Source organism: Nonomuraea rhodomycinica, from assembly GCF_013363995.1.
GTDB lineage: Bacteria > Actinomycetota > Actinomycetes > Streptosporangiales > Streptosporangiaceae > Nonomuraea > Nonomuraea rhodomycinica.
The window spans coordinates 333,045-389,394 of sequence record NZ_JABWGO010000001.1 but is presented as its reverse complement, the minus strand read 5'-3'; the positions used below and the strand labels follow the sequence as shown (position 1 = coordinate 389,394).

At 74.0% G+C, this 56,350-nt stretch carries 56 protein-coding genes and 1 riboswitch (1 of these 57 running past the window's edge); of the genes, 33 read left to right on the top strand and 23 right to left on the bottom strand.

Features of this window, described 5'->3' with window-relative positions:
* The 9 genes from HT134_RS01950 to HT134_RS01910 all read right to left on the bottom strand — a co-directional run.
* On the bottom strand, positions 1–260 hold the 5' portion of the coding sequence (locus tag HT134_RS01950; RefSeq protein WP_175598512.1) for an ABC transporter ATP-binding protein. It extends 460 nt beyond the left edge of the window; only the first 260 of its 720 coding nucleotides appear in the window; it begins with the start codon at positions 258–260; its stop codon lies beyond the left edge, outside the window.
* 118 nt (positions 261–378) lie between these two features.
* Entirely contained in the window at positions 379–1,989 is a 1,611-nt protein-coding gene (gene mctP, locus HT134_RS01945) for a monocarboxylate uptake permease MctP (protein WP_175598511.1), read from the bottom strand.
* On the bottom strand, positions 1,986–2,195 hold the full coding sequence (locus HT134_RS01940) for a DUF3311 domain-containing protein (protein WP_175598510.1): 210 nt from the start codon (positions 2,193–2,195) through the stop codon (positions 1,986–1,988). Before HT134_RS01940 ends, mctP (HT134_RS01945) begins: the two co-directional genes overlap by 4 nt.
* Before the next feature lie 173 nt (positions 2,196–2,368).
* Positions 2,369–3,979, bottom strand: coding sequence for a monocarboxylate uptake permease MctP (mctP, locus tag HT134_RS01935; protein ID WP_312887917.1), 1,611 nt, complete (start codon positions 3,977–3,979; stop codon positions 2,369–2,371).
* Entirely contained in the window at positions 3,976–4,179 is a 204-nt protein-coding gene (locus HT134_RS01930) for a DUF3311 domain-containing protein (protein WP_175598509.1), read from the bottom strand. The genes mctP (HT134_RS01935) and HT134_RS01930 overlap by 4 nt, the downstream gene beginning before the upstream one ends.
* Positions 4,180–4,316: 137 nt before the next feature.
* Positions 4,317–5,273, bottom strand: coding sequence for a helix-turn-helix transcriptional regulator (locus tag HT134_RS01925; protein WP_175598508.1), 957 nt, complete (start codon positions 5,271–5,273; stop codon positions 4,317–4,319).
* On the bottom strand, positions 5,270–6,865 hold the full coding sequence (locus HT134_RS01920; RefSeq protein WP_217707141.1) for a CocE/NonD family hydrolase: 1,596 nt from the start codon (positions 6,863–6,865) through the stop codon (positions 5,270–5,272). Before HT134_RS01920 ends, HT134_RS01925 begins: the two co-directional genes overlap by 4 nt.
* Before the next feature lie 63 nt (positions 6,866–6,928).
* Entirely contained in the window at positions 6,929–7,171 is a 243-nt protein-coding gene (locus tag HT134_RS01915; protein ID WP_175598507.1) for a DUF6289 family protein, read from the bottom strand.
* A gap of 81 nt (positions 7,172–7,252) precedes the next feature.
* A complete protein-coding gene (locus HT134_RS01910) occupies positions 7,253–8,698 on the bottom strand; it encodes a glycosyltransferase family 39 protein (protein ID WP_175598506.1) in 1,446 nt (481 codons plus the stop codon).
* Between the two features lie 340 nt (positions 8,699–9,038).
* Here HT134_RS01910 and HT134_RS01905 point away from each other — a divergent pair, with 340 nt between their 5' ends.
* From HT134_RS01905 to thyX, 3 genes are all read left to right on the top strand, one after another.
* A complete protein-coding gene (locus HT134_RS01905) occupies positions 9,039–11,177 on the top strand; it encodes an anthranilate synthase component I (RefSeq protein WP_175598505.1) in 2,139 nt (712 codons plus the stop codon).
* 82 nt (positions 11,178–11,259) lie between these two features.
* Positions 11,260–12,408: an amidohydrolase family protein gene (locus tag HT134_RS01900; protein ID WP_175598504.1), complete on the top strand. Its 1,149-nt coding sequence runs from the start codon at positions 11,260–11,262 to the stop codon at positions 12,406–12,408.
* Positions 12,409–12,525: 117 nt separating this feature from the next.
* Complete coding sequence (thyX, locus tag HT134_RS01895) at positions 12,526–13,308, top strand: FAD-dependent thymidylate synthase (RefSeq protein ID WP_175598503.1); 783 nt, start codon at positions 12,526–12,528, stop codon at positions 13,306–13,308.
* A gap of 18 nt (positions 13,309–13,326) precedes the next feature.
* Here the strand turns inward: thyX and HT134_RS01890 are convergent, their stop codons facing one another.
* Complete coding sequence (locus HT134_RS01890) at positions 13,327–13,647, bottom strand: ubiquitin family protein (RefSeq protein WP_175598502.1); 321 nt, start codon at positions 13,645–13,647, stop codon at positions 13,327–13,329.
* 3 nt (positions 13,648–13,650) lie between these two features.
* Positions 13,651–14,730 (bottom strand): WD40/YVTN/BNR-like repeat-containing protein, encoded by a 1,080-nt coding sequence (locus tag HT134_RS01885; protein ID WP_175598501.1) that lies wholly within the window; start codon positions 14,728–14,730, stop codon positions 13,651–13,653.
* Positions 14,731–14,989: 259 nt separating this feature from the next.
* Between HT134_RS01885 and HT134_RS01880 the strand changes: the two genes are divergently transcribed.
* Both HT134_RS01880 and HT134_RS01875 read left to right on the top strand, forming a co-directional pair.
* Positions 14,990–16,597, top strand: coding sequence for an FAD-dependent oxidoreductase (locus tag HT134_RS01880; protein WP_175598500.1), 1,608 nt, complete (start codon positions 14,990–14,992; stop codon positions 16,595–16,597).
* Positions 16,598–16,714: 117 nt separating this feature from the next.
* Entirely contained in the window at positions 16,715–17,944 is a 1,230-nt protein-coding gene (locus HT134_RS01875; protein ID WP_175598499.1) for a cytochrome P450, read from the top strand.
* A gap of 28 nt (positions 17,945–17,972) precedes the next feature.
* Here HT134_RS01875 and HT134_RS01870 read toward each other — a convergent pair whose 3' ends face one another.
* On the bottom strand, positions 17,973–18,440 hold the full coding sequence (locus tag HT134_RS01870) for a MarR family winged helix-turn-helix transcriptional regulator (protein WP_175598498.1): 468 nt from the start codon (positions 18,438–18,440) through the stop codon (positions 17,973–17,975).
* Between the two features lie 55 nt (positions 18,441–18,495).
* Here HT134_RS01870 and HT134_RS01865 point away from each other — a divergent pair, with 55 nt between their 5' ends.
* A complete protein-coding gene (locus tag HT134_RS01865) occupies positions 18,496–18,903 on the top strand; it encodes a VOC family protein (RefSeq protein ID WP_246363512.1) in 408 nt (135 codons plus the stop codon).
* 58 nt (positions 18,904–18,961) lie between these two features.
* Positions 18,962–19,774, top strand: coding sequence for a helix-turn-helix domain-containing protein (locus tag HT134_RS01860; protein ID WP_175598497.1), 813 nt, complete (start codon positions 18,962–18,964; stop codon positions 19,772–19,774).
* Between the two features lie 27 nt (positions 19,775–19,801).
* Here HT134_RS01860 and HT134_RS01855 read toward each other — a convergent pair whose 3' ends face one another.
* Positions 19,802–20,920 carry a globin domain-containing protein gene (locus HT134_RS01855; RefSeq protein WP_175598496.1) on the bottom strand — a complete coding sequence of 373 codons (1,119 nt, stop codon included), beginning with the start codon at positions 20,918–20,920 and terminating at the stop codon, positions 19,802–19,804.
* A gap of 427 nt (positions 20,921–21,347) precedes the next feature.
* On the opposite strand from HT134_RS01855, the gene HT134_RS01850 reads away from it, so the two are divergent.
* From HT134_RS01850 to HT134_RS01835, 4 genes are all read left to right on the top strand, one after another.
* Positions 21,348–22,070 (top strand): gamma-glutamyl-gamma-aminobutyrate hydrolase family protein, encoded by a 723-nt coding sequence (locus tag HT134_RS01850; protein WP_175598495.1) that lies wholly within the window; start codon positions 21,348–21,350, stop codon positions 22,068–22,070.
* A gap of 9 nt (positions 22,071–22,079) precedes the next feature.
* Complete coding sequence (locus tag HT134_RS01845; protein ID WP_175598494.1) at positions 22,080–23,012, top strand: alpha/beta hydrolase; 933 nt, start codon at positions 22,080–22,082, stop codon at positions 23,010–23,012.
* Positions 23,013–23,084: 72 nt separating this feature from the next.
* Positions 23,085–23,882: an enoyl-CoA hydratase/isomerase family protein gene (locus HT134_RS01840; RefSeq protein ID WP_175598493.1), complete on the top strand. Its 798-nt coding sequence runs from the start codon at positions 23,085–23,087 to the stop codon at positions 23,880–23,882.
* Positions 23,883–23,897: 15 nt separating this feature from the next.
* Positions 23,898–24,050 (top strand): hypothetical protein, encoded by a 153-nt coding sequence (locus tag HT134_RS01835; RefSeq protein ID WP_175598492.1) that lies wholly within the window; start codon positions 23,898–23,900, stop codon positions 24,048–24,050.
* Positions 24,051–24,231: 181 nt separating this feature from the next.
* Here HT134_RS01835 and HT134_RS01830 read toward each other — a convergent pair whose 3' ends face one another.
* Positions 24,232–24,822, bottom strand: coding sequence for a class I SAM-dependent methyltransferase (locus HT134_RS01830; protein ID WP_175598491.1), 591 nt, complete (start codon positions 24,820–24,822; stop codon positions 24,232–24,234).
* Between the two features lie 130 nt (positions 24,823–24,952).
* On the opposite strand from HT134_RS01830, the gene HT134_RS01825 reads away from it, so the two are divergent.
* The 12 genes from HT134_RS01825 to gcvP all read left to right on the top strand — a co-directional run bounded on the left by HT134_RS01825 (position 24,953) and on the right by gcvP (position 38,842).
* Complete coding sequence (locus HT134_RS01825; RefSeq protein ID WP_246363511.1) at positions 24,953–26,737, top strand: sensor histidine kinase; 1,785 nt, start codon at positions 24,953–24,955, stop codon at positions 26,735–26,737.
* A complete protein-coding gene (locus HT134_RS01820; RefSeq protein ID WP_175598490.1) occupies positions 26,734–27,441 on the top strand; it encodes a response regulator in 708 nt (235 codons plus the stop codon). The genes HT134_RS01825 and HT134_RS01820 overlap by 4 nt, the downstream gene beginning before the upstream one ends.
* 64 nt (positions 27,442–27,505) lie before the next feature.
* Entirely contained in the window at positions 27,506–27,922 is a 417-nt protein-coding gene (locus tag HT134_RS01815; protein WP_175598489.1) for a hypothetical protein, read from the top strand.
* Between the two features lie 10 nt (positions 27,923–27,932).
* Positions 27,933–28,526, top strand: a complete 594-nt coding sequence (locus HT134_RS01810; protein WP_175598488.1) for a phosphoribosylanthranilate isomerase — start codon at positions 27,933–27,935, stop codon at positions 28,524–28,526.
* A complete protein-coding gene (locus HT134_RS47490) occupies positions 28,523–29,416 on the top strand; it encodes a GNAT family N-acetyltransferase (protein ID WP_217707140.1) in 894 nt (297 codons plus the stop codon). The genes HT134_RS01810 and HT134_RS47490 overlap by 4 nt, the downstream gene beginning before the upstream one ends.
* Before the next feature lie 43 nt (positions 29,417–29,459).
* The gene (gene clsA, locus HT134_RS01800) at positions 29,460–30,041 is read left to right on the top strand and encodes a cardiolipin synthase ClsA (protein WP_175598487.1); all 582 of its coding nucleotides are present in this window, start codon (positions 29,460–29,462) and stop codon (positions 30,039–30,041) included.
* Between the two features lie 4 nt (positions 30,042–30,045).
* Positions 30,046–32,550: a mannose-1-phosphate guanyltransferase gene (locus HT134_RS01795; protein ID WP_175598486.1), complete on the top strand. Its 2,505-nt coding sequence runs from the start codon at positions 30,046–30,048 to the stop codon at positions 32,548–32,550.
* Between the two features lie 406 nt (positions 32,551–32,956).
* Entirely contained in the window at positions 32,957–33,469 is a 513-nt protein-coding gene (locus tag HT134_RS01790) for a double zinc ribbon and FHA domain-containing protein (RefSeq protein WP_175590362.1), read from the top strand.
* Positions 33,470–33,536: 67 nt separating this feature from the next.
* Positions 33,537–34,202 (top strand): transcriptional regulator FtsR, encoded by a 666-nt coding sequence (gene ftsR, locus HT134_RS01785; RefSeq protein WP_175598485.1) that lies wholly within the window; start codon positions 33,537–33,539, stop codon positions 34,200–34,202.
* A 266-nt stretch (positions 34,203–34,468) separates the two neighbouring features.
* Positions 34,469–34,939 (top strand): bifunctional nuclease family protein, encoded by a 471-nt coding sequence (locus tag HT134_RS01780; protein WP_090771501.1) that lies wholly within the window; start codon positions 34,469–34,471, stop codon positions 34,937–34,939.
* Positions 34,940–35,087: 148 nt separating this feature from the next.
* A complete protein-coding gene (locus HT134_RS01775; protein ID WP_175590364.1) occupies positions 35,088–35,708 on the top strand; it encodes a MerR family transcriptional regulator in 621 nt (206 codons plus the stop codon).
* Between the two features lie 23 nt (positions 35,709–35,731).
* Positions 35,732–35,827: riboswitch (glycine riboswitch) on the top strand.
* Between the two features lie 153 nt (positions 35,828–35,980).
* The gene (gcvP, locus tag HT134_RS01770; RefSeq protein ID WP_217707139.1) at positions 35,981–38,842 is read left to right on the top strand and encodes an aminomethyl-transferring glycine dehydrogenase; all 2,862 of its coding nucleotides are present in this window, start codon (positions 35,981–35,983) and stop codon (positions 38,840–38,842) included.
* A gap of 117 nt (positions 38,843–38,959) precedes the next feature.
* On the opposite strand, the gene HT134_RS01765 is transcribed toward gcvP, so the two are convergent.
* Positions 38,960–39,136, bottom strand: a complete 177-nt coding sequence (locus HT134_RS01765; protein ID WP_175598483.1) for a hypothetical protein — start codon at positions 39,134–39,136, stop codon at positions 38,960–38,962.
* An 85-nt stretch (positions 39,137–39,221) separates the two neighbouring features.
* On the opposite strand from HT134_RS01765, the gene HT134_RS01760 reads away from it, so the two are divergent.
* From HT134_RS01760 to HT134_RS01750, 3 genes are all read left to right on the top strand, one after another.
* A complete protein-coding gene (locus tag HT134_RS01760) occupies positions 39,222–40,178 on the top strand; it encodes a LysR family transcriptional regulator (protein ID WP_175598482.1) in 957 nt (318 codons plus the stop codon).
* 16 nt (positions 40,179–40,194) lie between these two features.
* Entirely contained in the window at positions 40,195–41,079 is an 885-nt protein-coding gene (locus tag HT134_RS01755) for a hypothetical protein (protein ID WP_175598481.1), read from the top strand.
* Positions 41,080–41,294: 215 nt separating this feature from the next.
* Positions 41,295–42,104 (top strand): tetratricopeptide repeat protein, encoded by an 810-nt coding sequence (locus HT134_RS01750; RefSeq protein ID WP_175598480.1) that lies wholly within the window; start codon positions 41,295–41,297, stop codon positions 42,102–42,104.
* Between the two features lie 129 nt (positions 42,105–42,233).
* On the opposite strand, the gene HT134_RS01745 is transcribed toward HT134_RS01750, so the two are convergent.
* Positions 42,234–43,226: an alpha/beta hydrolase gene (locus tag HT134_RS01745; protein WP_175598479.1), complete on the bottom strand. Its 993-nt coding sequence runs from the start codon at positions 43,224–43,226 to the stop codon at positions 42,234–42,236.
* 75 nt (positions 43,227–43,301) lie between these two features.
* Between HT134_RS01745 and HT134_RS01740 the strand changes: the two genes are divergently transcribed.
* A complete protein-coding gene (locus HT134_RS01740) occupies positions 43,302–43,880 on the top strand; it encodes a TetR/AcrR family transcriptional regulator (protein ID WP_175598478.1) in 579 nt (192 codons plus the stop codon).
* 77 nt (positions 43,881–43,957) lie between these two features.
* Here the strand turns inward: HT134_RS01740 and HT134_RS01735 are convergent, their stop codons facing one another.
* Together HT134_RS01735 and HT134_RS01730 are read right to left on the bottom strand one after the other, a co-directional pair.
* Complete coding sequence (locus HT134_RS01735; protein WP_175598477.1) at positions 43,958–44,296, bottom strand: hypothetical protein; 339 nt, start codon at positions 44,294–44,296, stop codon at positions 43,958–43,960.
* Positions 44,297–44,439: 143 nt separating this feature from the next.
* Positions 44,440–47,313: an XRE family transcriptional regulator gene (locus HT134_RS01730; RefSeq protein WP_175598476.1), complete on the bottom strand. Its 2,874-nt coding sequence runs from the start codon at positions 47,311–47,313 to the stop codon at positions 44,440–44,442.
* A 165-nt stretch (positions 47,314–47,478) separates the two neighbouring features.
* Between HT134_RS01730 and HT134_RS01725 the strand changes: the two genes are divergently transcribed.
* From HT134_RS01725 to HT134_RS01705, 5 genes are all read left to right on the top strand, one after another.
* Positions 47,479–47,664, top strand: coding sequence for a hypothetical protein (locus HT134_RS01725; protein WP_175598475.1), 186 nt, complete (start codon positions 47,479–47,481; stop codon positions 47,662–47,664).
* A 111-nt stretch (positions 47,665–47,775) separates the two neighbouring features.
* On the top strand, positions 47,776–48,345 hold the full coding sequence (locus HT134_RS01720) for a TlpA family protein disulfide reductase (RefSeq protein ID WP_175598474.1): 570 nt from the start codon (positions 47,776–47,778) through the stop codon (positions 48,343–48,345).
* 12 nt (positions 48,346–48,357) lie between these two features.
* Positions 48,358–50,178, top strand: coding sequence for an ABC transporter ATP-binding protein (locus tag HT134_RS01715; protein ID WP_175598473.1), 1,821 nt, complete (start codon positions 48,358–48,360; stop codon positions 50,176–50,178).
* Positions 50,175–50,621 (top strand): S26 family signal peptidase, encoded by a 447-nt coding sequence (locus tag HT134_RS01710; protein WP_175598472.1) that lies wholly within the window; start codon positions 50,175–50,177, stop codon positions 50,619–50,621. Before HT134_RS01715 ends, HT134_RS01710 begins: the two co-directional genes overlap by 4 nt.
* Positions 50,622–50,761: 140 nt before the next feature.
* Positions 50,762–51,352: an alpha/beta hydrolase family protein gene (locus HT134_RS01705; RefSeq protein WP_175598471.1), complete on the top strand. Its 591-nt coding sequence runs from the start codon at positions 50,762–50,764 to the stop codon at positions 51,350–51,352.
* A gap of 74 nt (positions 51,353–51,426) precedes the next feature.
* Here the strand turns inward: HT134_RS01705 and HT134_RS01700 are convergent, their stop codons facing one another.
* Positions 51,427–51,618, bottom strand: coding sequence for a DUF5999 family protein (locus tag HT134_RS01700; RefSeq protein WP_175590377.1), 192 nt, complete (start codon positions 51,616–51,618; stop codon positions 51,427–51,429).
* 275 nt (positions 51,619–51,893) lie between these two features.
* A complete protein-coding gene (locus tag HT134_RS01695; protein WP_175598470.1) occupies positions 51,894–52,454 on the bottom strand; it encodes a TetR/AcrR family transcriptional regulator C-terminal domain-containing protein in 561 nt (186 codons plus the stop codon).
* Positions 52,455–52,567: 113 nt separating this feature from the next.
* Between HT134_RS01695 and HT134_RS01690 the strand changes: the two genes are divergently transcribed.
* Positions 52,568–52,966: a hypothetical protein gene (locus tag HT134_RS01690; protein ID WP_175598469.1), complete on the top strand. Its 399-nt coding sequence runs from the start codon at positions 52,568–52,570 to the stop codon at positions 52,964–52,966.
* Between the two features lie 95 nt (positions 52,967–53,061).
* On the opposite strand, the gene HT134_RS01685 is transcribed toward HT134_RS01690, so the two are convergent.
* From HT134_RS01685 to HT134_RS01675, 3 genes are all read right to left on the bottom strand, one after another.
* Positions 53,062–54,519 carry an RNA polymerase sigma factor gene (locus HT134_RS01685; RefSeq protein WP_175598468.1) on the bottom strand — a complete coding sequence of 486 codons (1,458 nt, stop codon included), beginning with the start codon at positions 54,517–54,519 and terminating at the stop codon, positions 53,062–53,064.
* A gap of 177 nt (positions 54,520–54,696) precedes the next feature.
* Positions 54,697–55,065 (bottom strand): hypothetical protein, encoded by a 369-nt coding sequence (locus HT134_RS01680; RefSeq protein WP_175598467.1) that lies wholly within the window; start codon positions 55,063–55,065, stop codon positions 54,697–54,699.
* A 68-nt stretch (positions 55,066–55,133) separates the two neighbouring features.
* Positions 55,134–56,297: an AMP-binding protein gene (locus HT134_RS01675; RefSeq protein ID WP_175598466.1), complete on the bottom strand. Its 1,164-nt coding sequence runs from the start codon at positions 56,295–56,297 to the stop codon at positions 55,134–55,136.
* Positions 56,298–56,350: the final 53 nt, after the last annotated feature.

Here is a 56,350-nt window from a genome sequence, read left to right as displayed (position 1 = left end):
AGGTCGACGTAGCTGGCGGCGAAGTTGACCCGGCTCAGCGCCTCGACGCGGTGCCGGGCCAGCTCCATGCCGAACAGGGTGATCGTGCCCGCGTCGGGCGTGATGAGCCCGAGCAGCATGTGCAGGGTGGTGGACTTGCCCGCGCCGTTGGGGCCGAGCAGCGCGGCCACCTCGCCCTCGGCCACGGTGATGCTCACGTCGTGGACGGCCGTCACCGGCCCGAACCGCTTCGCCAGGCGCGTCGCCTCCAGGATGGCCACCGCTCCAGCCTGCGGTCCGTGCGCGGGCGTGCGCAACGGGTTTTCGCCCGGCCCTGGGAACGGCGAGAGGCCCGCCTCCCCGGGGGAGACGGGCCTCTCGGCGGCCGTGCCGGACGGATCAGTGCGCGGCCGACAGGTCGAGCTCCTTGACCCGCGGGTCGCCCTCGTCGGCGAAGTAGTCGTCGCGGGACGTGGCGTCCTCGCCCTCGGCCACCTTGGCCGCCCGGAAGGCCAGCGTGGCCAGCACGGAGACCACCAGGTTGACCGCGAGGGCGAGGAAGCCCGCGTAGATCGTCATGGGGGTGTCGAGGCCGAGGTTCTTCAGCGCGAACGCCGACCCGCCGAAGTGCGCCTTGCCGTTGGCCGGGTTCGGGATGAGGTACAGCATCCACATGCCGGCCGCCAGGCCCGCCGCCCAGCCGGCGATGAGGCCGCCGCGGTGGAACCAGCGGGTGTAGAGGCCGAGCGCCACGGCGGGCAGCGTCTGCAGGATGATCACGCCGCCGATGAGCTGGAGGTCGATGGAGAACTGCGGGTCGAGCAGCAGGATGCACAGCACCGCGCCGACCTTGACGACCAGCGACACCAGCTTGGACACCTTGGCCTCCTGGGCGTCGGTGGCCTGCTTGTTGAGGTACTCCCGGTAGATGTTGCGGGTGAACAGGTTGGCCGCCGCGATCGACATGATCGCCGCCGGCACCAGCGCGCCGATGCCCACGGCCGCGTACGCGATGCCGGTGAACCAGTCGGGGAACATCTGGTCGAACAGCCGGGGGATGATCGTGTTGGTGTCCGGCTTGCCGGTGGCGCCGATGACGGGCTTGGTGCCCGCGGCGATGGCCATGAAGCCGAGCAGGGCGATGAGGCCGAGCAGGAAGCTGTAGGCGGGCAGGGCCGCCATGTTCCGCTTGATCACGCCGCGGTTCTTCGAGGCCAGCACGCCGGTGAGGCTGTGCGGGTAGAGGAACAGCGCCAGCGCCGAGCCGAACGCGAGCGTGATGTACTGCAGCTGGTTGGCGGCGGTGAGCGTGATGCCGTCGGCCGGGTTCGGGCTGGCGTCGAACTTGGCCTTGGCCGCGTCGAAGATCGAGCCCCAGCCGCCCAGCTTGGCGGGGATGTAGATGACCGCGGCGAGGATCACGATGTAGATGAGCGTGTCCTTGACGAACGCGATCAGCGCCGGCGCGCGCAGGCCCGACTGGTAGGTGTAGGCGGCCAGGATGGCGAACGCGATGATGATCGGCAGGTGGCCGGTGATGCCCATGGCCTTGAGCACGGCCTCGATGCCGACGAGCTGGAGCGCGATGTACGGCATGGTCGCCACCAGCCCGGTCAGGGCGATGACCAGCGCGAGCGTCGGCGAGCCGAAGCGGGCCCGGACGAAGTCGGCCGGCGTGACGAACCCGTGGACGTGCGACACCGACCACATGCGGGCCAGCACCAGGAACACCAGCGGGTAGACGACCACCGTGTACGGCAGCGCGTAGAAGCCGAGCGCGCCCGCCCCGAACACCAGGGCCGGCACGGCCACGAACGTGTAGGCCGTGTAGAGGTCGCCGCCGACGAGGAACCAGGTGATCCACGAGCCGAAGTTGCGGCCGCCGAGGCCCCACTCGTGCAGGCTCTCGATGTCCTTGGGCCGCCGCCAGCGGGCGGCCACGAAGCCCATGCCGCTGACGACGAGGAACAGCAGCGTGAAGATGACCAGCTCGGTCGTGTGCCCGTTCATCGCGTCATCCTGTAGACGATCGTGGTGCAGGCGACGCCGACGGCGATGAAGGCGATCTGCAGCCAGTAGAACAGCGGGAAGCCGAGCAGCCGGGGCTCGTCGGCGTTGAACAGGAACGTCATCAGGGGCAGCGCTATGGGCAGGACGAGCAGCCAGTTCCATGGGCTGCGGTCGCTGCGTGGCTGCCCGGGTTCCCGGGTTGTCACTCGGCCCCTCCGTCAATCCGTATCCGCGTGAACGGATGCAGGAGCCGGCCCTCTGACCGGCTCCTGACTGAATGGTCAACGGCAGGAGATTAGCTAACAGGGGTATTAAGCCCAATGTCACCAGGATTACGGTTTGGCCTAAATAATGGCCGAGCGTCCCGGAATGTGAGACGTCACGTGGACCCGCTGAGGTTGACGTCCCGCACCTGCGGGTCGCCCTCGTCGGCCGTGTAGTCCCCGGGCCGGGTCGCGTCCGGCCCGTCCGGTGCCTTGGCCGCCCGCGCCACCAGCGTGCCGATCACCGCCACGGCCAGGTTGAGCAGCAGCGCCAGGAAGCCCGCGTAGACGGTGATCTTCGTGTCGAGGCCCAGGTTGGCCAGCGGGAACGCCGAGCCGCCGAAGTGCGCGTGGTTGGTGGCCGGGTTGGTGATGCTGTAGAGCATCAGCAGCCCGCCGCCCATCCCGGCGACCCAGCCGGCGATCAGCCCGGCCCGGTGGAACCACCGCGTGAACAGCCCGAGCGCCACCGACGGCAGCGTCTGCAGGATCATCACGCCGCCGATGAGCTGCAGGTCGATCGAGAACTGCGGGTCGATGAGCAGGATGAACAGCACCGCGCCGATCTTGACGACGAGCGAGGTGACCTTGCTGACCTTCGCCTCCTGGGCGTCGGTCGGCGTGCGGTTGACGTACTCGCGGTAGATGTTGCGGGTGAACAGGTTGGCCGCCGCGATCGACATGATGGCCGCCGGCACCAGGGCGCCGATGCCGACCGCCGCGAACGCGATCCCCGTGAACCAGTCGGGAAACATCTGGTCGAACAGCTGCGGCACCACCGTGTTGACGTCCTTGCCGATCGGCTTGACGCCCGCGCTGATCGCCATGTAGCCGAGCAGCGCGATGAGCGCCAGCAGCAGGCTGTAGGCCGGCAGCGCCGACATGTTGCGCTTGATCACGTCCCGGTTGCGGGAGGCCAGCACCCCGGTGACGCTGTGCGGGTAGAGGAACAGCGCCAGCGCCGAGCCCAGCGCGAGCGTCACGTACTGGAGCTGGTTGTTGGCGTTGAGCAGGTAGCCGTCGTTCGGTGCCGGTGTGGCCTCGAACTTCGCCTTGGCCCCGTCGAAGATGGCGCCCCAGCCGCCCAGCCGGGCCGGGATGTAGACGATCGCCACCAGGATGACGAGGTAGATGAGGACGTCCTTGACGAACGCGATGAGCGCCGGCGCGCGCAGCCCCGACTGGTAGGTGTAGGCCGCCAGGATCACGAACGCCACGATCAGCGGCAGGTCGCTGAGGAACCCGCTGCCCGCCACGCCCATCGTCTTCAGCACCGCCTCGATGCCGACGAGCTGCAGCGCGATGTACGGCATGGTCGCCACGATCCCGGTGATCGCCACCAGCAGGGCCAGCGTGGGCGAGCCGAAGCGTGCGCGCACGAAGTCGGCCGGGGTGACCAGCCGGTGCACGTGCGACACCGACCACAGCCGGATCATGACGAGGAACACGATCGGGTAGGTGATCACCGTGTACGGCACGGCGAAGAACCCGGCCGCGCCCGCACCGAACAGCAGCGCCGGCACCGCCACGAACGTGTAGGCGGTGTACAGGTCGCCGCCGATGAGGAACCACGTGATCCACGAGCCGAAGTTGCGCCCGCCCAGCCCCCACTCGTGCAGGCTGGCCAGGTCCGTGGGGCGGCGCCACCGCGCGGCGACGAAGCCCATCCCGCTGACCGCCAGGAACAGCACGGTGAAGATGACGATCTCGGTCATGTGCAGGCTCACGGCCGCCTCCTCGTCATCCGGTAGACCAGCGTGGTCGTCGCGACGCCGAGGGCGATGAAGGCCATCTGCAGCCAGTAGAAGAGCGGGAAGCCGAACAGGCGGGGTTCGTCGGCGTTGTACAGGAACGTCATGAGGGGGATGACGACGGGCACGAGCAGCAGCCAGTACCAGGGGCTGCGGTCACTCTTGTCATCGGGCAAGGCGGTCTCCTTGGAAGTGAGGAGAGGCAGCTCTCGACCCCGCACCTTAGGCAGACGGGTGTTCCGGCCGGGTCACGGATCGCCGAATGGTCGTACCGCCGCGCCGAACGGTCGATCACGTCCCGCGGAGCGCTCTCCTAGGAGTCGGCATTCCCCTCGTACAGCCGCGCCATGCGGGCCGCGGCCCCCGCGACCAGGGCGCGCAGCTCCGGCGGGTCCAGCACCTCCGCCTCCGGCCCGAAGCGCAGCACCTGGCTGTAGGCCACGCCGACCGACTCGACGCCGAGCCGCACGGTGCCGTCGGGCTGGAGCGAGGCGAGCGCGTCGTCCAGCGCGGCCGGGTCGGCGACGTGCCGCAGCATCCGCACCCCGGCCTCCGTGAGCCGCAGCGTGACGCTCTCGCGCAGCAGCGAGCGGGCGAAGGACGCCGCCTGCCCGGCCCAGAACGCCGCCAGGTCGAAGCCGGGGTCGCGCGCGAAGACCTCCCCGCGCGGCTCCACCTCGCCGAAGCGGTCCACCCGGAAGATGAGGAACCGCTCCCGGAGCCGGGCCACGAGGTACCACACCCCCGCCTTCAGCACCAGCCCGTACGGCTCCAGGGTGCGGCTGCGCTCGCGGTAGGCGGCCGTGACCCGCCGGTCGCCCCACACGGCCCGGGCCAGCGGCGCCAGCGCGGCCGGCGGCGGGTCGCCCGAGGCGAACCAGCCCGGCGCGTCCAGGTGGAAGCGCTGCGCCGCCGTGGCGGGCGCGTCCCGCAGGCCCGGCGACAGCGCGGCGGCGGCCTTCACCCGGGCGGTCGACGCCACCCCCTCCAGGCCCATCTCCCGCATCGCCGCCGGGACGCCCGACAGGAACAGCGCCTCCGCCTCGGCCCGGTCCAGCCCGGTCAGGCGGGTCCGGTAACCCTCGAGCAGCCGGTAACCGCCGCCGCGCCCCCGGTCGGCGTACACCGGCACGCCCGAGCCGGACAGCGCCAGCACGTCGCGGTGCACGGTCCGCTCCGACACCTCCAGCTCGCGCGCCAGCTCCGCCGCCGTCATCCTGCCGCGCGCCTGGAGGAGCAGGACGAGCGACATCAGCCGTGACGCGCTCACCTCGCCGCCACCCGGGGCAGCACCACGGCCGAGGGCAGGTCGGGGGTGTGGAACACCTCGACGTCGGCGGGCACCATCGGACCGCCGTCCCCGATGGGCCGTCCGGTGCCGGAGTTGCGGGCGATCGTCGGGTACGCGCCCGCGGCCACGTGCACGCGGATCCGGTGCCCGGCGCGGAAGCGGTGCCCGAGCGGCCACAGCTCCACCGCGACCCGCCGCACGTCCCCCTCGACCGGCTCGTCCCGCCCGGAGGCGGGGCGCAGGCGGCGCACGCCCTCGCACAGGTTGAGCGACCTGCCGTCGGGGTGCACGTCGCACACCCGCACCACCACGTCCACGTACGGCGTGCTGGAGCGCACGAACAGCTCGGCCGTGACCGGCCCGATCATCTCCACGTCCGCGGCCAGCGCCGGCGAGCTGTAGACCAGCACGTCGCGCCGCGCCTCCAGCCGCCGCTGGTCGCGCGGCCGGGAGTCGGACAGCAGCACCGGGCCGCCGAGGACCGGCGTGGGATGCGCGGGGTCGTAGCGGAAGCGGTCCGCCCCGCCCTCGCGCGGCGGTTCCGGGCCCAGCCCGAAGCCGCGCCGCAGGTGCCAGCGCTGCGGCGTCATGCCCGGCACCGGCCAGTCGGGGTAGTCGCGCCACTCGCCGGCGCCCGTCACGTGCAGCCGCACGGGGTCGGCCCGCAGCCCGGAGCCGTCGCCCAGCAGGTGCGCCCGGAACCAGGCCAGCCCCTCGGCCATCGACGGGCGCCCGTGCCGGGCGTCCACGTGGTACCACGGCCCGATTGTCAGGTACGGCCGCCGCCCCGCCCGGCGCATCGCCAGGTAGTCCTTGAGCTGCCACGGCAGGAACACGTCGTACCAGCCGCTGAGCAGCGTGACCGCCGCCTCCACCTGACCGACCCTAGGGGAGAAGTCGCGCTTGTCCCAATACGGCACGGCGGGGTCGGCGTGGTGCGCCAGCAGGTCCTGGAAGAACGGCAGCGGCCGCCCGGCCGTGGCCAGGTCCAGCTCCGCCACCGGCCGTCCCGACAGCACGGCCCGCCGGGTCAGCCTGGGGGCCGTCAGCACCGCGGTCCCGCCGAACGGCCGCGCCATGGCGTCGGTCATCGCCGTCCAGCTCAGCGCCGACTCCAGCGCGAACGCCCCGCCCACGTACGCGGCGTCGCGGAACTGCGAGGCGGTGATCTGGGCCGCCATGGCCTTGAGCTCGGGCCCGGCGTCGGCCGCGATGGCCCACTGCGTGTAGCCGAGGTAGGACGGGCCGAACATCGCGAACGACCCGTCGTACCAGGGCTGGGCCCGCATCCACGCCAGCGTCGCCAGGCCGTCGTCGTGCTCGTCGGCCATCGGGTCGAGCAGGCCGCCGGAGCCGAAGCCGCCCCGGCAGCTCTGGATCACCACGTGGAAGCCGTGCCGGGCGAAGCCGCGCCCGTACATCCAGCCGAACAGCCCCCGCCGGCCGTACGGCGAGCGGATGAGGACCGCGGGGGCCCGCCCGCCGCCCGCGGGGGCGTAGTGGTCGGCCAGCAGGGTCACGCCGTCCGGCATGGGAACGGGAAGGTCACGCTGGAGCCGCACGCGTCGCATTACCTACCAGTAACAGATGCCGACCGGCAGGCGGAAGCCCGCGCCGCTCCGCGCACAGCGAGCTCAGCAGGGGCGCTCGGTGAAGTCCTTGTAGATCGTGCGGACGCCCCAGAAGCTGCCGCCGCCTTCGCATTCCTCCACCATCTGCCCGACCACGGTGGTCCAGGAGGAGTCGGAGTAGTAGGTCGTGACGCAGTAGTTGCCGAGCCCGCAGGGCCGGGCCTGGGCGGGTGCGCTGGTGACGGCCGCGCCGGCCAGGGCGAGCACGAAGGCCAGAGGGAGGGACAGGGCGGTGGTTCGGCGCATGGCGAAGCCCTTCGAACGAGGGGAACCGTTGACCGGATCATGAGCCCGCCCGGCCCGAAGATCAAGACCCACGGCGACGGGCTAGCTGTAGTGCAGGTAGCGCGGCCAGGCGGCGCGCCAGGGCCCCTTCAGCCCCCGGCACAGGAAGATCGGCATCCCCTGCATCTCGTTCTCGACGCCCACCCGGTTGTCCACCACGGCGCGCTGCTCGCACGTGGTGTACTGCCGGTACATGCCGCGCCGGCCGATGTTGACGGCCACCGCGACCGTGCCGGTCTCGGGCGGCGGGCCGTACTGGTGGAGCTGGTTCTGCCCGCTGTAGACGCGCGGGATCCCGGCCCGCGCCAGCGCGCCCTGCTCGCCGTAGCTGCCGGTCAGCACGATCGCCCGGTCCCGCTCCTCGGGCGGCAGCGAGGCGAGGATGCCGCGCACGGCGGCGGCGAACTCCGGCCAGCCGACCGACTCGCGCGCCACCTCGTTGACCGCCGGGACGGGCGTGGCGGCCAGCCGGTCGGCGGGCAGCAGCGGCAGCGCGATCACCGCGCACAGCAGCCCGTTGACCGCCAGCGCCGCCACCGCCAGGCGCACCCGGCCCGCGCCCGCCGCCTCCACGCTCACGCAGCCCGCCGTGAACAGCAGCAGCAGCAACCCGCCGGTGTAGTCGAACCGGCCGCCGCTGGCCACCGTCAGCACGGCCGCCACCGGGAACGCGACCGCGACCGCCCGCACCCGCCGGTCCTTCCACAGCCGCCACCAGCCGAACCCGGCGATCACCGCCACGACCGGCCCGAACAGCCCGAACTGCATCGGCACGAACATCAGCCGCTGCTCGTCGCCCTCGTTGTCGCTCAGCGCCGCCGCCATCGTGAGCTGCGGCCAGTCGTGCGTGGCCTGGTAGATCAGGTTGGGGACGGCCAGCACCAGGGCGAGCGCCGCGCCCGCCCACAGCCACGGGCTCGCCAGCACCCGGCGCGGCCCCGCCAGCAGCAGCCCCGCCGCGAGCCCCAGCACCAGCATCGCGATCAGCAGTTTGTTGTACGTCGCCAGCCCCGCCACCGCGCCGAACGCGAGCCACCAGCGCGGGTCCTCGCGGCGCAGCGCCTTGACCGCGAACAGCCCGGCCGCCGCCCAGAACGGCAGGTCGAAGCTCAGCGTCAGCATCGAGTGCCCGGCCACCAGCGTGTAGGCGCCGGTCGCGACACCCAGCGCGGCCACGGCCTGGGCCACGCGAGCGCCGCCGAACTCCCTGGTGATCAGCGTCGCCAGCACCACCAGCAGCGCCGCCGCCAGCGCCGGGAAGACCTTCAGCGCGAACAGCGTGTCGCCGAACAGCGCGATCGACAGGCGGGCGATCAGCGGCGTGAGCGGGGGCTGGTCGACGTAACCCCAGGCGGGGTACTCCGACAGCACCCTGAAGTACAGCTCGTCGCGGTGGTAGCCGTACCGCTGACCGAGCAGGAGCAGCACCGCGACCAGGCACGCGGCGACGGCGGCGGTCGACCGCCAGGCTAACGGGGGGCGTTCCATGATTGTCAAACTAGCCGCCGGCCACGCCGCGCGGACCCCTACGCCCCCCGCTATTTCACCCGGAGCTCCCGGTGCGCGCCCGCCCGTCACGCCCGGACGGGACGCCGCAGGGGCCCGGAGCCCCCGCCGCGCGCCGCGTTGCATGATCTTGGGTGCGACGGCTACCCTGAAGCCATGCGAAATCGCCTCCAGCTTCAGTGGTGGCGCCGCTTCTAGGCGGCGCGGATTTCGCACATCCATCGACGGACGGCCGCCCCGGAAGGCGGCCTTTCTCGTGTCCGCCCCCGGGATTCGGCGTTGTGGCAGTTCACTTCGACAGTGACTTCGACAAGGGGCAGCAGTGGAGACGAGCGGATATACCAGCGGTTACGTCACGGCCGGCGGCATCGGCGTCGAGCGTGAGACGCGCGAGGTGTCCGAGGAGGCGCTCGAGGAGATCGTGACCGCCCTCGGCGAGCGGCGCGGCGGCGCCTTCTCCTCCGGGATGGACTACCCCGGCCGCTACAGCAGGTGGGCCTTCGGCTACGTCGACCCCTGCGTCGAGCTCGTCGCCAAGGGCCGCACCATCTCCGCCCGGGCCCTCAACGCCCGCGGCCGGGTCGTGCTGCCCGCCGTGACCTCCTGCCTGCTGGCCGCCGGCAAGCCGGTCGAGGAGCCGACCGCCGACCGGGTCGAGGTCCACGTGCCCGAGTCGGAGGACCTCCTGCCGGAGGAGCTGCGCAGCCGCCGGCCCACCGTGTTCAGCGCGATCCGCGAGGTCATCGCCGCGTTCAAGGGCGACGACCCGCACCTCGGCCTGTACGGCGCCTTCGGCTACGACCTGGCCTTCCAGTTCGAGCCCATCCGGCAGGAGCTCACCCGCCCCGCCGACCAGCGCGACCTCGTGCTCCACCTGCCCGACCGGATCGTCGTCATCGACCGCCAGCGCGAGACCTGCGTGGAGCACCGCTACGAGTTCACCGTCGACGGCGCGAGCACCCGCGGCCTGGAGCGCACCGGCGACTCCACGCCCATCACCGCCCCCTCCGCGGTCCCGGCCGACCCGCCGAAGGGCGAGTACGCCAAGGTCGTCGCCGCCGCCAAGGAGAAGTTCAAGCGCGGCGACCTGTTCGAGGTCGTGCCCGGCCAGGTCTTCCACGCCGTCTGCACCGACCCGTCCGCCTTCTACCGCGGCCTGCGCCAGAGCAACCCGGCCCCGTACGAGTTCATCATCAGCCTCGGCGAGGGCGAGCACCTCGTCGGCGCCTCTCCCGAGATGTACGTCCGCGTCAGCGGCGACCGCGTCGAGACCTGCCCCATCTCCGGCACCATCGCCCGCGGCAGCAACCCGGTCGAGGACGCCGAGGCCATCCGCACCCTCCTGTCCAGCGTGAAGGAGGAGTCGGAGCTGACCATGTGCACCGACGTGGACCGCAACGACAAGTCCCGCATCTGCGTGCCCGGCACGGTGCGCGTCATCGGCCGCCGCCAGATCGAGCTCTACTCCCGCCTCATCCACACCGTCGACCACATCGAGGGCCGCCTGCGTCCCGGGTTCGACGCCCTCGACGCCTTCCTCACCCACATGTGGGCCGTGACCGTCACCGGCGCGCCCAAGACGTGGGCCATGCAGTTCATCGAGGACCACGAGGCGACCACCCGCCGGTGGTACGGCGGTGCCATCGGCTTCATCGGCTTCGACGGGTCCATGAACACCGGCCTGACCCTGCGCACCGCCCAGATCAAGGACGGCCTGGCGACCGTCCGGGCCGGGGCGACGCTGCTGTTCGACTCCGACCCCGAGGCCGAGGAGCGCGAGACCGAGCTCAAGGCCAGCGCCCTGCTCGGCGCCCTGGCCGCGGTCAACCAGCCGGACGCCGTGGTCGCCGAGCCGGTCCGCGAGCAGCCCGGGCTGGGCATGAAGGTGCTGCTCGTCGACCACGAGGACTCCTTCGTCAACACGCTGGCCGACTACTTCCGCCAGGAGGGGGCCGACGTGGTGACGCTGCGCCACGGGTTCCCGCCCGCGATGATCGACGAGGTGGCGCCCGACCTGGTGGTGCTCTCGCCCGGCCCCGGCTGGCCGTCCGACTTCGGCATGTCGGCGCTGATCGGCGAGATCTACGCCCGCGAGCTGCCGGTCTTCGGCGTGTGCCTCGGCCTGCAGGCCATGGTGGAGCAGGCCGGCGGGTCGCTGGAACTGCTCGACTACCCCGAGCACGGCAAGCGCGGGCAGGTCACGCGGCTCGGCGACAGCGCGCTGCTGGAGGGGCTGCCCGAGGAGTTCACCGCCGCCCGCTACCACTCGCTGCACGCCAAGCGGCCCGGCGTGGTGGGCTTCGAGGCCACGGCCGTGACGCCCGACGGCAACGTCATGGCCATCGAGGACACCCGCAACCGGCGCTTCGGGGTGCAGTTCCACCCGGAGTCGATCCTCACGGCCGAGGGCGGCGCCGGAGCGAAGATCATCGCCAACGTCCTGCGCCTCACCCGCCGCTGACCCGTCCCGGGCCGGCCGGGGACTCCAGGTCAGGCGGGGAAAGCGGGGGCGGCGGCCTGGCCGCACCCCCTAGAGTCTCCGCATGCTCCCCCTCGGCCTGCCCGACACGGTGCGCGAAGCGCTGCTCGCCCCGCTGGTCGACCACCACTGCGACGCCGTGCGCCGCGACGAGCTGTCCCGGGCCCAGTACGAGCTGCTGATCGGCGGAGGCGTGCCCGCGCCGCCCGGAACCACCCACTTCGACACCCCCGTCGGGGTGGCCGTGCGCCGCTGGTGCGCCCCCGTGCTCGACCTGCCGCCGCACGCGCCGCCCGCCGTCTACCTGGCCCGGCGGGCCGAGCTCGGCGCCGCCGAGGCCAACGGCAGGCTGCTGCGGGCCGCCGGGGTGGCGGCGTTCCTCGTCGACACCGGCACGGAGGACGACGACCTGCTGCCGGCCGCCGAGATGGCCCGCCAGGGCGGCGCCGCCGCCGACGAGATCGTCCGCGTCGAGCAGGTCGAGCACGACGTGGCCGAGATGGCCTGCTCCTCGGCCGACTACCTGGAGGGGCTGGCCGAGGAGCTGGCCGCGCGCGCCGCCGGCGCCGTGGGCCTGAGCACGGTCGCCGGCCACCTGCACGGCCTCGACTTCGACGCCGCCCGCCCCAGCCGCGGGTCCGTCATCGCCGCCGCCGGCCGGCGGCTGGCCGACCCCAAGGAGCCGCTCGCCGACCCCGTCGCGCTGCGCCACCTGCTGTGGACCGCCGTGGACGTGGCCCGCGAGCGCGGCCTGCCCCTGCAGCTCCACGCGGGCGCCGGCCCCGACGCCGGGCACGCGGCGCCGCACCGCACCGACCCCGCGCTGCTGACCGGCTTCCTGCGGGCGCTCCAGCCCGCCGGGGTGCCGGTGATCCTGCTGCACTGCTACCCGTTCCACCGGCAGGCCGCCCACCTGGCCGCCGCCTACCCGCACGTCCACGTGGACGTCGGGCGGGCGCTGACCCGCACCGGCGCCGGCGCGTGGCGGGTCGTGGACGAGCTGCTGGAGCTGGCGCCGTTCCACAAGCAGCTCTTCGGCTCCGGCTGCTCCGGCGTGGCCGAGACCGCCCATCTCGGCGCCGTGGCGTTCCGCCGCGCCCTCGGCCGGGCGCTGATGGAGCGGCTGGAGGCGGGGGAGTGGAGCGCCGCCGACGCCGCCCGCGTCGCGTACATGATCGGCTCGGGCAACGCCCGCCGCGTCTACCGGCTCTGACCTCGGGCTCCCTCCGGCGGGCGAACGCGCGGCAGGCCACCCCCGGAGTTCGCGCAAGGCCGCCCGACCTGGTTTGCTTGGGCCGTCATCTTTCCCACGTCAGAGCGGGGGCTCGCCATGCGCACCGTCGAACCCGAGGTCTTCATCGTCGCCCGTCCGCAGCTCGACTACGACGAGCTGGCCCGGTACCTGGGCGAGATCGGCGGCGAGCGGTGGCTGGAGCGGCTCGACCGGGGTGAGCTGGACGCGCAGAACCTCGCCGAGTTCGCCGGACGGCTCTGCTACCGCTCGTTCGAGCCCGGGCTCAACCCCAACGTCGTCCGCATCCGCGAGAACCAGGACGAGTACCTGCGCAACATCCTGGCCAGCGCCCACGGCTCCGTCCTGGAGCACGTCAGCTTCAGCTTCGTGCTGCACAACGTCAGCCGCGTCCTCACCCACGAACTGGTCCGCCACCGGCCCGGCGTGGCCATCTCCCAGGAGTCGCTGCGCTTCGTCCGCCTCGACGAGCTGCCGTTCTGGTTCCCCGACTGGGCCCGCGAGGACTCCGAGCTGATGGAGCGGGCCACGGCCGTGCTGGAGGAGCTGGAGCGCTTCCAGATCTGGATGGCCGACCACTTCCGGCTGGACGAGGAGGGCAAGCCGTTCTCCGAGAAGAAGCACCGCACCTCGTTCATGCGCCGCTTCGCCCCCGAGGGGCTGGCCACCGGCCTGGTCTGGACGGCCAACGTCCGCACCCTGCGCCACACGATCGAGGCCCGCACCGCGGTCGGCGCCGAGGAGGAGATCCGGCTGCTGTTCCAGCGCATCGGGGAGCTCATGCTGAAGGAGGCCCCGGCCCTGTTCGGCGACTACGTCGTCGAGGACGGCGCGTGGGTCCCCGGCTGGCGCAAGGTCTGACGGCCCGCTCCGGCCGGGTCAGACCAGGCTCGGCAGCACGTACACCTCGGCGCCCGGCGGCAGCGCGCAGTCCAGGCCGCCGAGGCCCAGCGCGTTCTCGCCGGAGACGAACATGCTGATGTGGCGGCGGATCCGCCCGTAGTCGTCGCGCAGCCGCTCCTCCAGCAGCGGGTGCGTACGGCGCAGCATGTCGAGCGCCGACCCCAGCGTGGGCGAGGTGTCGGTGTCCGCCGCGACCGCGAACACCTTCACCTCGCTCCTGCCGCTCACCCAGCGCCGCAGCGAGCCGGGCAGCACGAACACGACCATGGTCACGGGTCTGGCCCGCCGGGCAGCCATGTCCTACAGCACCGCCGCGCGGACCGTCAGGACGTCCGGCAGGTGCCGGGCCACCACGCTCCAGCTCTCGCCGCCGTCGGTGGAGGCGTACACCTCGCCGTCGCGGGTGCCGAAGAACACGCCCGCCTCAGAGGCGGTCATCGCGTCACGCAGCACCGAGGCGTGGACCGGCGGCTCGGGCAGGCCGTGGTCGAAGGGCCGCCACGTGCCGCCGGCGTCGTCGGAGCGGAAGACCCGCAGACGGTGCTCCACGGGGGTCCGGTCGATGTCGGCCTGGAGCGGCAGCACGTACACCGTGTCGGGACGGCGCGGATCGACCACCACGGGGAAGCCGAAGTCGGACGGCAGCGACGCGCCGATCCCCTCCCAGGCGCCGCCGAAGTCGTCGCTGCGGTAGACGCCGAAGTGGTGCTGCAGGAACAGCCGGTCGGGCCGCGACGGGTGCAGCGCCACCTTGTGCACGCACTGGCCGAACTCCGGATACTGCTGCCCCTCGGGCAGGAACGGCGCCCGGATGCCCTGGTTGGCCGCCTCCCACGACACGCCGCCGTCGGAGGTGCGGTAGAACCCGGCCGCCGACACGGCCACGCCCATCACCCGCGGGTCGTTCGGGTGGGCGACGATCGTGTGCAGGCACAGCCCGCCGCCGCCCGGCTGCCAGCGCGGCCGGTGCGGATGCTCCCACAGGCCCTCCACCAGCTCGTAGGTGACGCCGCCGTCCTCCGAGCGGAACAGCGCGGCCGGCTCCGCCCCGGCCCACACCACGCCGGGCTCCGACGGCGACGGCAGGAGCTGCCACACGCGGGTCAGCGTCGCGCCGGTCTTGTCCGGGAACGCGATCGGCGGGCGGGACGCCTCCTGCCAGGTCTCGCCGAGGTCGTCGGAGTACATCACCGACGGGCCGAAGTGGCCGTACTCGATGCCGGCCAGCAGCCGCGGGGAGGGGCCGCGCGTGTCGATGGCCACCGACGGGACCCCGACCGTGGAGAAGCGGATCGGCTGCACCTCGAACGGGCCGCCGCCGGCCGAGCGGGCGAGGAAAAGCCCCTTGCGGGTGCCGATCGCCAGCATCGCGTCAGTCATCGCAGACTCCCATCGCTCCCGTGCCTCTCCGGGCCATCGTGCCACGCCGCCGCCGGGGCCGCCGGAGAGTGGGGGATTCGCGGCCGGACCGTGCTCACGGCGTGACAGCACGGCGGCCGGACGCCGGGTGAGCTGCGGCTTTGCGCAACCTGGCAGCGGGCGCGCGCTACGCGGCGACGCGCGCGGGGTAGGTCCCTGGCCGGTGAGGCGTGCCCGGCGGGGGAGTCCCGGGCCACCTGACGACAGGGGGGAGTGTCCCGTGAGGGTGGTCATCGATCTCACGCGCTGCCAGGGGTACGGCCAGTGCGCCTACCTCGCGCCGGAGGTCTTCACGATGCACGGCGACGAGGCCGTCGCCTACGACCCCGAGCCCGACGAGGCGCAGCGCGAGCACGTCCTGCGCGCCGCCGCGGCCTGCCCGGTGCAGGCCCTGCACGTCGACCGCAACACGATGCGGCACTGGACGGCGCCGGTCAGGCGGCTCGGCGACGGCTCCGGCGGGGCCGTCCGCGACGGGCACATCGTCATCGTCGGCGGCTCGCTGGCCGGCGGCCGGGCGGCCGGGGTGCTGCGCCGCGAGGGCTTCACCGGCCGGCTGACCGTGATCGGCGAGGAGACGCACGAGCCGTACGACCGGCCGCCGCTGTCCAAGCAGATCCTCACCCGCCGCGTGCCGGCCGCGCACGCCCGGCTGCCCCGCCTGCGCGAGGTCGAGGCCGAGTGGATCCCCGGCAACCCGGCCACGGGCCTGGACCTGTCCACCAAGACCGTACGCCTGGCCGACGGCCGCGAGGTGGCCTTCGACCGGGTGCTGATCGCCACGGGCACCCGCGCCCGCCCCTGGCCGCACGAGGCCGAGGCGGCCCTGGAGGGCGTCCACGTCCTGCGCACGCTGGAGGACGCCACCGGCCTGCGCGAGGCGCTGGCCGCCGGCCCGGAGCGGGTGCTCGTCATCGGCGGCGGGTTCACCGGGTCGGAGGTCGCCTCGGCCTGCCGGGAGCTGGGCCTGCCGGTGACGCTCGTCGAGCGCGGGCCCGCCCCGCTCGTCGGCGCGCTGGGCGGCGTCATCGGCCGGATCGCCGGTGACATCCAGCGCGACCACGGCGTGGACCTGCGCTGCGGCGTGACCGTCAGCTCCCTGGAGGGCGACGGCGCCGGGCGGCTGCGCCGGGCCCGCCTGTCCGACGGGAGCACGGTCGAGGCCCAGGTGGCGGTGGTGGCGCTCGGCGCCGTGCGCAACGTGGAGTGGCTGCGCGGCTCCGGGCTGGCCGCCGGCCCCTGGGGGGTGGCCTGCGACGCCGGGTGCCGCGCCGTGGACGTCAACGGCCTGGTCACCGACGACGTGTTCGTGGCCGGCGACATCGCCCGCTTCCCGCACCCGGTCTTCCACTACCAGTTCATGGCGCTGGAGCACTGGGGCAACGCCGTGGCCCAGGCCGAGGTGGCCGCCCACAACATGGTCAGCGACCAGGCCCACCGCTGGCCGCACCTGTCGCTGCCGGTGTTCTGGTCCAGCCAGTTCGGGGTCAACATCAAGTCGGTGGGCGTGCCCACGCTCGCCGACCAGCTCGTCGTCACGCAGGGCTCGGTGTCCGCGCGCCGCTTCGTCGCCGTGTACGGCTACAAGGGCCGGATCACCGCCGCGGTCACCTTCGACCAGGCGATCTGGCTGGAGTTCTACCAGCGGCTCATCGAGCGGGCCGCGCCGTTCCCGCCGGACTTCCGGCACGTGGACATGCGGCGGGACACGGGGCCCGGGCCGGCGGAGGTGCCCGAGCGCGCCCTCGCCGGCGAGGGCGCGACCGTCGTGGTGACCGGCCACGACCCGGCCGAGCGCAGCGCCTCGCTCCTGTACGGCGAGCTGTGACCGTGTCCGCGCCCGCCGCACCGGGGCCCCGTACCGCCCTGTCCCGTGCGTCCGCGCCTCCCGCACCCGGGCCCCGCACGCCCACGCCCGCACGCCACAGGCCCAGGAGGGACCGCCATGGCATCCGATGACGTCTTCCGGCAGATCCTCGACCCCGCCGCCCGCGCCGACCCGTACCCGCTGTACGCCGAGCTGCGCGAGACGCCGGTCTTCCGGCGCGAGGACGGCACCTGGGTCGTCAGCACGTACCGGGAGATCGTGGAGCTGCTGCACGACCCGCGGATCAGCTCCGACCGCCGCAACCTCGCCCACCGGCCCGAGGGGGACGTGGCCGACGGGATGGGCGGGGTCTCGTTCATCGCCACCGACCCGCCCGAGCACGACCGGCTGCGGCGGCTGGCGGTGCGCCACTTCGGGCCGCCGCACAGCGCCGGACGCGTCGAGGCGCTGCGCCCGGAGATGCTGGCGGTCACCACCGAGCTCATCGACGGCCTGACCGGGCACACCCGCGCGGACCTCGTGGACGAGGTCGCCTACCCGCTGCCCGTCACGGTGATCTGCCGGCTGCTCGGCGTGCCCCGGGAGGACGAGCCGCGCTTCCACGCCTGGGCCGACGCGGTCGTCGAGTCCCTCGGCCCCGGCGAGGAGGACCGGGCCGAGCGCGAGCAGGCGCGGGCCGAGGCGGTCTCCAAGCTCCAGACGTACCTGGCCGACCTGGCCGCGGCGCGCAGGGACGCGCCGGGCGACGACCTGCTGTCGGGCCTGGTCACCTACGAGGGGCCGGAGGGCAGGATGTCCCCGGTCGAGGTGATCGCCACGTCCGCGCTGCTGCTCATCGCCGGCCACGAGACCACGGTCAACCTCATCACCAACGGCATGCTCACGCTGCTGCGCCACCCCGAGCTGATCAAGCGGCTGCGCGCCGAGCCGGACCTGATCGTCACCACGGTGGAGGAACTGCTGCGGTACGAGCCGCCGGTCCACTTCCTGTCGTCGCGGGTGGCGCTGGCCGACATCCCGATCGCGGGGACGACGATCCCGGCGGGCGCGCCGGTCGTCCTCGTCCTCGCCTCGGGCAGCCGGGACCCGGCGCACGTGAGCCATCCCGACACCTTCGACCCGGACCGCCGCTACAGCGAGCACCTGGGCTTCGGCGGCGGGATCCACTACTGCTTCGGCGCGGCGCTGGCACGGCTGGAGGGGCAGATCGCCCTGCAGCAGCTGGTGAACCGGCTGGTCAACCCGCGGCTGGTGGAGGACCCGCCGCCCTACCGGCCCAGCGCCACGCTGCGCGGCCCCCGGCACCTGCTGGTCGACTTCGACGCGGTGAGCCCGGCGGGCCCGTGAGACATCGGCCCCGCCAGGCCGGGAGGGGTCAGGTGAGGCCGGGACGGTCGCGCCGGGCCGTGGGCGGCTCGGCGCGGAAGATCCGGCCGGCCAGGTCGTGCAACGTGGCGCGCTCGGCGGCCGTCAGCGGGGCCAGCGTCTGCTCCTCCACGGCCGCGACCACGGCCCGGCCCCGGCCGAGCGCCGCCCGGCCGGCGTCGCTGAGCGAGGCGCGGTAGCGCCGCCGGTCGCCCGGGTCGCGCTCGCGCGTGGCCAGTCCGTCCTCGACCAGGCCGTCCATCAGCCGCGCCATGTCGCTCGGGTCGAGCCCGAGCCGGGCGCCGAGCTCGCGCTGCGCCGCGGGCCCGTGGTCGGCGAGCGCCGCCAGCGCCGCGAACCGCCACAGGCTGAGCCCGGCCTCCTCGGCCAGCCGCGCGGCCAGGGCGCGCCGGGCGGCGACCGCGACCTTGTGCAGCACGAACGTCGTGATCCCGAGCAGGGTCGGCGGCGGCTCCATGGCTCCCTAGTGTAGGGTTTCACCAATCATTGGTGAGCACCAACTATTCAGGAGCATGATGGACGCCCTCTACCCCCGCCTGCTCGTCCGCGACTTCCCCGCCGCGGTGGCCTTCTACCAGGCCGTCATGCGCGACCTGCACGGCGTGGAGCCGGTCAAGGTCATCCCCGAGGCCGGCTACGCCAACTGGGACGTCGAGGGGCAGGCCGGGCTCGTCCTGTTCGGCCGCGCCGCCGTCAGCGCGGCCGTCGGCACCGCCGGCCTCCCGGAGAGCGCGGCGGCCCAGGACGCGGCCATGCTGGTCATGCGCGTGGACGACGTCGAGGCCGCCGCCGCGTGCCTGACCGGTCACGGGGCCCGGCTCGTCGCGCCGCCCCAGGACCGCCCCGCCTGGGGGCCCACCCTGCGCACCGCCCATCTGCGCGACCCCGAGGGCACCCTCATCGAGCTCCAGTCGTACTAGCCGCCCTTACCTCCCACGTCATCGCGGTCCTTCCCTGCGGTGCCGTAGCGTTTGCGCCATGGGAGCACTTGCCGTAGAGCATGAGGAGACCTTCGGAGACCTGCTGCGAGCCTGGCGCCAGCGACGCCGGGTGAGCCAGCTCGACCTGGCCATCGAGGCCGACGTGTCGGCGCGGCACGTCAGTTTCCTGGAGACCGGCCGGGCCCGGCCGAGCCGCGAGATGGTGATGAGGCTCGCGGAGGAGCTGGAGGTGCCGCTGCGGCACCGCAACCGGCTGCTGGTCGCGGCCGGCTTCGCGCCGGTGTTCCCCGAGCGGGAGGTGCGGGCGCCCGAGATGGCCGCGGTGCGCCGGGCCCTCGACCGGATCCTCGCCGGGCACGAGCCGTACCCGGCGCTGGTCGTGGACGCCGGCTGGAACCTGGTCGCGGCCAACTCCGCCGCCGGCATGTTCATGGAGGGGGTGCCCGCCGAGCTGCTCCAGGAGCCGGTCAACGTGATGCGCCTGTCGCTGCACCCCGACGCCATGGGCGGGCGGCTGGTCAACCTCGCCGAGGTCCGCGCGTACCTGCTGAACCAGCTCCGCCGCCAGGCCGAGGCGTCCGGGCACGGCGCGCTGGCCGAGCTGCACGACGAGCTGGCCTCCTACACCTACCCCGGCGTGGAGCTCAACGTCGCGCACGTGCCCGGCCCGGCCGACATCCTGCTGCCGCTGCGCATCCGCCACGGCGACACGATCCTGTCCATGTTCACCACGATCGCCACCTTCGGCACGCCCATGGACGTCACGGTGTCCGAGCTGGCCATCGAGACGTTCTGGCCGGGCGACGAGGAGACCGCGGCGGCCTTCGGCCGGCCCGCCGCCACGGCCTGAGCCCGGCCGCGGCCCCGTGCGCGGCGGTCAGCGCTCGTCGTGGGTGACGTCCCGGTGGATGCGGGCCGGCGGCACCCCGTCCTCCTGCAGCCGGCGGACCGTCTCGCCGACCATGGCCGCCGGCCCGCACACGTACACCTCGTGCTCGGCCCACGAGTGGAAGCGCTGCGTCACCTCCGGCAGCCGGCCGCGCATCCCGTCGTAGGCCGGGTCACCGGACACCACGGGCACCACGCGCAGCCACGGGAACGCCGACTCCATCCTGAGCAGGTCCGGCAGGTCGTACAGCTCGGCCGCGGTCCGCGCGCCGTACAGCAGGTGGATGCCGGGGCGGCGGCCGGAGGCGATGATCTGCTCGATGATCGCCTTCAGCGGGGCCAGCCCCGTGCCGCCCGCCACGCACAGCACGTCCCGGGAGCCGGGCTCGGGCGGCGCCATCGTGCCCATCGGCGGGCCCAGCATGATGGCGTCGCCGATGCGGGTGTCGCGGGCGAGCGTGGTCGAGACCCATCCGCCGGGCACGGAGCGGACGTGCAGGCGCAGCGTGTTGTCGGGACGCGGCGCGTTGGCGATGGAGAACGGCCGCCACACGCGCGGCCAGCGCGCGGTCTGCACGCTGACGTACTGCCCGGCCGTGAACGGCAGGCGCTGGGTGGGCCGCACCGTGACCACCGCGATGTCGGGCGTGCGGCGCTCGTGGTCGACCACCTCCGCCACCCACCAGGCGGGCGACACCCCGGCCTCCTCCTGGGCCGCCCGCATCATCAGCTCGGCCGCGGCGTTGTAGGCGGCCACCCAGGCCGCCTCGATCTCGTCGGTCCAGACGTCGGCGGCGAAACGGCGGACGGTGGCCAGCAGCGCCCGCCCGATCGCGCCGTAGTGCTCGGGGAGCACGCCGTACTTGCGGTGGTCGCGCCCGAGCTGGCCCAGGAAGGAGGCCATGCTGTCCGGGCTGTCGAGACTCCACACGATGCGGGTCAGCGCGCTGAAGAGCCGGTCGCGCTGCACGTCCATGCCCGGCGGGAACATGCAGCGCAGGTGCGGGTTCTCGGCGAACAGCCGGCCGTAGAAGTAGGCGGCCGCCTTGCCGGCCACCGGTTCGATGACGGAGAAGCTCTCTTTTACCAGGCGCGGATTCAACGACATTGCCACATCAACCCCACCCCATGGACCGGAATCGCATTCCGGTCGTGTCGATCCACCTCCTGACGGCTCCGGGTGACGAGCGTCCGGCGCGACCCCGGCGCGGCCGATCGCTCGGAAATCGAGTCTTACACCACCACATGGACGTCACAACCGTTTCGCGCCGATACGGTGCGAACCCGAACTATGCGTGACGGTACTGTTATTCATCGCGGTCAAGAGAGAGCGCATTTCGGTCGCGAAACGTGAATATGCCTTTCATTCGCGTTTTCCGGCTGTTTCGTGATTTGTCGAGAATCGCGGCCGGGGAGTCCGCGGGGGACATCTCGCCGCGGGGGTGCCGTGAGCGAAAGGCCGTGCGCCATGATGGCCTCGCGGCCACCGCACCGCCGGGCGGCCGTCCCGACTCCTGCTCGCACCTGGAGATCGCATGGCCCGACCGCTGATCGGCATCACCGCCTACTTCGAGGCCGCCCGCTGGGGGGACTGGGTGCGGGAGGCGGTCCTGTCGCCCCCCGCCTACGCCAGGGCGGTCGAGCGGGCCGGCGGCGCTCCCGTGCTGCTGCCGCCCCTGTCGCCCGCCACCGCCGCCGACCACGTCCGCGGCCTGCGCGGCCTGGTGCTGGCCGGAGGCGCCGAGGTCGGCGCCGACGCCTACGGCGAGCGGCAGGACGCCCGCCTCCCGGCGCCGCAGGCCCACCGCGACCGCTACGAGCTGGCGCTGGCCCGCGCCGCCGTCCAGGCCGGCCTGCCGATCCTGGCCGTCGCCCGCGGCATGCACGTGCTCAACGTCGCCCAGGGCGGCACCCTCATCCCCTGGCTGCCCGACACGCTCGGCCACGACCGCCACGGCGAGCCGGGCGTCCCCCACACGATCCAGGTCAGCGTGTCGAGCAAGCTCGGCAAGGCCGTGGGGGAGCGCGTCGAGGTGATCGCGCCGCACGTGCAGTCCGTGCGCCGGCTCGGCTCGGGGCTGCTGGCCGTCGCCTGGGCCGAGGACCAGATCGTCGAGGCCGTCGAGCTGCAGGGCCACCGGTTCGCCGTGGGCGTGCAGTGGCATCCCGAACGGCATCCCGAACGGCATCCCGAGCGCCATCCCGAACCCGGCACCGGCGCCGGGCTGTTCGGTGCGCTCGTCGAGGCGGCCCGCTAGGCTCCGAGCATGCCGCTGAACCCTCAGGCGCGCGACTTCCTGGAGCGCTACCGCCCGGACGACGGCGGCGGCCTCGACGCCCTCGACCTCGCCGCCATCCGCGAGGCGCGGGCGGCCGACCCGATGGCCGCGCACCGCGGCCCCCTCACCCGCCTCGCCTCCGTCCGCGACGAGACCGCCGAGGGCGTGCCCATCCGGATCTACCGGGCCGACCGCGGCGACGGGCCGCTGCCGGTGCTCGTGTCCTTCCACGGCGGCGGCTGGGTCTTCGGCGGCGTCAAGCGCGACGACGCCACCGGCCGCGACCTCGCCCTGCGCACCGGAGCCGTGGTCGTCTCCGCCGGCTACCGGCTGGCCCCCGAGCACCCCTTCCCGGCCGCGGCCGACGACGCCTGGACCGTCGTGCGCGACGTCTTCGCCCGGCCCGCGTTCTACCAGTGCGACGGCTCCGTCGCGGTGACCGGCGTCAGCGCCGGCGGCAACCTGGCCGCCGTCGCCGCCTGGCAGGCCCGCGACGCCGGGCTCACGCTCGTCCACCAGGCGCTCGTCACCCCGGTCCTCGACCTGGCCATGGACTCGCCGAGCTACGCGGAGTACGGGCGGGGCTTCGGGCTGGACGCCGCCGAGATGGCGTGGTTCGCCCGGCAGTACGCGCCGGGCGCCGACCCCGCCGACCCGCGCCTGTCGCCGCTGCGGCTCCCGTCGGTCGCCGGCCTGCCGCCCGCCACCGTCGTCACCGCCGAGTACGACGTGCTGCGCGACGAGGCCGAGCGCTACGGCGAGCGCCTGGCCGCGGCGGGGGTGCCCGCCGAGGTGGTCCGCTACGACGGGGCGGTCCACGGCTTCTGCTCCTTCCCCGGCCTGTTCGACCAGGCGGTGCAGGCCCGCGAGCTGGTCGCCCGCCGCCTGCGCGCCGCCTTCGGCCGGCAGGAGGGCTCGTGACCGTCGAGGGCCGTCATGGACGCAGTGAGGTCCCGTGACCGGACGGGGCTGTCTTGAGCGGAGGGAGGCCCCGTGACCGTTCCCGGCTACGAGGCGTACGAGCGGCTGCGCGTCGACATGCCGGCCGACGGCGTGCTGCGCGTCACGATCAGCGAGCCGCGCCGGCTCAACGCCGTCGACACGACCGGCCACCGCGAGCTCGCGGCCATCTGGCGCGACGCCGACCGCGACGACGCCGTCCGCGCCGTCCTCGTCACGGGAGAGGGGGCGGCGTTCTCCGCCGGCGGCGACCTGTCCATGATCGAGGAGATGACGCGCGACCACGCCGTCCGGATGCGGGTGTTCGCCGAGGCCCGCGACATCGTCTACAACGTCGTCAACTGCTCCAAGCCGGTCGTCTCCGCCATCGTGGGCCCCGCGGTGGGGGCCGGGCTCGCCGTGGCGCTGCTCGCCGACGTCTCCGTCGCCGGGCGCACCGCCCGGATCATCGACGGCCACACCCGGCTCGGCGTCGCCGCGGGCGACCACGCCGCGATCGTCTGGCCGCTGCTGTGCGGGCTGGCCAAGGCCAAGTACCACCTGCTGCTGTGCGAGGCCGTCACGGGAGAGCAGGCCGAACGCATGGGCCTGGTCGGCCTGTGCGTCGACGACGACCGGGTGCACGAGACCGCGCTCGACGTCGCCGTCCGGCTGGCCGGCGGGTCCCAGGAGGCGATCAGGCTCACCAAGTACGCCCTGAACAACTGGCTGCGCCTGGCCGGGCCCTCCTTCGACGCCTCGCTGGCGATGGAGTTCCTGGGCTTCACCGGACCCGACGTGGCCGAGGGCGTACGGGCGCTGCGCGAGAAACGGCCGCCGTCCTTCTCCTGATCAGGTGAGGTCCGGATGCTGGTGGGTAGGCGCAGCCTCGTACACGCCGAGGAGGCCGCCGACCTGCCGCAGCGCCGGCGCGAGAAGACAAGGGGTCTGTCCGACGGGGCCGAGAACGCCGCCCCGGAGGACGCCCCGCGGCAGGCGGCCCGCGACCCGGCACGGTGATGCGCACCGGCCACGCGCATGCCGTGACCGGCGGCGGCCGGGGGACGGCCCGCCGCCGGTGGCGTGGGAGGGTTGAGACCGAGCTCTCCCCGCTCCGGACCGCCGGGCGGGCGTCCGCGCTGGGGCGGTGTGCCGCGCTCCCGTGGGGCGACGTTCCGCGTGCTCGTGGGGCGGGGTGGCGTCAGGCGCGGGGGCGGCGGGCGTGGAAGACGAACGCCGGCGGCGCGTTCCGCCACACGGTGCGGCTCGGCACCACCTCCTCGAACCGCTCGGCCAGCAGCGCCCGGAACCGCCGGGCCGAGCCCAGCGGGATCGCGTGCACGTACGAGAACGTCGTGAAGGCGCCGGCCGGGCTCATCGCCGAGACGACCGCCTCCATCAGGCGGTGCTGCAACGCGGCCGGGAACGCCGCCCAGGGCAGGCCGCTCACCACCACGTCCGCCCGGCCCAGCCCCCGATCGGCGAGCAGCCCCGACAGCTCCGCCGCGTCGCCGTGCACCACGTCCACCCGGGGGAAGCGGGCCGCCAGCAGCGCCGCCATGGGCGCGTTCAGCTCCACCGCCAGGTGCCGCCCGCGACCGGCCAGCCGCCGCTGGATCTCCACGGTGAACGGCCCCGTCCCCGGCCCCAGCTCCACCACCACCGGCTCGCCCCGCTCGGGCACCGGAGCGCAGACCGACCGCGCCAGCCGCCACGAGCTGGGAGCGAACGCGCCGACCCTGATCGGGTCGCGCAGGAACTGACCGAAGAACAACGCGCTGTCGTGAGCCATGCCCCGACCGTAGGGGCGCCCGGCGGGCCGGCTGATCCGCCGGACGGACGCGGATCCGGCCACTTGGAGGAGGCCGGGTCCTCCGTCCGGAGGATCGGGACACGGGGTGCGTCCGGATAGTTTGCAGGACATGCGTTGGCGTGGCGTGGCGCTGGATGCGCTGCTGGCGGTCTCGGGGACCGTGTTCGACCTGCTCCTGTCGGGCAAGGCGGGAGGGTTCGGCCTGCTGCCCCCCTCCATGACGGTGCCCATGGCGGTGCTGGTCGGCCTGCCCATGGGGCTCCTGCGGAGCAGACCGATGGGGGCGGCCCTGTCCATGGCGGCGTTGCTCGCCTTCACCGACCAGGTGGGCTCGTACACCTCCAACACGGCGCAGATCCTCCTCTGCGTCGCCGTCGGCAACGCCGCCTTCCGCTGCCGGCCGCGCGCCGCGGCCCTGTCCGTGGGCGCGGCGATCCTCGCCTCCGGGATCAACATGGCCGACCCGGGCATCGCGTTCACCTCCAACTCCTGGATGTACGCGGTGCTCGTGCCCGGCTTCCCCGCCCTGGTCGGCGGCTACCTGCGCAGCCGTACGAGCCGCTTCGAGCCGCACGACCTCACCCCCGACGTGCTGCTCGCCGGCGCCGGGGTGACCATCGGGGTCCTCAGCACGTGGAGCTCCTGGGGACAGGGGAGCCCGCCGGTGTGGGTCGTCGGGCTGCTCGCGGTGTGCGGCGGCCTGTCGCTCGGCGTGGCCCGCCGCCTGCCCGGCATGGTCCTCATCCTGCAGGGCCTGCTGCTCCTGGCCGCCGACCAGTACCTCCAGCAGGCGGTCAACTCCTGTCTCGTCCTCACCATGATCGCGCTCGGCGTGTTCGCGCTGCGGGTCGCGTCCTGGACCTGGACCGCGGTGGCGTACGCGGCCGGGTGCGTGCTCGCCTCCGTCGCCGTGGTCGACTCCCAGACCGAGGTCACCCCGTTCCGCGTCGCCGTCCTCATGCTCTTGGTCGTGGCGCCCATCGCGATCGGCCGCTATCTCGGCGCCAGGCACAGCGCGGCCGCCGCCGAGCGGCTGCGCGCCGAGGAGTCCGCGCGCCTCGCCCTCGCCCAGGTACGCGCCGACCAGCTCGCCGAGCGCGAACGGATCGCCCGCGAGGTGCACGACATCGTCGCCCACCACGTCGGCGCCATGGTGCTGCGGGCCGGCGCCGCCCGCTACGCCGCGCCCCGGGGCCCGGTCGCCGACGCGCTGACCGACATCCGCGACACCGGCCATCAGGTGCTGGAGGACCTGCGCGGGCTGCTCGACGTGCTGCGCGACCCCGGCGCCCGGCCCGGTCTGCTCGCCGACCCCGCCGACGTGATGCGCGAGTCAGCTGAGAGGATGGCCGCCGCCGGCCTCCTCGTGGAGCTTCGCCTGGACCCGGACACCGGCCGGGCGCCGCTGGTGGCCCGCGCCTCCGCCGCCCGCATCGTCCAGGAAGGGCTCACCAACGTGCTCAAACACGCCGGACCCGGCACGGAGGCCGTGGTGGCCGTCACCGCCCGCGGCAAGGGGCTGGCCGTCGAGATCGCCAACGGCCGCCCGCCGGCGCCCGTCGAGCGCCTGCCGTCCTCGGGCAGCGGGCTGCCGGGCATGCGGGAGCGGGTGCGCGCGCTGGGCGGCACGCTGACGGCCGGGCCGCGCGAGGACGGCGGCTGGCTCCTCACCGCCACCCTCCCCGGCGCGCCCGCCGCGTCCGCGCCGCCCTCCTCCGGTGGCCTGTCCACGTTCTTCGGCTGCGAGAGCGCGCCCCAGGAGGCCGCCCGGCCCGGACCCGGCGGCGACCCCGTCGACGGCGGCGGCCCGGTGCGCGACGCGGGCAGGGAGGGCCGGGGCGGCGGCCCGGTGCGCGGCGCGGGCGGGGCCGTGCCCGGCGAGGGGGCCGCGTGATCCGCGTGCTCGTCGCCGACGACCAGGCGCTGGTCCGCGCCGGCGTGCGGATGCTGCTGCAGGCCGCGGGCGACATGGAGGTCGTCGCCGAGGCGCACGACGGGGCCGAGGCGGTCCGCCAGGCCGAGCGCCACGTGCCCGACGTCATCCTCATGGACCTGCGGATGCCCCGCGTGGACGGCCTGGAGGCCATCCGCCGCGTCCTGGCCGCCCGTCCCGCCGCCAGGATCGTCGTGCTGACCACGTTCGCCGAGGACGCCAACGTGCACGCCGCCCTGCGCGCCGGCGCCGTCGGCTTCCTCGTCAAGGACGACGAGCCCGAACGCATGGTGGACGCCGTGCGCAAGGCCGCCGCCGGCGAGCAGCTCCTCGCCCCGTCCGTGCTGCGCCGCGTCGTCGAGGGCTTCCTCGCCGCCGGCGACCGCGCCGCCGCGCCCCCGCCGTCCGGTCTGACCGAACGCGAGCTGGAGGTCCTCGCCCTCGTCGGCACCGGCCTGTCCAACGCCGAGATCGCCGAACGGCTGCACGTCGGCGTGACCACGGTCAAGACCCACGTCGGGGCCGCCATGGACAAGCTCGGGCTGCGCAACCGCATCCAGGCGGCCGTCGTCGCCCACCGGATGGGCCTGGTGGACGCCTCCTTCCGTCCCGTGCGCCCCCCACGTCATCCCGGGGGCGGACCCGCGAATAACCCGGCAGGCTGACGACCGCCCGCGACCCCGGCCGCCAGCATGTGGATCCCTCACATCTCCAGGAAGGACCACATCAATGCAGGAGACCGTGGCCGCGGCCGCGCCCCGCCAGTCCGGGCAGGTGTCCGCCGGGCTGCTGTACGGGCTGCGCATCGTCGTCGTCGCCCAGGCGGCGTCCCTCCTCGTCGCCGCCTCGCTGGCCGGCCAGGCGGTCGGCGCCGGCGAGGCGATGCGCGAGGCCCACGTCATGGCCGGGATGGTCGTCCATCTCGTCGCGCTCGTGCAGGTCGTCCTCGCCGTGCTCGTCTGGCGGCCGGGACGCGGGGCGGGCTGGCCCGCGCTGGCGAGCGTGGCGCTGCTGGTCGTCGGCATGGCCCAGCATGTCACCTGGCTCTGGCTCGGCGCCCACGTGCCGAACGGGGTCGTCCTGTTCGGGCTGATCACGGCCATGCTCGTCTGGACCTGGTCTCCGCGGGCGGGCGTTCGCCGCTAACCTCGACCGTGTGCATGTGAAGATCTGCGGGCTCAGCGAGCCCGGCCACGTGGAGACGGCCGTCGAGGCGGGCGCCGACGCCATCGGGTTCGTGCTGACCCGCAGCCCGCGCCAGGTCACCCCCGAGCGGGCGGCGGAGCTGGCCGCGCTGGTGCCCGGCCATGTGCTCACCGTGGGGGTCTTCCGCGGCGAGGACCCCGCTCAGGTGCGCGCGGCGACCCTCGCCGCCGGCCTGCGGGCCGTGCAGCTGCACGGGCACCACCCGCACGCCGACTTCACGGCGCTGAAGGATCTCGGGCTGAGCCTGGTGCGGGCCGTGGACGCCGAGGCCGACCTGCGGTGCGGCGCCTACGACGAGGACCTGCTCATCGTCGACGCGCCCCGCCCCGGCTCGGGCGAGCCGTGGGACTGGGCGGCCGTGCGCGGCCGCCCCTCGGGCCGCTGGCTGCTGGCGGGCGGCCTCGACCCGGCGAACGTGGCCACCGCGATCGAGGCGGCCCGGCCCTGGGGGGTGGACGTGTCGAGCGGCGTCGAGGTGGCGCCCGGCGTCAAGGACGCGGGCCTGATCCGCGACTTCGTCGCCGCGGCCCGGGGCGCCCGGTGACCACCCACCCCGCCCCCGGCCCGGCCGCGGCCGACGACCCGCGCGCGCCAGGAGCCGGGCGGGACCCGCGCGTCCCCGGCGTCCCGCGAACCGGAGCGGCGGCCCCGGCTGCGGCCACGGCGCCGGACCGTGAGCTGGCGCGGATCCTCGCCTTCACGCACGCGTTCCTGCGCCGCAAGGCCGGCCGGGTGGCAGCCGTGCCCGGCGGCTTCGCCGTGCTGAACGACCGCTACCCCGCCTCCCACGACGACAACCGCCTCGTCGTCCCCGCCCCCGGGCGACCAGGCGACGCCGTCCCGGCGGAGGAGGTGCTGCGGGCCGCCGACGAGGCGCTGGCCGGGCGCCGGCACCGCTACGTGTGCGTGGACGACGACGCCCTCGGCGCCGCGTACGCCCCTGCCTTCGCCGCGGCGGGCTACGACCACGAGACCAACGTCGTCATGGCCTTCCGGGGCGTCCCGCCCGCGGACGCGCCGCGGGCCGAGGAGCTGACGCTGGAGGAGCTGCTGCCCGTCCTGCGCCACGACTGGCGCGAGGCCCTCCCCAACATCCCCGACGACTCCGTCGAGCAGCTCGCGGCCCGCGTGGAGGAACGGCGGCGCGGCGCCGACGTGGTGCGCTTCCGCGGGGTGCGCGCCGGCGGCGGCGAGATCGCGGCCCGCGCCGAGCTGTACGTCCAGGACGGCGTCGCCCAGATCGAGAGCGTCCACACCGGCACCCGCCACCGGGGCCGGGGCCACGCCCGCGCCCTCGTGCGCGCCCTGCTCGCCGAGGCGGCCGGCTGCGAGCCGATCTTCCTGATGGCCGCCGAGGAGGACTGGCCCAAGGACTTCTACGCGCGGCTGGGCTTCACGACGATCGGCCGCACCCACGCCTTCCTGCGCCTCTGAGGGGCCCGCTGCCGAGCGGTTACGACGCAGTAGGGTCTGCACCGTGAGCGAAACTTCCGCCGAGGACCGCATCTGGACGGTCCCCAACCTGCTGAGCTTCCTGCGACTCCTCGGCGTGCCCGTCTTCCTCTGGCTGGTCCTCGGCCCGGAGGCGGACGGGTGGGCCATCGCCGTCCTGGCGGTGGCGGGGTTCACCGACTGGCTCGACGGCAAGATCGCCCGCGCGTTCAACCAGACCAGCAGGCTCGGCCGGATCATCGACCCGGCCGCCGACAAGCTGTACGTGTTCTCGACCATCCTGGCGCTGCTGGTGCGCGGCATCATCCCGTGGTGGCTGGTCGCCCTGATCCTGGCCCGCGAGCTCTTCGTCGCCTGTTTCATCCCCGTACTCCGTAAACACCGTTACCGGGCACTTCAGGTGCATTTCCTGGGCAAGGCCGCCATGTTCAATCTCATGTACGCCTTCCCGCTCCTCTTCCTCGCCTCCCACACGGGGTGGTATGCCGAGATGGCGCGCGTCACGGGATGGGCCTTCGCCGTATGGGGAACAGGTCTGTACTGGTGGGCGGGCGTGTTGTACGTCGTTCAGGTACGCCGGCTCGTGACTGCGACCACAAAGGAGTGATCGGGTGAAGGCGGTCGTCATGGCGGGCGGGGAGGGCACTCGGCTGCGACCGATGACCGCCAACCAGCCCAAGCCGCTGCTTCCGGTGGTCAACCGGCCGATCATGGAGCATGTGCTGCGCCTGCTCAAGCGGCACGGTGTGACCGAGACGGTGGTGACGCTGCAGTTCCTCGCCGCGCTCGTGCGCAATTACTTCGGTGACGGCGACGAACTGGGGATGAGCCTGCAGTACGCCACCGAGGACGTCCCGCTGGGCACCGCGGGCAGCGTCAAGAACGCCGCCGACCGCCTCCGGGACGACCGTTTCCTGGTGATCTCCGGCGACGCCCTCACCGACATTGATTTGTCGGATATGGTGCGTTTTCACCGGGAAAATGGCGCGCTCATTACCATCGGGCTGAAGCGGGTGCCGAATCCGCTGGAGTTCGGGATCGTCATCATCGACGAGGCCGGCCGCGTGCAGCGCTTCCTGGAGAAGCCCACGTGGGGCCAGGTCTTCTCCGACACCGTCAACACCGGCGTGTACGTCATGGAGCCCGAGGTCCTCGACCACGTGGCCTCCGGAGAGCCCGTGGACTGGTCCTCCGACGTCTTCCCCCGCCTGCTGGAGAGCGGCGCCCCCATCTTCGGCTACGTCGCCGACGGCTACTGGGAGGACGTCGGCACCCACGAGAGCTACCTCAAGGCCCAGGCCGACGCCCTGTCCGGCAAGGTCAGGCTGGACATCGGCGGCTTCGAGCTGTCGCCGGGCGTCTGGGTCGCCGAGTCGGCCTCCGTCGACCCCGACGCGGTGCTCAAGGGCCCGCTGCTCATCGGCGACTACGCCAAGGTCGAGGCGGGCGCCGAGCTGCGCGAGTACACCGTCCTCGGCAACAACGCGGTCGTGCGCGAGGGTGCCTTCCTGCACCGGGCCGTCGTCCACGACAACGTCTACCTCGGCCCCGGCGCCCACCTGCGCGGCTGCGTCGTCGGCAAGAACACCGACATCATGGCGGGCGCCCGCATCGAGGAGAACGCCGTCATCGGCGACGAGTGCGTCATCGAGCCGGAGGCGTACGTCTCCAGCGGCGTCAAGGTCTACCCGTTCAAGACCATCGAGGCCGGGGCGGTCGTCAACACCAGCGTCATCTGGGAGTCGCGCGGCCAGCGCAACCTGTTCGGCCCGCGCGGCGTCAGCGGCCTGGTCAACGTCGAGATCACCCCGGAGCTGTGCGTACGGCTGGCCAGCGCGTACGCCACCACCCTGAAGAAGGGCGCGCACGTCATCACCTCGCGCGACTCCTCGCTGGCGGCCAGGGCGCTCAAGCGGGCCGTGATCAGCGCGCTCACCGCCAGCGCCATCAACGTGCTCGACCTGGAGGCCGCCCCGCTGCCGGTGGCCCGTTTCCACACCGCCCGCGACTCGGCCGCCGGCGGCATCGCCCTGCGCACCACCGCCGGCGACCCGCAGAGCGTGGACATCGTCATCATGGACGACCGGGGCGCCGACCTGCCCGCCGGCGCCCAGCGCAAGCTGGAGCGGGTCTTCTCCCGCCAGGAGTTCCGCCGGGCCTTCCCCGGCGAGATCGCCGAGCTGCACTACCCGGCGCGGGTCGTCGAGGATTACACCCACGAGCTGCTGCGCCGCATCGACATGAGCGGCATCTCCGGCATGAAGGTCGTCGTCGACTGCGCGGGCGGCACCTCCTCGCTGGTCCTGCCGACCCTGCTCGGCCGCGTCGGCGTCGAGGTGCTGACGGTCAACGCGCGGCTCGACGACGCCTCGCCGACCGAGACGCTCGCCGAGCGCCGCCGCGACCTGCAACGCCTCTCGGAGCTGGTCAGCTCCTCGCGCGCCGCGTTCGGCGTCCGCTTCGACCCGGTCGGCGAGCGCATCGCGCTGGTGGACGAGATGGGGCAGCTCATCGGCGAGGAGCGCGCCCTGCTCGTGGTGCTCGACCTGGTGGCCGCCGAGCGCCGGGGCGGCCAGGTGGCGCTGCCCGTCACCACCACCCGGGTGGCCGAGCAGGTGTGCCGCTTCCACGGCGTGCAGGTGCAGTGGACCCCGACCGCCCTGGACGCCCTCACCTCGGCCGCCGCCGGCGAGGACATGATCTTCGCGGGCGACGGGCGGGGCGGCTTCGTCGTGCCCGAGTTCAGCCCGGCCATCGACGGCCTGGCGGCGTTCGTGCGGCTGATCGGGCTGGTGGCCCGCACCCGGCTCTCGCTCAGCCAGATCGACGCCCGCATCCCCGAGGCCAAGCTGCTCAAGCGCACGGTGCCGACGCGCTGGGCGGCCAAGGGGGCGGTCATGCGCTCGGTCATCGAGGCCGTGGAGGCGTCCGCCGAGGGCCACCGGATCGACACGACCGACGGGGTGCGGGTCGTCGGCGAGGACGGGAGCTGGGTGCTGATCATCCCCGCCGCCACGGAGCCGGTCACCGACCTGTGGGCCGAGGCCCACGACGTCGACACGGCGCAGGCCCTCGTCGAGCGCTGGGCGCGCATCGTCGAGTCCGGCGCGTCCTGATCGGGCGAGTCCGGCGCGTCCTGACGGGATGAGTCGGGCGCGCCCTGACGGGGTGAGTCCGGCGCGTCCTGGCGGGGCGAGTCCGGTGCGTCCGGACCGGCGCGGAGGGCTCCCGCGCCCCGGCGGGGCTCCTTTTGGGCAGCTCTTGAGAGGAATGTCACCGCGTGTAACGGCCCCAGGGGTTCGCGCGGGGCGCGGCAAGATCGTATTGTGGAAACGCGCGGCGGCATGGACCATCAGGCGCGGGCGGCGGTAACTTTGTCACCGTCCGAACCTGTCGTCCAGCGCCCCGCCTTGACCTTTGCCGTTCAGCAGCGTAAGTTGCGGCATTCGCAAACTTGAAGAGCGAAGCGAGGCGCGCCGAGCACCGTCGCCGCGTCTTCGCGGTAGGAGGCCGAGCCGATCGATGCCGAGCGTCTACTGCACGCAGTGCGGGCACGCCAACCCCGAGGATGCCCGTTTCTGTTCCCGCTGTGGGTCACCGCTGACCAGACCCGAGGTCGCCGGGGACACCACGTCGACGATCTCCGTCGCGGGAATCGAGGCGTACGAGGCTGAGACCGGCGACATGCTGCTCGCCGAGCGGGCGCTGGTCGAACAGCTTCCGCCCGGCACGGCGTTGCTCACCGTGACCAGGGGCCCCAACCAGGGGAGCCGGTTCCGCCTCGACAAGGACCTGACCACCACGGGCCGCCACCCCGAGAGCGACATCTTCCTCGACGACATCACGGTCTCGCGCCGCCACGTCGAGTTCTACCGTCACCGCGGCGGCCAGTTCTCCGTGCGTGACGTGGGCAGCCTCAACGGCACGTACGTCAACAGGGAGCGCATCGAGGAGGTGCCGCTGCACTCCGGCGACGAGGTGCAGATCGGCAAGTTCCGGCTGCTGTTCCTGATGCGGACCGCCGCCGGCGCATGAGCGAGCGCAGCGAGCGACCCGTGGACGCGCCCCAGCGCGCGTCCACGGGGTCGACGGAGGAGGCCGCATGACCGCACAGGCGGCGCGCTCGCACATGAGCATCGGAGAGGTGCTGGCCCTGCTGCGGGTCGAGTTCCCCGACGTCACCATCTCCAAGATCCGCTTCCTGGAGGGCGAGGGGCTCATCGAGCCGGAGCGCAGTCCCTCGGGCTTCCGCAAGTTCACCCACCTGCACGTCGAGCAGCTGCGCTACATCCTCACCGAGCAGCGCGACCACTACCTGCCGCTGCGGGTGATCAAGGACAAGATGGCCGAGGACTTCGGCCGCCCCCGCGCCGTCCCGGACGCCGGCTCGGCCGAGCCGGAGGTCCGGCTCAGCCGCGCCGAGCTGCTGGAGCAGGCCGGGATCGACGACGAGACGCTCACCGAGCTGGAGGACTACGGCCTGCTCGCGGCCCGCGCCCGGCGCTACGACGACAACGCGCTGGCCGTGGCCCGGGCCGTCGGCTCGCTGGCCCGCTTCGGCCTGCACGCCCGCCACCTGCGCGCCGTCAAGGCGGCGGCCGAGCGCGAGTGCGGCCTGGTCGAACAGGCGGTCGCGCCGGTGCTCAAACGCCGGGCCCCGGGCGCGATCGGCGAGGCCGACGAGGCGGCCAGGGAGCTGTCGGCGCTGCTGCTGGACCTGCACGCCGCGCTGCTGCGCGACGGCGTGCGCACCGTCCTGAGAGGCTGACCGCGGCGACCTGAGAGGCTGACCCGCGGCCGCCCCGAAGGGCTGACCCGCGGCGCCCTGCAGGGCCGGCCCGCACCGTCCCGAGGGGCCGATCCGCACCGTCCCGCGGGAACTGATCCGGACCGCCCCCACGGGGGAGCGCTTCCGGCTAGATTCGGGGCCGCACCGGCGGACATACGGCACCCGCCGGGTGTTACGTTGAAATGCATAAGCGAACCAGCAATGAGCTGTGCCGGGTCGCCGGCCAGTCGAATACGGAGCAGCCCGTGTTGCAGATGGAGGTCGTGGGCGTTCGGGTAGAGATGCCCACAAATCAGCCGATCGTCCTGCTCAAGGAGGCACACGGGGAGCGGTTCCTGCCCATCTGGATCGGCATGACCGAGGCCACGGCCATCGCGCTGGCCCAGGCGGAGGAGCCCCCGCCCCGGCCGCTGACGCACGACCTGTTCAGGGACGTGCTGAGCGCTCTCGGTGTCGGCCTGCGCGCCGTCAACATCGTCGCCCTGCGCGACGGGATCTTCTTCGCCGACCTGGTCTTCTCCAACGGCGTGGAGGTCAGCGCCCGGCCGTCCGACTCGATCGCCCTGGCGTTGCGCACGGGGGCGCGCATCTTCGCCAGCGAGGAGGTCGTCCAGGAGGCCGGGGTGATCATCCCCGACGACCAGGAGGACGAGGTGGAGAAGTTCAGGGAGTTCCTTGACACGATCACCCCCGAGGACTTCGGCCGCGCGGGGTAGGTATTTCAGTGCATTTACGCTTCACGACGCGCCGAGCCGGATCGTTGACTGAGCATGGTCACGGTCCTACGGTGCAAGTGAAACCCGTGGCCGCCTTTTTACGAACCCCCAGATCAGGTCACGGGATGAGAGAAAGCCGGAGGTCCGCGTGGCGGTCAGCAGCGGCGAGGGAAAGACGGCCGGCCAGGAAGATTCGGTGCGGCGCGAGAGCGCGCGGCAGCGTGCCGGGGAGCAGGGTCTGCTCTTCGACGAGCGGCCGTCGGCGCTGCCGGGTGACATCGGATACCGCGGCCCGACGGCCTGCGCGGCGGCCGGCATCACCTACAGGCAGCTGGACTACTGGGCGCGCACCGGACTGGTCGAGCCCACGATAAGAGCGGCGCAGGGCTCCGGTTCCCAACGGCTCTACAGCTTCCGCGACATCCTGGTGCTCAAGGTCGTCAAGCGGCTCCTCGACACCGGGGTCTCCCTCCAGCAGATCCGTACGGCCGTGCAGCACCTGCGTGACCGCGGCGTGGCCGACCTCGCCCAGATCACGCTCATGAGCGACGGCGTCAGCGTCTACGAGTGCACCTCGGCCGACGAGGTGATCGACCTGCTCCAGGGTGGGCAGGGCGTCTTCGGCATAGCCCTCGGCCGGGTCTGGCGCGAGGTCGAGGGGTCCCTCGCGGAGCTGCCGGGGGAACGGGCGGCGGTCGCGGACTCCGTCCCGGCCGACCACCCCGCTGACGAGCTGGCCCGGCGGCGGCGCGCGCGCCGCACAGGGTAGTAATCTTAGAGGCGCAAGGCTGACGACCCCGTGCGGGAGAGTCCCCGGGCACCGTCCCAGGGGCGCCGAAGGAGCAACCCTCCCCGGAATCTCTCAGGCACCTGTACCGCTCGGGTGAGGCGACTCTGGAAAGCAGGCGCGTCCGCCAGACGCGCCTCACCGACGGTGCAAGCCCTTCGGGGCGAAGCTCTCAGGTTCGCATGACAGAGGGGGAGACCCGGCACTCGCCCGCGCCCTGGCGCCGGTCTCCACAGCCTCGGGAGGCACCTTCCATGACCGACCTGACAGCTCCGCCGTTCTCGACCCGGCACATCGGCCCGTCCGCCACCGAGCAGCAGCGCATGCTCGAGGCCGTGGGCTTCGAGTCCGTGGCCGACCTCGTGGCGGTGGCCGTGCCCGAGGCCATCAGGGCCAAGGACCGGCTCAAGCTGCCCGCCGCGGCCGGCGAGACCGAGGTGATCGCCGAGCTGCGCGCCCTGGCGAGCCGCAACCGGGTCCTCACCTCCATGATCGGCCTCGGCTACCACGAGACGATCACGCCCGCGGTCATCCGCCGCAACCTCCTGGAGAACCCCGGCTGGTACACCGCCTACACGCCGTACCAGCCCGAGATCTCCCAGGGCCGGCTGGAGGCGCTGCTCAACTTCCAGACCGTCGTCTCCGACCTGACCGGCCTGCCCGTGGCCGGCGCCTCCCTGCTCGACGAGGGCACCGCCGCCGCCGAGGCGATGACGCTGGCCCGGCGGGCCGGCAAGGCCAAGAGCCCGGTGTTCGTCGTCGACGCCGACACGCTGCCGCAGACCAAGGCGGTGCTCGCCACCCGCGCCGAGCCGCTCGGCATCGAGCTCGTCGAGCACAGCCTGGAGGGCGAGCTGCCCGAGTGCTTCGGCGTGCTCGTCCAGTACCCCGGCGCCTCCGGCCGCCTGCGCGACTTCCGCGCCGTCGCCGAGGCCGCCCACGCCTCCGGCGCCCTCGTCGTGGCCGCCGCCGACCTGCTCGCGCTCACCCTCGTCGCCGCGCCGGGCGAGCTCGGCGCCGACATCGCCGTGGGCTCCTCCCAGCGCTTCGGCGTGCCGCTCGGCTTCGGCGGGCCGCACGCCGCGTACATGTCGGTGCGCGAGGGCCTGCAGCGGCAGATGCCCGGCCGCCTCGTCGGCGTCTCCGTCGACGCCGACGGCGACCCCGCCTACCGGCTCGCGCTGCAGACCCGCGAGCAGCACATCCGCCGTGAGAAGGCCACCAGCAACATCTGCACCGCCCAGGTGCTGCTGGCCGTCATCGCCGGCATGTACGCCGTCTACCACGGGCCCGAGGGGCTGCGCCGCATCGCCGCCCGCACCCACCGGCACGCCGCCGCCCTGGCCGAGGCGCTGCGCCGCGGCGGTGTCGAGGTCGTCCACGGCGAGTTCTTCGACACCGTGCTCGCCCGCGTGCCCGGCAAGGCCGCCGACGTGGTCCGCCTGGCCGCCGAGCGCGGCGTCAACCTGTGGCGCGCCGACGCCGACCACGTCGCCGTCGCCTGCTCCGAGACCACCACCGCCGCCGACCTGGAGCGGGTCGCGACGGCCTTCGGCGAGGCGCTGGGCCACGACTCCGCCTCGCGCGCCGACCTGGAGACGCTGGTCGCCGACGAGAGCCTCGACCGGCTGCCCGCCGGCCTGGCCCGCGAGTCCGGCTACCTCGACCACCCGGTCTTCCACACCCACCACTCCGAGACCGCGATGCTGCGCTACCTGCGCAAGCTCCAGGACAAGGACATCGCCCTCGACCGGTCCATGATCCCGCTCGGCTCCTGCACGATGAAGCTCAACGCGAGCACCGAGATGGAGCCGATCACCTGGCCCGAGTTCGCCTCGATCCACCCGTACGCGCCGATCGAGCAGGCCGCCGGCTACGTCGAGCTGGTCGAGACGCTGGAGCGCTGGCTGGCCGAGATCACCGGCTACGACGCGGTCTCCATCCAGCCCAACGCCGGCTCCCAGGGCGAGCTGGCCGGTCTGCTGGCCATCCGCGCCTACCACGTGGCGGGCGGTGACACCGGCCGCGACGTGTGCCTCATCCCGTCCTCGGCCCACGGCACCAACGCCGCCAGCGCCGTCATGGCGGGCATGCGCGTGGTCGTCGTGGCCTGCGACTCCGAGGGCAACGTCGACCTGGACGACCTCGACGCCAAGATCGCCAAGCACCGCGACGCGCTCGCCGCGATCATGGTGACCTACCCGTCCACGCACGGCGTGTACGAGGAGGCCATCACCGAGATCTGCGCCAAGGTCCACGAGGCCGGCGGCCAGGTCTACGTCGACGGGGCCAACCTCAACGCGCTGGTCGGCCTGGCCAAGCCCGGCGAGTTCGGCGCCGACGTCTCCCACCTCAACCTGCACAAGACGTTCTGCATCCCGCACGGCGGCGGCGGGCCCGGCGTCGGCCCGGTGGCCGTGCGCGCCCACCTCGCCGAGTACCTGCCCGGCCACCCGCTGCGCGGCGGCTCGCCGGTCGGGCCCGTCTCGGCCGCCCCGTACGGCTCGGCCGGCATCCTGCCGATCTCGTGGGCGTACATCCGCATGATGGGCTCCGACGGCCTTACCGCCGCCACCGAGCAGGCCATCCTGTCGGCCAACTACCTCGCCCGGCGCCTGGCCCCCCACTACCCGGTGCTCTACACCGGGCGCGGCGGGCTGGTGGCCCACGAGTGCATCATCGACCTGCGCCAGATCACCAAGGAGACCGGCGTCACGGTCGACGACGTCGCCAAGCGGCTCATCGACTACGGCTTCCACGCGCCGACCATGTCGTTCCCCGTCGCGGGCACGCTCATGATCGAGCCGACCGAGAGCGAGGACGTCGCCGAGCTCGACCGGTTCGCCGACGCCATGATCGCCATCCGGGGCGAGATCGCCAAGGTGGCCTCCGGCGAGTACGACAAGAACGACAACCCGCTGCGCAACGCCCCGCACACCGCCGAGGCCGTCGCGGCCGACGAGTGGACCCACCCGTACACGCGCACCGAGGCCGCCTACCCGGTGCCCTCGCTGCGCGACGGCAAGTACTGGGTGCCGGTCCGCCGCATCGACCAGGCCTACGGCGACCGCAACCTCGTCTGCTCCTGCCCGCCCCTCGAGGCGTACGAGGACTGACGTCCCCCTCCGGGTGGCCCCTTCCCGCGCCGGCGGGGAGGGGCCGCAGGCTGTCCGTCCCGCCGGGGCCGCCCGGCCCGGTGCCGTCCCGGGCGGTGACCCTCGGAGACACCGGCGCTACGTCTGGCCGGCGCCGGCCTTCCTGGCCCTCGTTTTCTTCTTCGTCGCCGTCGTGGGCCACCCGCTCGTGACGTTCTGAGCGGCCAGTCCCGGCGGGTGGACCAGGCTCAGGAGGACGCCGATCTGGGCGGTCGACAGCGGAATGCCGCTGAGCAGCTCTTTCCTGGGGATCATGGCTTCCAGCCTGATGGCGACGGCGACGCGGGGTCCAACACCGGAATGTTCCGGATCGACGCATATCTGTTGTTAATGTTGCCGGGTGGACCTGCATCCCCGGCTGCTCAGGGCGTTCGTGGCCGTCGCCGAGGAACTCCACTTCGGTCGCGCGGCCGCCCGCCTGTACCTGGCCCAGCAGGCGCTCAGCCGCGACGTGCGGCGGCTGGAGGAGCAGCTCGGGGCGGCGCTGTTCACCAGGTCCACCCGGCGGGTGGAGCTGACCCCGGCGGGAGCGCGGCTGATGCCCGGGGCCAGGCGGCTGCTCGCGCTGCACGACGAACTGGTCGCGGAGGTCTCCGGCGCCCGCGGGCCGCTGCTCGTGGACGTCAACATGCAGGGGCACGAGGCGCCGCGGCCGCTGGTCAGGGCCAGGGAGCTGGCGCCGGGAGTGGAGATGCTCGCCCGCTTCCACGGCGGGCTGGCCTCCGGGGTCGCGGCCATGCGGGAGGGGCGGCTGGACGTGTCGTTCGGCCGGTTCGCCGGGCTGCCCGCCCACGTGCGCAAAGGGCTGACCCAGGTGCCCGTACGGCTGGACCGGCTCGCCGTGCTGGTGCCCGCGGACCACGCGCTGGCCGCGCTGGAGGAGGTGCCGCTCGGCGTGCTGGCCGGCTTCCCCCTGGACGCCATGGCGGGCAACCCCGCCACCACCGAGTGGACCGACCTCGGCGAGCGCCTGGCGGAGGAGTTCGGGCTCACCTTGGCCGCGCCGCACGCGCCGCCGGTCGGACCCGACGAGATGAGCCTCTACCTGCGGCGGCACCGGGAGCCGGTGCTGGCCACGGCCAAGATCGGCGGGATCCCCGGCGTGGTGGCGCGGCCCCTGATCGACCCCGTGCCGCTCGCCCTGGAGAACCTGGTCTTCCCCGCGCATCTGCGGCATCCGGGCCTGGACGCGCTGCTCCAGGCCGTGACGGAGCTGCGGAGGGTGGAGCGCTGGCTGCGCCGGCCGCCGCACTCCTGGCTGCCCGAGGCCGACGAGGCGGTGCTGAGCGGCGGGTGACCCTTATGATCACCCGGTGGCCTTACCGAGGATCGCGACGTGCGTGCTGATGCTCGCCCTGACGGCCGGCTGCGGAGACGGCGACGCGGTCACGGCCCGCACGCCCGCCGAGGCGGTGGCTCAGCGGATGAGGGGCTCAGCCGGTGTGCACGTCTCCAGGCTCGTCCGCCTGGACTACGGTGAGAAGGCGTTCACCTCTCCGGCGGAGGACGACGTCGTGCCGGTCGACATCGGCGAATACAACGAGAGCCGTACCACGGGAGTGCTCGGAGCGACCGCCTCCGACCTGACCGCGACCTACCACCGGACCAACGTCCCCGACGAGCTGAGAAGCGTCGTCCCGACCGACCTGTCGTCCATGACGACCAGGACGATCACGATCGCGGGCTCCGGCACCTACGAACACCGGGCTGACCGGAGGGACGTCCCCGCGGGCAAGTCCTGGCTGCACGGCGGCGGCCCCCGGTGCGACCAGATGCTGGCCGCCGTCGGCCGGCTCGGCCTGCGCGACCTCGTCTCACCCGAGGTGCTGCGAAGACTGGCGGCCCCGGCTCCCTCTGCGGGGGAGCCCATCGACGGGGTGACCACCGTCGTGCACGCCGGGAGCGGTTCCCTGGCGCAGCTCGGCCATCCGGCTCCGCACGGCGACCCCGTGCTCGCCGCCCAGGCGCGCGAGCGGCGCGACTCGACACAGGTCTCCTGGCGGCTGTGGGTCGGACCGGACCGGCTTCCCCGCCGGCTGCACCTCACCGAGGCGTATCCCATGGCCGAGGCCGGCCTGCCGAGGAGCACCGTGATCGAGGTCGACTTCACCGGCTGGGGCACCGATGTGCTCGTCGACCCTCCACCGGCGGACCAGGTGCACGAGAGCGGGAGCTGTCTGGACCCGCAGCCGGACTGAGCCGTTCGAGATCCGGCGGTGGCGCGTCCGCGCCCGATGCCGTCCACGCGGCCGGCGGGCGGCGGTCGAAGCAGGCGTCGCCCGTGGGTGGTGACCGCGCCGGGGGTGGCGCGCGAGTGCGGTTCCCGTCCCCGCCAGGCCAACCGGGCCGAGTCGGCAGACATGATCGCCAGAACTCGTTAGGCTCGGTCCGATCGTCGCCGAAGGAGCTCTCTTTGACGTCCTCAGAGTTGCGGACACCGCCTCTCGACGCCGCCCGCCGCCTGGCCGAGGACGGCGACCTCGACGCCGCCGCGGCCATCCTCGCCGAGCTGGCCGCCGACCCCGACGAGCCCGACCGGGCGCAGGCCGCCGTCGGCCTGGCCGTGGTGCTGGAGGAGCGCGGCGACGCCGAGGGCGCCCGCGCCGCGGCCCGCACCGCGCTGGCCACCGGGCATCCCGAGTACGCGGCGCAGGCGGCCTGCCACCTCGCCCAGGGCTTCGAGCGGGAGGGACGGACCGAGCAGGCGCGCGGCGCGTGGCAGGCGGTCCTGGGGCTCGGCACGGCCGCGTACGTGCCGCTGGCCCACCTGGCCCTGGCCCGGCTCGCCGCGGAGGCCGGGGCGCTCGACGAGGCCGAGACGGCGCTGCGGGAGGCCGGGGCGGCGGCGGTCGCCGGCGACGACGCGGAGATGGCCGCGCACGCCGCGCAGCAGCTCGCCGAGGTGCTGACCGAGCGGGGCGAGCCGGGAGAGGCCGCCGAGGTGCTGCTCGGCGCGCTGGAGACCGCACCCGCCGAGGCCGTGCCACGGCTGCGGGTCCAGCTCGGGATCGCGCATCTGGAGCTGGCCTGCGCCGAGTTCGCGGGCGCGGTCGAGGACGGCGCCGACGCCGGGACGGGCGCGCTGGCCATCGAGCTGCTGGCCCGCACGCTTCCCTTACGCGGGCGCGACGAGGACGCCGAGCGGGTCTGGGCGTACGGCCTGGACCACGAGGACGAGACCCTGGCGGCCGAGGTCCGCCTGCGCCGCGACCGCGACGCCTGAGCCCCTCCCCGCAAAGGGCCTGCCGCCCCGCGCCCCCTGGCCGGGGGAGAGGGAGCGCCGCACGCCATCCGGCCGGCGGACGGGCATGGCCGGCCCATCACCCGGCCGACGGGCGGGCATGGCGGCCCGTCACTCGGCGAGCGCCCCGCGCAGGAACTCGGTGATCTCCGCCCGCGCGGCCTTGGCCTGCGGCACCACGCCCGGCATGCTGAGGAACGCGTGCGTCGCTCCGGGATACTCGGCGAGCCGCGCCGGTGTCCCGGCCGCGCGCAGGCGTTCGGCGTAGCAGCGGCCGTGATCGGCCACCGGGTCGATGGTCGGCACCACGACGAGCGCCGGGGCCAGCCCGCTCAGGTCGTCGGCCTGGATCGGCGACAGCGTCCGGGGGTCGGTCCCCGCCGGGACGGCAAGCCGCTGGAACATCCGGATCTGCGTCGCGGTGAGGGTCGGGCTGTCGGCGTACCGGCTCATCGACGGGTGCTCGAACCCCGTCGGAGTCAGGTCGACGGCGGGGTTGGCCAGCACCTGCGCCCGCAGGGGCAGGCCGGACTCCCTGGCCCGGATCGCGGCCAGGGCGGTGATCACCGAGCCGGTGCTCTCGCCGAAGACGGCCGTCCGCGCCGGGTCGATCCCCCACCTCGCGGCCTGGTGGAGCACGTGCCGGAGCACGTCCCAGCCGTCGTCGACGGCCGCCGCCAGCGGAGTCTCGTGGTCGAGGAGCCGGTGCTCGACCGAGACCACGACCGCGGCCAGCCGCGCGGCGAGGTGACTGTTCACCCAGTCGCTCTGCGCCGCGGTCCCCACGAAGCCGCCCCCGTGCACGTGGAGGACGAGCGGCCGGCCGGCCAGGCCCGGGCCGCTGTGACCGCCGGACACGGGCCGGTACACCCGGACCTTGAGCGTGCGGTCGGCCAGCTCCACCTCCTGCCACCGGATCGTGGCGCCGCGGTCCGGGAACCCGGTGATCACCCGCGCCAGCCGGGAGGCCCGCTTGCGGTTCACCGTCTCGCGCAGGGCCACCAGTTCCTCGGCCGTCATCGACAGCCAGTCCGGCTCCTTCGCCATCGTCTGCATCAGCCGGATGCCCAGCGGCGCCCGCTCCACATCGGTGACCTTGCTCATGTCGCTTCCCCGCTCCCTAGTTTCGCTACCTCAGGTATCGATACCAACGGTAGCGCAATGAGCTATGGTGTGACCATGAGCCGAGCGACCGCGTCCGCCAGGCCACCCGGTCGCCCGCGCTCCGGCGTCAACGCCGTGGTGTTCGCCGCGACGCTGCGCACGGTCCACGAGCTCGGGTACGCGCGTGCCACCGTCGACCGCATCGCCGCCGCGGCCGGCGTCGCCAAGACGACGATCTACCGCCGCTGGCCGTCGAAGGGCGAGCTGGTCGTGGACTGCCTGCTGGACGCGTTCGGCCCGGTGCCGCTGGAGGGCACCGGCCGGGCCGAGCTCATGGCCTCGGCCATCCGCTGGATCGCGGCGAAGATCAGCGAGCCCGGGGTGGGCGACGCGTTCGCGGGCGTGTTCAGCGACGCCGTCAGCGACCCGGCCCTGCGCGAGGTCCTGGCCGCGCGGCTGCAGGAGCCGTACCGGGTGGCGCTCCACGAGGCGCTCGGCGAGCCGGACGGCCGGGTGCTGTTCTTCATCGACGTCGTCGTCGGGACGCTGCTGCACCGGCTGGGCATGACCGGCGAGCCGATGGTCGACGCCGACGTCGCCGAACTGGTCGAGATGGTCGTGCCGCACTTCGGCGGCGACACCGGCACGGGCTGACGCCTCCGCCCCGCGCGGGGGCGGGACGGCGCGTCGGACTCGCGCCGGACGAGCCCGCGCACGCGGGCCGGGTCACGTCAGGGGCGGCGCATGTACGCCATGGCGCCGGCCACGTTGATGACCGCGATGGCCAGCCAGGTCACCGCGAGGCCCACCAGGCCCGTGTTGACCGCGGCGATGGCCGTCAGCGGGACGCCGATCCCCATCGACCCCAGCGCCAGCGGCACCAGCGGCGGCCCCGTGCGCCGCGCCCGGCCGGCGAACGGGCCCTGGCGGTGGAGCTCGGCCTGGACACGGGCCGCGATCGTGGGGTCCAGCCGGTCGGCGAACGACTCGACCAGCGCCGCCTCGTACTCCGGGCCGAGGTCGCGGCGCGCGTCGAACGTCGCCTGGAGGTCTTCACGAACGGTACGCATGTCAGGCATGCCACCCATCCTGCGACCCGCGGGAGACGCTGTCATCCGCCCTGAGGTCCATTCCCGCGTCCTCCCCGGGTACGGGGAGATCTGGCCCAACGGCCGATCCCCGGCTGCTCCCGCCGCGTGTGCCCGCGCCCGGTTCAGGACCGCGGCCGCGTCCCGCCGGGGATGCCGAGGCGGGCCGCGAGCTCGGCGGCGGCCGGCGACTCCAGGTTCCGGTAGAGCCCGTACGCCTGCCGCAGCAGGTCACAGGCGGCCGGGTCGCCGTCGTTCTCGGCGGCGGCGGCCAGGGCCACCAGGGTGCGCGCCCGCAGGGCGGGGACCTGCTCGGTCGTCCAGTAGCGGAGCGAGCGGCGCAGGCGGGCGGCCGCCTCGGGAAGACCCTGGCGGGCCTCGATCTCACCGAGGCTCAGCTCCGTGAGCGCCAGCCCCCAACGGTGGCCGCGCTGCCGGAAGACGGCGGCCGCCGCCGCGAGGGCCGCCTTCGCCTCGGCCAGCAGCGGCGACGCGGCCCACGAGCCGGCCGAGGACGGGGCGGGCAGCTGGGACAGGGCCTCGCCGAGGGACCGGAGACTCTGCGCGGTGCCGATCGGATCGCCCACCCGGTCGAACAGGATCGCGGCCTGGCGGGCCGCCCCCTCGGCCTCGCCCGGACGGCCGTGGGCCAGCAGAGAGTTGGCCAGGCCGCGCAGCACGTACGCCTCCGCGAACGGGTCCCCGCACGAACGGGCGATCCCCAGCGCGGAGCGGACCACGTCCACGGCCATGGCGGTCTCCCCGCGCTGACGCAGGACGAACCCGAGACTGGTCAGCGCGGTCGCCTTCGCCAGCGGCAGGCCGGCCCGGCCGAGCCGTTCGACGGCGTGACGGAGTTCGGCTTCACCCTGGTCGAGCCGGCCCATCAGGCCCAGCAGCAACCCGAGCTCGGCGCTCGCCATCGCCGCCCCGCCCCGGTCCCCGACCTCCTCCGAAAGCTCGCGCGCCGCGGTCAGCGCCGAGGCGGCGGCGTCCGTGTCGTCCAGCTCGACGAGACAGGTGCCGAGCCCGCGCAGCATCGCCGCCTCACCCGCGCGGTCCCCGGCCCGCCGGCAGGCGGCGTGGGCGCTCCGCGTGGCGCGCCGCCAGTCGTCGTAGTAGCCGCGCAGCTCGTGGAAGTCGGCGCAGCAGCCGGCCAGGCAGCGCGCCAGAGCCGCCAGGCCGAGCTCCGCGCACGCCCCTCCGACGGCGGCCAGCGCCTCCCGCTCCGCCTCGAACCACTCGATGGGCCGGGCCGCCGCGACCGCGGCGGCCTGCGGATCGACGACGGCCGCGGGCACGGCTCCGTCGTCGAGGCGGAGGCGCAGGCAGTGCAGGCGGTCCTGGGCCAGCCGGGCCAGGGACAGCCAGCCGCCGGCGGCGCGGGCCAGCGCGTCGTTCCACTCGGCCGCGCCGATCTCGGCCTGCCGGCGTTCGCGCGCGTACAGTCGCGTGACCTCGTTGAAGCGGTATCGCGGCTGCCCCGCCTGGTCGGGGCCGAGCGACTCCAGCAGCCGCGCGTCGAGCAGCTCCTCCAGGACGGCGGCCCCGGACGCCGGCTCGGTGCCGAGGAACGCGGCCACCGCCCATTCGGGGAACGACGGCATGTCCGGCTCGCCGAGCAGCGCGAACGCGCGGGAGGCGGCGGGTGTGAGCGCCTGGCGCGCCAGGTGGAGGACCGGCCGGACGGCCAGGTCCCCGTGGCTCAGCTCGTCGAGGCGGCGGCGTTCGTCGGCCAGGCGCAGGTTGAGCGTCTCGGCCGTCCAGTGGGGACGCGCGGCCAGCCGCGCCCCCAGGATCCGCACCGCCAGCGGCAGCCCGCCACAGGCCGCGACCAGCTCGGCGGTCGCGACGGGCTCGGCCCGCACGCGCTCGCTGCCCGCCACCCGGCACAGCAGTTCGACGGCGGTCGGATCGGGGAGCGGACGCAGGTCGACGGAGGTCACCCCGGGCAGCCCGGTGAGCGGCAGCCGGCTGGTCACCAGCACCGCGACGTCCTTGGCCGGCAGCAGCGGCTCCACCTGGCGGTATCCGCCGGCGTCGTCGAGGAGCAGCAGCACCCGCCGGCCCGCCGTCCGGTCACGGAACAGCCCGCCGCGGGCGTCGAGCCCGGCGGGGAGCGCCGCGCCGGCGACGCCGAGCACGCGCAGGAGCTGGGCGAGCACCTCGGCCGGGTCGGCCGGGTCGGCGCTGGTGCCGCGCAGGGCCGCGTACAGCAGCCCGTCGGGGAAGCGGGACGCCAGCGCGTGGCCGGCGTGCACGGCGAGCGCGGTCTTGCCCACGCCCGGAGGGCCGGAGACGACGGCCAGCCGCGCGCGGTGGCCGGCCGGGTCGAGCACGGAGCGCAGCACGGCGAGCTCCTCGCCGCGGCCGACGAAGTCGGGGAGATCGGCCGGGAGCTGCCGGGGCGAAGGCGCCCCTCCGCCGCGCGCCTCACCGCCGGGCGGGCCGTCACGGTGCGTCTCTCGGCCGTGGGCCTCTCCGCCGGGCGGGCCGTCACGGTGCGTCTCTCCGCCGTTCTCTCCTCCGCCGTGCGTCCCCCCGCCACGGGTGCCGGCCGGCGCGCCCGCGTCCGCAGGCCCTCCCCGAAGGCGGGCGCCGTCCTCGCGGGCGCGTTCGCGGCGCGCGGCCGGGGCCGCCGGCTTCGCCCGTCCGGACACGGGTGCGGGCGCGGACGCCGGCGCGGACGGGCCCGGCCTGCCGGTGCCCTCGGCCGGGTGAGGCCCGGAGGCGGAGGCCCGGCGGCGCGCGTCACGCCCCGCGCGGCTGGCCCAGAACAGGGCCCGGCCCGCCTCGACGAACTCCTCCCGCTCGGCTCCCGTGAGACCCAGCGCCGCCGCGAGCCGCTCGACCGAACGGGGGCGCGGGCCACGGGCCGGGCTGCGCTCCATCTCGGCGATCGAGCGCGAGCTCATCCCCGCGCGTTCGGCGAGCGCTTCTTGCGTGAGGTGGAGGCGGAGCCGGTGCCGTCGAAGCAGGATCCCGTACGCGTCCTCCACGCCAGCGGCCTCCCCATGTCTGCCCGTTAACGCCCTTACGGTACGTCCGGTTCAACGTCAGGCTCAAGATCCGGTTGAGCGTCCTGGTGGCAGTCCGGGGCCCCGGGGTTCCATGAAGGCGCGCTGGCGTGCGATGGGCCGCCGGCGCCGCACAGAAGGAGAACCATGACCCGTCAGATCAGCGCACTCGCCGACCGCATGGTGAACGCCGTCGTGCCGAAGGCCACCGCGCACGCCATCCAGACCTGCTACAGCATCTCGTGCTACTGCTCAGGCCCCCGCCTGTACAAGAAGACGTGCTGCGACCTTCAGCCGTGCGGCCCCTGCTACTACGTCGGCCTCGGCTGCTGAGTGTCCCACCGGTGAGGGCGCGCCGGGGCCCGCTCGCCGCGGCCCCGGCGCGCCCGAACCACCTGTCACCGCTTCGTCGGCTTCTCATCGCTTCACGTGTGGAGGACCCTGATGTACCAGACCGCGGCCCTGATCCTCGTCGGAGTACTGGCGCTGGCCAATCTGCTGTTCACCTTCGGTGTCGTGCGCCGGCTGCGCGAGCACACCGCCGAGCTGGCCGACCTGCGCACCGGCCGGCTCGGCGTGGGCGGGACCGATGTCGCGCTCCCCGAAGGCGCGACGGTGGGCCACTTCGAGGCGGCTGACGTCGCGGGCCGGCCCGTCACGCTGACGGAGCTGGGCGAACGGCCCCTGGTCGGGTTCTTCTCGCCCCACTGCGGGCCCTGCAAGGAGCGGCTGCCGCTGTTCGCCGAGCACGCGGCGACCCGGCCCGGCGGCCCCGCCGAGGTGCTGGCGGTCGTCGTGGGCACGCCGGACGACACCGCGGAGGTGGTCGAGCAGCTCCTTCCCGTCGCCACGGTGGTGGTGGAGGCCGACCAGGGTCCGCTGCAGAGGGCGTTCGGCGTCAGCGGATTCCCGGCCTTCGTCCTGGTCGAAGGGGGAGTGGTGGGCGCGTCCGGTTTCGACTTCGAGCCGGTGGCGAGCCGCGACGCCGCCGCCGCGGTGCCGGCGGCGAGCTGAGCGCGACCGCCCATGTCGTTCCGCTCGCTCACCCGGGCGCTGGGGCTCGTCCGGGCCGGCGCTCCGAAGCAGGTCGTCGCGTACGTCCTGCTGGCGGCCGTGGGGGGACTGTCGCCCCTGGCCGCCGCCTGGCTGACCAAGGTCCTGGTCGACCGGCTGGCCGCCGCGCAGGTGCGGTGGCTCGACGTGGCCGGTCCCGCCGCCGCGCTCGCCGTCGTGGGAGTCGCCGCCTCCCTCGTGCCGCACGCCGTGCGCTACCTGCGGGCCGAGAGCAACCGGCGGGTTCAGCTGCTGGCCACCTCGCGGATCTACGCGGCGGCCGACCGTTTCGTGGGGCTGCGGCCGTTCGAGGACCCGGCGTTCCTGGACCGGCTGCAGATCGCGAGGAGCAGCGGCGTCGCCAGCCCGTGGATGGTGGTGGAGGGCGGCATCGGCGTGGTCCAGGGGGTGGTGACGGTCGCCGGGTTCGCCGGCACCCTGCTCGTGCTGGGGCCGTGGATGGCGGTCGCGGTCCTCCTGGCCGCCGTGCCGACCCTGCTGGCCGAGCTGGCGCTGAGCCGCCGGCGCGCGGCGATGATCGCGGAGACCGGCCAGGCGGAGCGCCGCGAGATCTTCTACTCCAACCTGCTGGTCAACCCGCAGGCCGCCAAGGAGGTGCGGTTGTTCGGCGCGGGGCCGTACCTGTGGAGGCGGATGGCGGCCGAGATCAAGGTGATCCACGACGCGGGCCGGAGCGTGGACCGGCGGCAGCTCGCCCTCCAGGGCTCCCTGGCGGCGCTGGCCGCCGTCGTGGCGGGGGCGCTGCTGGTGTCGGCGGTCCGCTCGGCCGTGTCCGGGACCTTGACGGTCGGCGACGTGGCGCTGGTCGTCGCGGCGGTCGCCGCCGTCCAGGGCGCGCTGTCGAGCGCGGTGGCCGAGGGCGTGTCCGTCCACCAGGCGCTGCTGCTCTTCGGCCACTACCTGGCCGTCGTGGACGCGGCCCCGGACCTGCCCGTCAGGAGCGCGCCGCTGCCCGCCCGGCGGCTGCGCCGCGGGATCGAGCTGCGCGACGTGTGGTTCCGGTACGCCGACGACCAGCCGTGGGTGCTGCGCGGGGTGAACCTCGTGCTGCCGCAGGGACGCTCGACGGCGCTGGTGGGGCTCAACGGAGCCGGCAAGACCACGGTGGTCAAGCTGCTGTGCCGGCTCTACGACCCGACCCGCGGCGCGGTGCTGTGGGACGGCGTCGATGTGCGCGACCTGGACCCCGCCGAGCTGCGCCGCCGAATCCGGGCCGTCTTCCAGGACGCCGTCGCGTACGAGCTCACGGCGGCCGAGAACATCGCCATCGGCGACGTGACCGCCCTGGACGAGCGGGCGCGCATCGAGGCCGCGGCACGGCGCGCCGGCGTCCACGACGTCCTGGCCGGCCTGCCGAAGGGCTACGAGACGATGCTGACCAGGATGTTCTTCTCCGAGGCCGACCGGGCCGACCCGGAGACCGGCGTGGTGCTGTCCGGGGGCCAGTGGCAGCGGCTGTCGATCGCCCGGGGACTCGTGCTCGACCGGCCCGACCTGCTCGTGCTCGACGAGCCGAGCTCCGCGCTGGACGCCGAGGCGGAGCACGAGGTGCACGCCCGGCTGGGCGAGCACCGGCGCGGGCTGACCAGCCTGCTCATCTCGCACCGGCTGGGCGCGGTGCGCGAGGCGGACACGATCGTGGTGCTGTCCGGCGGGCGGGTCGTGGAAGAGGGCCGCCACGACCAGCTCATGGCGCGGGCCGGCGCGTACGCCCGGCTGTTCGACCTGCAGGCCGCCGGATACCGCTCGCCCGCCGCCGAGGAGGTCGGATGACGACGCTCGTGATCACGCTGGTCGCCCTGCTGTCGTTGCTGGCCGCCGGAGCGGTGAGGCGCCGCGGAGGCGGGACGGTCGTGCTGACGGTCAGCGGGGCGAGCATGGAGCCGACGCTGCGTCCCGGCGACCGGGTGCGGGTGCGGCGCTCACCCGGCGCCGTGCCGAGGCGGGGGGACGTCGTGGTGGTGGAGGAGCCGGGCCCGTGCCGGCCCGGCGGGGGGAGCGCCGCGGCGGGGGCCCGCTGGGTGGTCAAGCGGGTCGCCGCCGTCGCGGGCGACCCCGAGCCGCCCTACCTGCCCGCCTGGGACCGGCAGCCGTCCGGGCTGGTCCCGCGCGGCCGGCTCGTGCTCCTCGGCGACAACCCGGCGGGCAGCCGGGACTCCCGCCACTACGGCACGGTGCGCGCGGACCAGGTGCTCGGCGTGGTGGTGCGCCGGTGACCCGGCCGCCGCCGGCCGCGTCGCGGGGGCCTGGCCGGTGGCGGGGGCGGGCGGCTGGTCGGGAGGGCGGTGGAGGGGGCTCGCGGCGGGTCGGGAGGGCGGTGGCGGGAGCGCGGGGCGCCGCCCGATACGGTTCTCGCATGGAGGTCATGACGCCGCGCGGGCCCGCGCTGGTCCAGGTGGAGGAGGCGGAGCGGCCCCGGCTGCTGCTCGTGCTGACCCACGGGTCGGCCGGGGGAGTCGACGCGCCCGACCTGCTGGCCGTGCGTGACGCGGCCCTGGCGTCCGGGGCGAACGTGGCCCGGGTGACGCAGCCGTTCCGGCTGGCGGGGGCTCGCGCCCCTGGGTCGGCGGAACGGCAGGACGAGGCGTGGCGCGCGGTCGTGGCGGAGCTGCGTTCGGCCGTGCCGGACCTGCCGCTGGTGCAGGGCGGGCGGAGCAACGGCGCGCGGGTCGCCTGCCGCACCGCCAAGGACGTCGGGGCCGCGGCCGCGGTCGCCCTCGCGTTCCCGCTGCACCCGCCCGGCAAGCCGGACCGTTCCAGGGCGGACGAGCTGCGCGGCGCGGGCGTCGACGTGCTCGTGGTGAACGGGGACCGTGACCCGTTCGGGGTGCCGGACGCCGCGGACGCGGCGCGGCTGGTGGTGCTGCCGGGGGAGGGGCACGACCTGAAGAAGGACCCCGCCCGGGTCGGCGAGGTGGTCGCCGGGTGGATCATGTCGTACGCGTGATCTGACGGTGGGGAGGCCCGGGCGGCGCGTGCCCGGTGGCCTCGGCGTGGCGACGTCCGGTGCGGACGCGCGGCTCAGGCGGCGCCCACGACGGGGCGGTGCGGGGCGATCGCGGTGCCGCCGGGCAGCAGCTCCCCGGTGTCCTCGAACAGCACCACGCCGTTGCAGAGAAGGCTCCACCCCTGCTCGGGGTGGCACGCGACAGTGCGTGCTGCCTCACGGTCGGGCGCCTCGGCGGACGGACAGACCGGGTCGTGCGGGCACATCGGCGTGCCTCCGATATCTCGTGAAAGGCCCCCGCGGGCACGGGAGCGGCTCGGGCTGATGGTCGTAGCAAGTGTGCGGCGTATGTCACATAATCCGACATAGTCCGTTCGGACTGTTAGAGGAGGATGCCCGGATGGTGTGACCCTCGACACAGCGTGCCTTAAGCAGGATAACGGGCCAAGCTCGACACGCCACTACGTTCGCAACCCTTTGCCCGCCCGGGGCGCGAGATCTTCTGTGGCGATCCTCCAGCGCCGCCCGATGCGCGGGCGGGCTAGGCGCGCAGGCCCCGGAGCAGCGCGTCGAGGCCGCGCTCGAAGTCGGCGTCGGCCCGCTCGTCGCGCCGCACCCACTCGTCCACCTCGGGGTCGGCCCAGCCCGACTGCTGCACCTCGACCGCCACGCTCCCGAAGACGAACGCCCGTAGCGCCCGCACCGCCTCGGCCGCGTCGGGCAGGCCCGCCTCGGCGAGCTGGTCCGTCTGCTCCCTGATGGAGATCGCCGTGGCGCCCTTGGGCGGCTTGGTCAGCGCGAGCGCCAGCACGCCCGGGTGGTCGCGCAGCAGCTCGCGGCTGGCCCGGCACCACGCCCGGGCGGTGTCCTGCCAGCTCGCCGCCGGCTCCACGTGGACGGCGGTCACGTGCTCGGCCAGCGCGTCCATCAGCGCCTCCTTGCCCCGCGGCAGGTGATGGTAGATGGCCATGGCCTCCACCTGGAGGGCGTCGCCGAGCCGGCGCATGGTGAGCCGGCGCAGCCCCTGGGTGTCGGCGATGTGCAGCGCGGTCTCGATGATGCGCTCGCGGGACAGGGGGACCGGTGGCCTCTTGGCGGGCATGCCGGTGATCTTACTATGTAAAGGCGATCGCCGTGGTCCGATGACGTGGTGTGTCGCGGCAAGGCGTACCCTTGTCGCGGACAACAGGACGACTGTGCGAAGGGGCAGAGCCGATGGCGTTTTTCCGTCCGCGGGTGAGCCGGGAGGCCGAGGTCCGCTACCACGCGGACCTGGAGATCTCCAAGAGCTTCCCCGAGTTGCTGGAGAAGGCCAGGCAGGCCGAGCGGGTGCTGCGCGACCTGCGGGCCGCCGACGCCGACGAGATCGAGCTGCTGGCCGCCGGCACGGCGTTCGACCAGGCGCTGACCGAGGCGCTGCGGGCGGCCGAGGCGGGGCAGCGGGCCACGTTCGGCGTCCGCGCCTACGACGACCGCATCGCCCGCCGCAAGGCCAAGGCCACCCCGGCGGGGCGGCAGTGGACGGACGAGGTCAACCGGCTGCGCACCCTGCGCGAGGAGAACCGCCTGTGGGGCATCCCGCGCATCCCGCGCCCCGTCCCCGCGGTGCGCTGACCGCCCCGGTCCCGGCAGCGGTCTGAGCGCCGCCGCCGGGTGAACACGGCGAGAAGCCCCGGCTGAAGAGCCGGGGCTTCTCGTGGTGTCTCGGGTCAGCTGGCCCAGTCGAGCAGCGGACGGGTGTTGCTCGGGTGGCGCAGCTTGGACAGCGACTCCTTCTCGAGCTGCCGGATGCGCTCCCGGGTCAGCCCCAGGTGCTTGCCGATCTCGTCGAGGGTGTGCGGCTTGCCGTCGACCAGCCCGAACCGCAGCGCCATGATCTTCGACTCGCGCGGCGACAGGTTGTCGAGCACGCCCCGCAGCTGGTCGCCCAGCAGCTGGCGGTCGACGATCTCCGACGCCTCGGGGGAGTCCACGTCCTCGATGAGGTCGCCGATCGTGGTCTCGCCGTCCTCGCCGATCGTCGCGTTGAGCGAGATCGGCTGGCGGCTGGTGCGCAGCAGCTCCTCGATCTGGTCGGGCGTCCTGTCCAGCTCCTTGGCCAGCTCCTCCGGCGTGGGCTCGCGGCCCAGGCGCTGGTGCATGTCGCGCTCGACGCGCGACAGCTTCGAGAGCATCTCCAGCACGTGCACGGGCAGCCGGATCGTCCGGGCCGAGTCGGCGAAGCCGCGCTGGATGGCCTGGCGGATCCACCACATGGCGTACGTGGAGAACTTGAAGCCCTTGGTGTAGTCAAACTTCTCGACCGCCCTGATGAGGCCCAGGTTGCCCTCCTGGACCACGTCGAGCAGCGACATGCCGCGGTCGGTGTACTTCTTGGCCACCGAGACGACCAGCCGGAGGTTGGCCTCCAGCATGTGGTCCTTGGCCTCCCTGCCGTCCTGGACGACCATCTCGAGGTCCTCGCGGGCGGCCGGCGACAAGGTGGAATCGGTCTCCAGCTTGTACTCGGCGTACAGGCCGGCCTCGATGCGCCGGGCCAGCTCGACCTCCTGCGCGGCGGTGAGCAGCGTGCGCCGGCCGATCGACTTGAGGTAGGTGTGGACCGAGTCGCCCATGGCCGACTGGTTGTCGTCGAGGTCCAGGACCTCGGTCTCCAGCTCCGCCTCCTCGCCGTCGGCGCCCATGGCGAGGGCGTCGGGGTCCGGCTCGGCGTCGGCGGGAGCCTCGGCCTCCGGCTTCGCGGCGGTCCTGGCCGTGGTCCTGGCGGACTTGGCCCGGGTCTTCCTGGCGGTCGCGGGCGCGTCGTCGCCGGCGTCGCCCATGGAGGGGACGGACGCGATGTCGGTCTTGGACTCGGCGGCACCGGAGCCGGTAGACTTCGGCTCGGCCGGGCGCTTGGTAGCGGTCCTCGTCGTGGTGGACTTCGTCGTGGTGGTCTTCCTCGCGGTCGTGCGCGCGGACCGGCCCAGGGACGGCTCGTCCTCGGCGGCCAGGCTGACGCCCGCCTCGGTGAGCTCGCGCAGGATCGACCGGCCTTCGGCGGGGTTGATCCCGGCCTCGGCGAACGCGTGACGCAGCTCCGCGAGAGAAAGGTGACCCTGTGCTCGCCCTCGGTCAAGGAGCTGGTCGAGGGTCGCGGGTGGGGTCGCCACGGCGGTTCGGGGCATGAGGACACCTCCTCCATACGGAGTAGAAGCGATCAGGCAGATTGTGGTGGGGCGGTACGGGCCGCTCGGCGCACCAGTATCAATAACGCCATCTGCCGCTATTTGTTCCCGTAAGGATAAAAATGGGGCGGACCGCCTCGTGGCGGCCCACCCCCGGTACGCGCGGCCCGCGGCCGGCTAGTCGCCGCTGACCTGGCCCGGGTCGCCGTCGGGCACCGCCGCCGAGGGCCCCTCGGTCACCTTCCCGGGCTCGCCCTCGGGCATCGGCATGGGCTCGGCGTCCTCCATGCGCTCGTCGGTCCAGTAGTCGAGGACCGCGTCGGGGTCGGGGTTGACGTCATGCGACACCACGGCGTCGGGCGACGGGCCGGGCGTCTGCCCGGCGAGCTCGGCCACCTGACCGGGATCGACCTGCACCACGGCCTTGGTCTCCTTGGAGACCTTCTCGAGCCTGCCCGCCGAGGCGGCCGCCGCGACCGAGACCCCGCCGACGACGATGACGCCGACGACCGCCGCGGATGCCCACATCTTGCGGGTCTGATCCATGAAGGCTCCCTCCTTGCTCTTCCCCCCTTTGACGCACCGGATGGTCATCGGGTTCCTGCGCGGGCGGGTCAGACGGGCCGTGAGGAGGCTTGCGAGCGCAGGCGTACGAGGTCGGGCTTGCCGTTGGGGAGCAGCGGCAGCCGCGGCACGAGGCGCAGCTCGCGGGGCGCGGCGTACGCGGGCAGCCGCTCGGCGCAGTAGGCGCGCAGGTGCGGCAGCGTCGGCGGGCGGGAGGCGTCGGCGGGCACCACCACGGCCACCACCACCTCGCCCCACTCGGGGTCGGGCCGGCCGACGACCGCGACGTCCGCCACCTCGGGATGGGCGCCGAGCACCGCCGCCACCGCGCCCGCCACGACCTTCTCGCCCCCGGTGTTGATCACGTCGTCGGCGCGGCCCAGCACGCGCAGCCGCCCGCCGGACAGCTCGCCCAGGTCGGAGGTCACGAACCAGGCGCCGTCGCGCGGCACCGGCTCGCCCGAGCGGTAGCCGGAGAACAGCACCGGCCCCGCCACCCGGATCCGGCCGTCGTCGCCCACCTTCACGTCCACGCCGTCGAGGGGCCGGCCGTCGTACACGCAGCCCCCGCAGGTCTCGCTCATCCCGTACGTCGTCACCACCCGCGCGCCGAGCCCGCGCGCCCGCTCCAGCAGCGCGGGACGGGCCGCCGCGCCCCCGAGCAGGATCGTGGCGAAGACCGACAGGTCGGCCCGCATCTCGACCAGCCGGTGCAGCTGCGTGGGCACCAGCGACACGTGGCGGGCGCCGGAGGCCAGCACCCGCTCGGGGTCGAACCTGTCGTGCACGATCGGCTCGGTGCCGCTCAGCAGCGCCCGGACCAGCACCTGGAGCCCGGACACGTGCGACGGCGGCAGGCAGCACAGCCACCGCTCGCCCTCGGCGGCCCCGAGGCGGCGCAGCGACGCGGCGGCCGAGGCGCGCAGCGCCCGCGCGGAGAGCAGGACGCCCTTGGGCGTGCCCGTGCTCCCGCTGGTGGCGATGACCACGGCGACGTCGCCCGGCACGCCGCGCCCGCCGTCCAGGGGCCGGCCGCCGGCGTCGGTGGGGCGCAGCGCGGCGATCGCGGCGTCGGCCGCCGGCCCCGGGGCCAGCGGCAGCACGGCCGGCCCGGCGCCGCTCAGCGCGTCGCGCACCGCCGCGAACAGCTCGGGGCCCGGCGGCATGACGACCGCGCTCAACGGGCGGTCCGGATGCGACGGCGTGCTCGGCATGCTCGTAAGGTTAGTGGCGACAGATCGGTACTGACTCAGTGGTGACGCGGTGG

Coding starts and splice junctions, on each gene's coding strand:
- mctP (WP_175598511.1), bottom strand. CDS start 1,989: ATGAACGGGCACACGACCGAGCTGGTCATCTTCACGCTGCTGTTCCTC.
- HT134_RS01920 (WP_217707141.1), bottom strand. CDS start 6,865: ATGCGACGCGTGCGGCTCCAGCGTGACCTTCCCGTTCCCATGCCGGAC.
- HT134_RS01915 (WP_175598507.1), bottom strand. CDS start 7,171: ATGCGCCGAACCACCGCCCTGTCCCTCCCTCTGGCCTTCGTGCTCGCC.
- HT134_RS01910 (WP_175598506.1), bottom strand. CDS start 8,698: ATGGAACGCCCCCCGTTAGCCTGGCGGTCGACCGCCGCCGTCGCCGCG.
- HT134_RS01900 (WP_175598504.1), top strand. CDS start 11,260: ATGCTCCCCCTCGGCCTGCCCGACACGGTGCGCGAAGCGCTGCTCGCC.
- thyX (WP_175598503.1), top strand. CDS start 12,526: ATGCGCACCGTCGAACCCGAGGTCTTCATCGTCGCCCGTCCGCAGCTC.
- HT134_RS01890 (WP_175598502.1), bottom strand. CDS start 13,647: ATGGCTGCCCGGCGGGCCAGACCCGTGACCATGGTCGTGTTCGTGCTG.
- HT134_RS01885 (WP_175598501.1), bottom strand. CDS start 14,730: ATGACTGACGCGATGCTGGCGATCGGCACCCGCAAGGGGCTTTTCCTC.
- HT134_RS01875 (WP_175598499.1), top strand. CDS start 16,715: ATGGCATCCGATGACGTCTTCCGGCAGATCCTCGACCCCGCCGCCCGC.
- HT134_RS01870 (WP_175598498.1), bottom strand. CDS start 18,440: ATGGAGCCGCCGCCGACCCTGCTCGGGATCACGACGTTCGTGCTGCAC.
- HT134_RS01865 (WP_246363512.1), top strand. CDS start 18,496: ATGATGGACGCCCTCTACCCCCGCCTGCTCGTCCGCGACTTCCCCGCC.
- HT134_RS01860 (WP_175598497.1), top strand. CDS start 18,962: ATGGGAGCACTTGCCGTAGAGCATGAGGAGACCTTCGGAGACCTGCTG.
- HT134_RS01855 (WP_175598496.1), bottom strand. CDS start 20,920: ATGTCGTTGAATCCGCGCCTGGTAAAAGAGAGCTTCTCCGTCATCGAA.
- HT134_RS01850 (WP_175598495.1), top strand. CDS start 21,348: ATGGCCCGACCGCTGATCGGCATCACCGCCTACTTCGAGGCCGCCCGC.
- HT134_RS01845 (WP_175598494.1), top strand. CDS start 22,080: ATGCCGCTGAACCCTCAGGCGCGCGACTTCCTGGAGCGCTACCGCCCG.
- HT134_RS01835 (WP_175598492.1), top strand. CDS start 23,898: ATGCTGGTGGGTAGGCGCAGCCTCGTACACGCCGAGGAGGCCGCCGAC.
- HT134_RS01830 (WP_175598491.1), bottom strand. CDS start 24,822: ATGGCTCACGACAGCGCGTTGTTCTTCGGTCAGTTCCTGCGCGACCCG.
- HT134_RS01825 (WP_246363511.1), top strand. CDS start 24,953: ATGCGTTGGCGTGGCGTGGCGCTGGATGCGCTGCTGGCGGTCTCGGGG.
- HT134_RS01815 (WP_175598489.1), top strand. CDS start 27,506: ATGCAGGAGACCGTGGCCGCGGCCGCGCCCCGCCAGTCCGGGCAGGTG.
- HT134_RS01790 (WP_175590362.1), top strand. CDS start 32,957: ATGCCGAGCGTCTACTGCACGCAGTGCGGGCACGCCAACCCCGAGGAT.
- ftsR (WP_175598485.1), top strand. CDS start 33,537: ATGACCGCACAGGCGGCGCGCTCGCACATGAGCATCGGAGAGGTGCTG.
- gcvP (WP_217707139.1), top strand. CDS start 35,981: ATGACCGACCTGACAGCTCCGCCGTTCTCGACCCGGCACATCGGCCCG.
- HT134_RS01765 (WP_175598483.1), bottom strand. CDS start 39,136: ATGATCCCCAGGAAAGAGCTGCTCAGCGGCATTCCGCTGTCGACCGCC.
- HT134_RS01745 (WP_175598479.1), bottom strand. CDS start 43,226: ATGAGCAAGGTCACCGATGTGGAGCGGGCGCCGCTGGGCATCCGGCTG.
- HT134_RS01740 (WP_175598478.1), top strand. CDS start 43,302: ATGAGCCGAGCGACCGCGTCCGCCAGGCCACCCGGTCGCCCGCGCTCC.
- HT134_RS01735 (WP_175598477.1), bottom strand. CDS start 44,296: ATGCGTACCGTTCGTGAAGACCTCCAGGCGACGTTCGACGCGCGCCGC.
- HT134_RS01725 (WP_175598475.1), top strand. CDS start 47,479: ATGACCCGTCAGATCAGCGCACTCGCCGACCGCATGGTGAACGCCGTC.
- HT134_RS01720 (WP_175598474.1), top strand. CDS start 47,776: ATGTACCAGACCGCGGCCCTGATCCTCGTCGGAGTACTGGCGCTGGCC.
- HT134_RS01715 (WP_175598473.1), top strand. CDS start 48,358: ATGTCGTTCCGCTCGCTCACCCGGGCGCTGGGGCTCGTCCGGGCCGGC.
- HT134_RS01710 (WP_175598472.1), top strand. CDS start 50,175: ATGACGACGCTCGTGATCACGCTGGTCGCCCTGCTGTCGTTGCTGGCC.
- HT134_RS01705 (WP_175598471.1), top strand. CDS start 50,762: ATGGAGGTCATGACGCCGCGCGGGCCCGCGCTGGTCCAGGTGGAGGAG.
- HT134_RS01700 (WP_175590377.1), bottom strand. CDS start 51,618: ATGTGCCCGCACGACCCGGTCTGTCCGTCCGCCGAGGCGCCCGACCGT.
- HT134_RS01695 (WP_175598470.1), bottom strand. CDS start 52,454: ATGCCCGCCAAGAGGCCACCGGTCCCCCTGTCCCGCGAGCGCATCATC.
- HT134_RS01690 (WP_175598469.1), top strand. CDS start 52,568: ATGGCGTTTTTCCGTCCGCGGGTGAGCCGGGAGGCCGAGGTCCGCTAC.
- HT134_RS01685 (WP_175598468.1), bottom strand. CDS start 54,519: ATGCCCCGAACCGCCGTGGCGACCCCACCCGCGACCCTCGACCAGCTC.
- HT134_RS01680 (WP_175598467.1), bottom strand. CDS start 55,065: ATGGATCAGACCCGCAAGATGTGGGCATCCGCGGCGGTCGTCGGCGTC.
- HT134_RS01675 (WP_175598466.1), bottom strand. CDS start 56,297: ATGCCGAGCACGCCGTCGCATCCGGACCGCCCGTTGAGCGCGGTCGTC.